We start from the raw sequence: 45,403 nt of genomic DNA, 5'->3' as shown, positions 1-45,403 counted from the left end.
GGTTTTTTAAAAGCGGGTAGACAGTGGGGGCGAGTCCATACATAGGAGCTGCCGAAGGCTGCGATCTTTTGATTTTAAAGATCAAAGGATCGCAGCCTTCGGCAGCTCCTACGGGGGCGTGCAAGCCGTAGACCATGACTATTTGTCGGGCAAGCCAAAGCAATACTTTAAATCTATATGAGAATTACTATAAATTACGCATCTCAAACTGCCACTATCGTGCCACTGCCAGCTTTTGTGGTCGAGTAGCGGGCTCAAGGACAGTAACCGCACCCGTGCGGACGGGAGTCATGTTGGAAAACTACTATCGAGAGCTGGTGTGTTTCCTCAACGCCAAGCTCGGCAACCGCCAGGTCGCCGAAGATGTGGTGCATGACGCTTATCTGCGAGTCCTGGAGCGCTCCAGCGACACGCCGATCGAGCAGCCCCGGGCCTTCCTCTATCGCACGGCCTTGAACCTGGTGATCGACGATCACCGGCGCAATGCGTTGCGCCAGGTCGAGTCGCTGGACGTGCTCGACAACGAAGAGCGCTACTTCAGCCCATCGCCCCTCAGCAGCCTCGATCACGGCCAGCGCCTGGACATGCTCCAGCGCGCCCTGGCGGAATTGCCGCGCCTGTGCCGCGAGAGTTTCCTGCTGCGCAAGATCGAAGGCCTGTCGCACCCGCAGATCGCCGAACACCTGGGCATTTCCAAGGCCTTGGTCGAAAAACACATCGTCAATGCGATGAAGCATTGCCGGGTGCGGATGCGCCAATGGGATGCCCATTGATCTTCGCGTACATCCGTTCTTGTTAAATTTTATTTCACTGTCCTCGTTCCTAATCAACAGACGACCTGCTGTCCTGCTCAAGGCCGGTCAGGTCACTTAGGCTTATCTCCCCGCCGCTCGGGGGCTTATCCAGAGGACACTGGAAATGACACAGGCAATTGCATCGCCCATCGTTCACGACCTGATCGGCGTTGGTTTCGGCCCTTCGAACCTGGCGCTGGCCATCGCCCTGCAGGAGCGCGGGCCGACCCAGGGCGAGCTGGATGTACTGTTTCTCGACAAGCAGGCCAACTACAGCTGGCATGGCAACACCCTGTCGACCCAGAGCGAGCTGCAGATTTCCTTCCTCAAGGACCTGGTGACCCTGCGCAACCCGACCAGTCCTTATTCGTTCGTCAATTACCTCAAGGCCCACGGGCGCCTGGTGGACTTCATCAACCTGGGCACCTTCTATCCGTGCCGCATGGAGTACAACGACTATCTGCGCTGGGTGGCCATGCAATTCGAGAAGCAGAGCCGTTACGGCGAAGAAGTGCTGACCATCGAACCGGTGCTGCACAACCAGCAGGTCGAAGCGCTGCGGGTGATTTCCCGCGATAGCACCGGGCATCAACAGGTGCGCACCACCCGTTCGGTGGTGGTCAGCGCGGGCGGTACGCCGCGTATTCCCGAGGCGTTCAAGGCGCTCAAGGGCGACAACCGCGTGTTCCACCATTCGCAATACCTGGCGCAGATGGCCAAGCAGCCGTGCGTGAACAACCAGCCGATGAGTATCGCGATTATCGGTGGCGGGCAGAGCGCGGCGGAAGCCTTCATCGACCTCAACGACAGCTTCCCGTCGGTGCAGGTCGACATGATCCTGCGCGGTTCGGCCCTGAAGCCGGCGGACGACAGCCCGTTCGTCAACGAAGTGTTCTCGCCGGAGTTCACCGACCTGGTGTTCCAGCAGGAGAGCAGCGAGCGTGAGCGCCTGGTCAACGAGTACCACAACACCAACTATTCGGTGGTGGACATTGACCTGATCGAGCGGATCTACGGGATTTTCTACCGGCAGAAAGTTTCGGGCGTTGCCCGCCATGCGTTCCGTACCCTGACCACTCTCTCAAAAGCCACCGCCACCGAACGCGGCATTGAACTGACGATGTGCAACAAAGCCACCGGCGAAATTGCGGTCCGTCACTACGACGCCGTGGTGCTGGCCACCGGTTACGAGCGGCAGATGCACCGCAAGCTGCTGGCCCCGCTGGAACAGTACCTGGGTGATTTCGAGGTGGACCGCAACTACAAGTTGATCACCGACGAGCGCTGCAAGGCCGGCATCTATATGCAGGGCTTCTGCCAGGCCAGCCATGGCTTGAGCGATACCTTGCTGTCGATCCTGCCGATTCGTGCGGACGAGATTGCCGGGTCGTTGTATGACCATGGCAAGAACCGTGGGCATCGTTCGGTGGTGGATCTGTTGTTGGCGACTGCCAGCTGAGAACTTCGGCGGCTGTGAGGCCGCCATCGCCAGCAGGCTGGCTCCCACATTTGACCTGTGTACGCAGATCTATTGTGGGAGCCAGCCTGCTGGCGATGAGGCCCTGAAGAACCCTGCGATTCCCCCACGTATCACCAGCGTCAGATTAAGCGGGCAGTATTTCGGATTTTTCCTACAGAACGCTCGGCAGGTCTTCCGTAGTCTTGCCCCCTCATCAATCTGACCCGGGGGGGCACGTTGCCCAACAAGTCCTTACGCATCCTGATCGCTGACCCACAACACTTCAACCGGATGAAAATCGAGCGGCTGTTCAACCAGCTCGATTATTTTCGCGTGGCGCCGGTGCACAGCCTCGAAGAGCTGCTGAACCTGGTCGAGTACGGTTGCGAACCCTTCGATCTGCTGGTCATCAATGCTGGCATGGCCGACGGCAAGCTCGACCTGCTGGATTTCTGTCTCGACAACCGGCAGGTGGCGCACGCGCTGATTTTCGACGGCGAGCGCGCGCAACTGCGCCCCACCGCGCCCTCTGCAAGGCAAAAAGTCCAAGTGAGCCATGCCTTGCTGCCGGACCTGGCGACTATCCAGCGGTTGATGGCGGTCGTTGATCGACCTCTACCGTTCGTCGCAACTGTCATTTCTGTCAGGTAGTCCGATCGGTTTTTACGTGCAAGAGTCTATGCGCAGCTGCTGTGTTCATTTCGGGTTCTTGCCCATGGGCCGTCAGTGCCCGAACGTCGTGTTTATGCATAGGGAGTTGCCATGAAGTCAGCGATGGCTGTGGACGATCATCCGGTGGTTCGCGGTGCAGTCAAAAGCGTACTCAGGCATTTGGGATACAAGCGTATCCACGAAGCGGCCTGCGGTAACGAAGTTTTGCCGATGATCCGCGATAATAAACCGGAACTGATTGTGCTGGACCTCAACCTGCCGTCGCTCGACGGCCTGGATGTACTGGCACGGATCCAGATCGAGGAGATGCCATGTAAGGTGGTGGTGTTCACTGCCCAGGAACCGGCGTTTTTCCAGGATCGTTGCATGCGCGCCGGTGCCATGGCCTACGTCGCCAAGACCAACGATCTGGAGCATTTGCAAAAAGCCGTGCAGGCCGTGATGGCCGGTTACACCTATTTCACCCGGTTGCCCACAAGCTCCGTGTCCCTGAGCCAGGCGCAACGCAGTGAAAAACAGATGATCGACAGGCTTTCAGATCGCGAGTTGTCGATTTTCCAGCAACTGGCCCAGGGTAAGAGCAACAAGGCAATCGCCGAAATCATGCACCTGAGCCACAAGACCGTCAGCACCTACAAGACCCGCTTGACTGAAAAACTCAACGTGGAGTCGTCGGTGCACCTGAGGGATCTTGCCCAACGTCATCACTTGATCTGAATGAACGCCATTCGATACCTGCTGTTGGCCCTTTGCCTTTGGGTATCTAGTGTCTGCGCGCAGCCGCAAACCTTGACCTTGCTGGGCCGTTCCAGCGTGGAGGGCCAAGTGCTGCGGTTGTCGGCCGCCGATGCGCGCTGGTTGCAGCAAAAAGACCGTTTGGTGCTGGCCGTTTCAGCCCCGGATTATCCACCTTTCGACATCACCACCGACCACACGCTCGAGGGGGTGACCGCCGACTACGCCGATCTGCTCCGGCAGTTGCTGCGGGTAGAGATCGAAGTCCGGCGCTATCCATCGCGCGAAGACGCCGTTCGAGCCGTCAAGCAAGGCGCGGCAGACCTGCTGGGAACCTCCAACAGCTACGAGTCCCAGGACCCGCAACTAAAAATGTCCCGCGCCTATGCGGTGGATCAGCCGGTATTGGTGACCCGCGTTGATGCACTCCAGGTGCTGGACCCGACACTGGCCGGCAAGCGCCTGGCGATGCTCTACCACTACTTGCCTGAACAAAACGTCCAGCGGTTCTATCCCGAGGCCCAGGTTCAGCTGTTCCCCTCGACACTGGCGGCTGTCGGGGCCGTCGCCTTCGGCCAGGCGGATGTGTACCTGGGCGATGCGATCAGCGCCCATTACCTGATCAGCAAAAACTACCTGAACAACGTCCAGCTGGCTGACTTCTCGCCCATGGAATCCGGGCGCTTCGCCTTTGCCATGGCCGGCGACAACCCGGCGCTGCTGCGCATTGTCGACAAGGCCCTGGCGTTGATAACGGCCAATGAACAGATGAACATCCAGCGCCGCTGGGGAGCGAGCGGGGTGTCCATGCCGGGCACGCAGTCCCTGCAACTGAGTGTGACCGAGCAGCGATGGCTCGACCGGCACCCGCGAGTGAGCGTGGCGATCAACGAGAACATCCCGCCGATTACTTTCCTGGACAGTGAAGGCCGGTTTCGCGGCATCGGTGTCGATGTGCTGGCGAAAATCAGTTTGCGCACCGGCTTGCAATTCGACATCCGCGCCATGCCGTCGGTGGCGCAGATGGTGCAAGCGATCAAGCGTGGCGAGGTCGATGTGCTGGCGGGTATCGGCCTGAGTTCCCTGCGTGAGGAAGACCTGCTGTTTACCCGGGCGTTCCTGACCAGCCCATCGGTGCTGGTGACGCGCCTGGCGCCGGACAGCCCCAGGACCCTGGATGACCTGGCCGGAAAAACCCTGGCGCTGACCCAGGGCAATATCTCAGGCGAGTTCGTTCGCCAACACTTCCCGTTGATCCGGTGTGTGGATGCGCCCTTGTCGGCCGATGCCATGGAAATGGTCGCCCAAGGCAAGGCACAAGGTGCCATCAACTCATTGATCAGCGCCCGTTACCTGATCTCCCGGCAGTACCGTGATCGCCTCCAGGTCACCAGCACGGTGGGCATCGATCCCGCGCGCAGTACCCTGGCGACCGGGCGCGAGGCCAGCGAGTTGCACTCGATCCTGGACAAGGCCTTGCTCAGTATCCCCCCGGAAGAAATCGACGAACTGATACTGCCCTGGCGCAATGACCTGATGGTGGAACAGAGCTATTGGCTGCGCCATCGCCAGAGCATTTTCCAGGCGTTCGCGGTGGCCGGCGCCTTGCTCTTGCTGGCACTGGCCTGGATCGCCTGGCAGCGCCGGCAGATCCGTCAGCGCCAGCAATGGCTGGCCCGATTGCAGGAGGCCAAGGACGCCGCCGACGATGCCAACCGGGCCAAGACCACGTTCCTGGCAACCATGAGTCATGAGATCCGCACGCCGATGAATGCCCTTATCGGCATGCTTGAACTGGCACTGAAAAGCGCCGATGAGGGCGTGACCGATCGCCCGGCCATCGAGGTGGCGTCAGATGCCGGGCAACAGTTGCTTGCCTTGATCGGCGACATCCTGGACATTGCCCGTATCGAGTCCGGGCACTTGTCGCTGACGCCGGAGCGAGCCAATCTGCAGGCGCTGGTGCTGTCGGTGTGCCGGGTCTTTGAGGGCCTGGCCCGGCAGAAGAGCCTGCAGTGGCGGGTCGAACTGGACGAGCACAGCGACCGCGATGTGTTGATCGATCCCACGCGATTCAAGCAAGTGCTGTCCAATCTGCTGAGCAATGCCATCAAGTTCACCCACAAAGGCGAGGTCAGCCTGCGCTTGCGAGTCGTGCCCGCGTCGGCGGAGCGTCTCGCGGTCAGTGTGCGTATCGAGGACAGCGGCAGCGGTATCAGCGCCTTTGACCAGCAACGCCTGTTCAGCCCGTTCGTACAGGCCGGCAACCGTCAGCAATCAGGCCGTCAGGGTTCCGGCCTGGGTCTGGTGATCAGCCGCACGCTGTGCGAAATGATGGGCGGGCGCTTGCAACTCTCCAGCGTCCTGGGACGCGGAACCCGGTTGGACATCAGCCTTGAACTGCAGGCATTGCAGACGTTGCCCGGCACTGAAATGGCGCCGAGTGAATCGACGGCAAGGACCCGGCCGCTGACGATTCTGGTGGTGGACGATTACCCGGCCAACCGCTTGCTGCTTTCGCGGCAACTGAGTTACCTGGGGCACCGGGTGCTGCTCGCAGAGGATGGCCAGCAAGGGTTCGAGCAATGGCGTGAACACGCTTGCGATCTGGTCGTCACCGACTGCAACATGCCGGTGGTCAGCGGTTATGAACTGGCGGGTGCGATCCGCGATGAGGAACGCTTCCAGCTGGGGTCGCCAACGGTGATCCTGGGCTTCACCGCCAACGCTCAACCCGAGGAGAAAATGCGTTGTATCGAAGCGGGGATGGACGATTGCCTGTTCAAGCCCATTCGACTGGTCGACCTGAGCGCCTGGTTGGCCACGCGTTTTTCCAGCGAATCGCCAGGCCTGAGCGCAGCGCCTTCCAGCAGCGAAATCGATTTAAGCGGCTTGCAACGCTACACAGGGGCCGACAATGAACTGATCACTCAGTTGTTGCATGACCTGGCCGTTGCCAATCGCGATGATCGCGAACGTCTGCGGCAAGAACATGCCAGTGGTAACTACCACGGCTTGAAGGACCTGGCGCACCGCATCAAGGGTGGCGCGCAGATGGTCCGGGCGCAGGCGCTGGTGGCGTGTTGCGAGCAACTGGAGCGTGCCTGTGGCGAGGGCGATGCCGCACTGATCGACGCCGCCGTCGATCAGTTGCACCAAGTCATGACGCGCCTGGACCGCAGTCTTGAGCAGGGCTGCGGCTTGAACCCGGCGGTTTAATCCCAGGCTGGCGCCAGGCCCTTGGGCTTGCCCCGGGCGGCGTTCCGACGATGGGACGACTCGGCCTACAGGCTTAACCCCGAGCCTCAAGAATCATGCAAGTCGTCGTCCCCGTCGCATACAACCGTCCATCCACATCATAAATCCGCCCCTCGGCCAGCGCCGTCGAACGCCCCAGATGCACAATCTTGCCCTCGGCCCGCACCGGTCCGCTGGCGCTGTTCAACGCCCGGACATAACTGATGCGCAGATCCAGCGTCGTATAACCCTGGCCTTTTTTCAGTTGCGTATGGATCGCGCAGCCCATGCACGAATCCAGCAAAGTCGCGGCATAACCGCCGTGCACGGTGCCCAGCGGATTGTAATGCCGCGCATCCGGAGTGCCCTGGAAGACGAACAGCCCGGCGGACCATTCGACAGGGATGAAATCCATCAGCGTGCCTATGGGCGGCGAGGGCAGTTCACCGTTGCCGATGCCCTCGAAAAATTCGGCGGGAGTCAGCGCACTGACTTCGGCCATGGACAAACTGCCAGGCCCGGCCAAGCGGGCGCGCATGGCCTGCTCCTGGGCGACCCATTGGGCAAGCGTGGCCTCGCGGTTTGGGCTTTGCATGTAAAAGTCCTCTGAAGAAAGCGAATATTATGGTTGTAATTTTCAAACCATATTATGTTCAGAATAAAATCTCCGCTACCCCTCAAATCAACTTGACGCTTGCAGCTGAAAACCTGCAGCTGCTGTCAGGCAATATCGCTGCGGCTGAACTCCTCGCCCAGAAAGTCGATCAAGCTACGCACGGACGGCAGCAGGCCACGCCGCGACGGGAAGATCGCATGAATGACGCCACTCCTGGGCGCCCAGCCCGGCACCAGTTCGATCAACTGGCCGGCCTTGATCTCATCCCGCACCACCACACTGGGCAGGTGGACAATCCCGATGCCGGCCACCGCCGCGTGGCGCAAGGCCAACAGGTCATCGGTGACCATCCGTGGCGAGTGCCTGATCAGCGCGCTGCTGCCATCACCACCGAACAATTCCCACTGATACTCACGTTGCGCCGCCCCCCAGTGCAGGCTCGGCAAGCCACTGAGGTCGGCCGGGGAGGCGGGTGTCGACAGGCGCGGCAAAAAGGCCGGGCTGCCCACCACGCTCTGGGTGCTGTTGCCCAGCACCTTCATCACCATGTCGGTGTCTTCCAGCGGAGGAAATCGCACGCGCAAGGCGATATCGAACCCTTCATGGATCAGGTCGACCCGGCGGTTGGTGCTCTCGATGAACAGCTCCACCAGCGGATATTTGAGCAAGTAGCGGGTCAGCATCGGCCCGACCCAGGAGTTGAGCAGCGCCGTCGGACAACTGATGCGCACCACGCCCTGGGGCTCGGAGCGGTTACGTTCGATCAATTCGGCGGCGCTTTCCGCCTCCACCCGCATCGCCAGGCAACGCTGGTAATACGCCTGGCCGATTTCCGTCAGCGAACAATGCCGACTGCTGCGGTGCAGCAAGCGTACGCCGAGGCGTTCTTCGAGTTCGGCGATGCGTCGGCTGAGCTTGGACTTGGGCATGTCCAGGGCCCGTCCGGCCGCGGCGAAACCCTGATGTTCGACCACTTGGGTGAAGTAATAGAGAGTGTTGAGGTCTTCCATCATCGTTCTCCAAATAGAACGCTAAAGCTGATTTTTGCAGTCTAGCGCAACAAAGGTCGCAGTTTTAAGCTCTGTCCATGGCTTCACTCACCTCATCAGGAGACACCATGAAAAACATCATCGGTATCTACACCAGCCCACGGGCCCATTGGGTCGGCGACGGTTTTCCGGTTCGCACGCTGTTTTCCTACGACAACCTGGGCAAGCACATCAGCCCGTTCCTGCTGCTGGATCACGCCGGCCCCGCGGAATTCACACCGACCACCGCGCGACGTGGCGTTGGTCAGCATCCGCACCGCGGTTTCGAAACCGTGACTATCGTTTACAAGGGTGAACTGGAACACCGCGACTCCACCGGCAGTGGTGGCAAGATCGGACCCGGCGACGTGCAATGGATGACCGCAGCCTCGGGGATTCTCCATGAAGAGTTTCACTCCGAAGGTTTCGCCAAGAGCGGCGGCACCCTGGAAATGGTCCAGTTGTGGGTCAACCTGCCGGCCAAGGACAAGATGGCCGACGCCGGTTACCAGACGATTCTCGATAGCGACATCCCGAGCATTGCCTTGAAGAACAACGCCGGCAGCCTGCGCCTGATCGCCGGTGAATTTGAAGGCCACACAGGGCCGTCGCGCACCTTTACCCCCATCGACGTCTGGGACCTGCGCCTGAATGCTGGCAAGTTGCTCACGCTGGATCTGCATGAAGGACGCAACACCGCACTGGTGGTGTTGCGCGGCACGATCGAGGTCAACGGCCTGGAGTCGGTGCGCCAAGGGCAGTTGGCCTTGTTCGACCGCAAGGGCGATCAGATGACCCTCCAGGCCAGCGAGGACGCGGTGGTGCTGCTGCTCAGCGGCGAACCGATCGACGAGCCGATCGTCGGACACGGTCCGTTCGTGATGAACACCGAGCAGGAAATCCACCAGGCGTTCGCCGACTTCCAGTCCGGTCGCTTCGGCCAGATGCACGGTTAATCCGTTTCGCTTCAACAACCCGCTCTACACAGGATGAGTAGGCCGGTTCCCAGGCCAGGGATGGCTGTTGCCTGTCAAAAAGAGGAAACACTGATGAACACCGTCAATGCAGCCAATTTCAATGGCCAGAAACCGACGATCGACCCCAATGACAGCGCCATGCTGTTGATCGATCACCAGAGCGGACTGTTCCAGATCGTCAAGGACATGGATGTACCGCAACTGCGCACCAACGCCATTGCCCTGGCCAAGGCGGCCACCTTGCTGAAGATGCCGGTGATCACCACCGCTTCCGTGCCCCAAGGGCCAAACGGGCCGCTGATCCCGGAAATCCACGAGGCTGCACCGCATGCCCAGTACGTGGCGCGCAAGGGCGAAATCAACGCCTGGGACAACCCGGAGTTTCACGCGGCAGTGAAAGCCACCGGCAAGAAAACCCTGGTGATCGCCGGCACCCTGACCAGCGTGTGCCTGGCGTTTCCGTCCATTGCCGCGGTGCATGAAGGCTACAAAGTGTTCGCCGTGGTCGATGCCTCGGGCAACCACTCCAAACTGGCCACTGATCTGACAGTTGCCCGCCTGGCCCAGGCCGGGGTGGTGCCGATCGACATCATGGCTACGCTCTCAGAGCTGCAAGGCTCGTGGAACCGTCCGGACGCCGAGCAGTGGGCCGCCGTCTACGCCCAGGCCATGCCGCATTATCAATTGTTGATCGAGAGTTACCTCAAGGCTCAACAAGTGGCGAACGAACATGAAACGCTGGATTCCCAGCGCTAACCGGGACACCCACGCCGACTTTTTATTCGGCATCGATAACACGCGAGGACCATTGCCATGACAACTTCCTACAAACGTCTCGACAAGGACAACGCCGCCGTTCTGTTGGTGGATCACCAGACAGGCCTGCTGTCGCTGGTGCGCGACATCGACCCGGACCGGTTCAAGAACAACGTGCTGGCCCTGGCCGACCTGGCCAAGTACTTCAAGCTGCCGACCATCCTCACCACCAGTTTCGAAACCGGCCCCAACGGCCCGCTGGTGCCCGAGCTCAAGGCGCTGTTCCCGGACGCGCCCTATGTCGCGCGTCCCGGCCAGATCAATGCCTGGGACAACGAAGACTTCGTCAAGGCGATCAAGGCCACCGGCAAGAAGCAACTGATCATTGCCGGCGTAGTCACTGAAGTCTGTGTAGCGTTTCCGGCACTCTCGGCGCTGGCCGAAGGCTTCGATGTGTTCGTCGTCACTGACGCCTCCGGCACCTTCAACGAGCTGACCCGTGAATCGGCGTGGAACCGCATGTCCACCGCTGGCGCGCAGCTGATGACCTGGTTCGGCCTGGCCTGTGAGCTGCATCGCGACTGGCGCAACGACATCGAAGGCCTGGGCACGCTGTTCTCCAACCACATTCCGGACTACCGCAACCTGATGACCAGCTACAGCACGCTGACCAACAGTAAATAAACCAGGCACACATTGCCCTCTGTAGGAGCTGGCTTGCCAGCGAAAGCGGTCTGTCTGGCGCCACGATGTGGAAGGTGCTGGCCTTTTCGCGAGCAAGCTTGCTCCTACAGTGTTCCGAAGCCACCAATTGCTCCTACACTCTGGCCAATCTGTGAGATCTTTCGCTCATTGTCCCGTGCCGGAGCTGCTTGATGCTGTCATTGCTCACCGAACACCCGTTGATCTGCGCTTTCGCCTTGATCCTGATCGATCTGTTGTTGTGGCGCTTGATCGGTACCCGTGGCCACAACGTGAAGCTTCTGGTTCGGCCGGTGATTTTCACCCTGTACAGCCTGGTGCTGTTCAACGAAGGCATGAACCCGTTGGAACCCGCACCCTGGGTCGACAATGTACCGTTGCATCTGGCGGCCACGGGGTTGCAGATCGGCTGGTGGCTGTTCGCTGCGCGCACCCTGACCGTGCTGATCGGTGCGGGACTGATGCAACGGGTGGGACATACCGGGCGACTGCTGCAGGACCTGCTGGGTGCTGTGATTTTTCTTGTCGCGGTCATCGCCGCCTTGGCTTATGTGCTCAATCTGCCGGTCAAGGGCGTACTGGCCACTTCCGGCGCCCTGGCGATCATCGTCGGCCTGGCCTTGCAAAGCACCCTCAGCGACGTATTTTCCGGGATCGTGCTGAACACCACCAAGCCCTATCAACTGGATGACTGGATCGCCATCGACGGCACCGAAGGCCGGGTCATCGATATCGACTGGCGGGCCACGCGATTGCAGACCTCCCAGGGCAGCATGATCGTGATTCCCAACTCGCTGGCGGCCAAGGCCAAGATCACCAACTTCAGTCGGCCCAGCGATATGTTCGGCCTGTCGATCAGCCTGCAGGTCAGCCCCCACGTCCGCCCACAAACCGTGATCGATGCCCTCGAGCGCGCGATGCAGGGCTGCCGGAACATGTTGACTTCACCCGGCCCCAAAGTCGCGCTCAAAAGCTCCAATGCTTCCGGCAACGAATACGAAATCAGCGGCTTTGTCGCCTCGATGAGCGAAAAGCGCTCGGCACGCAATCAACTGTTCGACCTGGCGTACCGGCATTTGCGAGCATCGGGGATCCATCTGCTGTCGAGTGTCGAACCCAGCCCCTCAAGCGACATCACGCGGCCACGGGCGCTACTCGACAGCTCGCCGCTGTTTTCCACCCTGCGCCACGAAGAGAAAGAAACCTTCAGCCAGAACATGGCCCTGCAAACCTTCCGCATCGGCGAGACGATCCTGGAGGCGGGGGAGATCAGCGATCACCTGTTCATCATCGAGTCCGGGGTGGTTTCGGTCACGCTGAACCGCAACGGTATACCTATCGAATCCGGACGCATGGGGCCGGGGGAGGTGATCGGCGAGGCCGGTATCCTGACCGACAGCGCGCTGCCCGCCCATTTCACCGCGAAAACCCCATGCACGCTTTATCGCATCGAAAAGCAGTATTTGAAGCCCTGTCTGGATGCCCGCCAGGACATCAACGATGCGATGAAATCCTTGATGGAATTCCGCCTGAACAAGGCCCAGTCGCTGATCGCGGATGTGCCCGTCGTTGTGCCGAAGAAAGGGTTCTTGCAGTGGCTGCGTAGTCGGGTCTGATGGACGCGAGGGACCATTGGCCTCCTCGACTTCTGCAGGATTGGCTATTTGTGCACGCCGCCCCGGGGGCTAACTTAGTGCCACACCCACTTGCCCAGGAACATGCCATGCAACAGCGTATCGATTTCTACACCGCTTCCCCTGACGCCCTCAAGGCCATGATCGCCCTGGAATCGGCGGTATCAAAACTGCCGCTGGAAAAAAGCCTGATCGAACTGGTCAAGCTGCGCTCTTCACAAATCAACGGCTGCGCCTTCTGCATCGACATGCACACCGCCGACGCGATCAAGGACGGCGAAACCCCACGCCGCCTGTTCGCCGTGACGGCCTGGCGCGAGGCGCCATTCTTCACCGACCGCGAACGCGCCGCGCTGCTCTGGACCGAAACCCTGACCCAGTTGAGCCTGACCCATGCGCCGGACGAAGACTACGAAGTGGTCAGCGCCCAGTTCACGCCCAAGGAAATGGTCGACCTGACTGTGGCGATCAATACTATCAACGGCTGGAACCGTCTGGCAGTGGGCTTTCGCAAGACGCCTCAGGCCTGATTTATCGTCCCGGCCCCGTGTCGAGCCTCAATGCGCATCGGCACTCGGCGCGGCTGGTGGCTGCACCTTGCGCATCAAGGGCACCATCGCCGTGGCGATGATGAAGCAGACCATGATCATCAGGAACGCATCACCGTAGGTTTGCGTTTGCGCTTCGCGGTAGGTCAGCAACCAGAGCTGATGCAGGCTCGCGGTGACACCCAGGTCGCCGCTCTGGCCGAGGGCGGCGAAGTTGTTGCCGACCTGGGACAGCCACTGGTTGAGCGCTTCGTTGGTGCTGTTGAGGTTCTCCGCCAACCGGGTGAAATGCAGGTTGGTGCGGTCATTGAGGATGGTCGCGCACGCGGCAATGCCGATGGCGCCGCCCAGGTTGCGCATCAGGTTGAACAACCCCGAAGCATGCTTGAGTCGCGCCGGTGCCAGGCCGCCGAGGGTCAAGGTCACGGCGGGCGGGACCGCCAGTTGCTGGGCAATTCCGCGCAGGGCTTGCGGCAGCATCAGTTCCCTGGCCCCCCAGTCATGGGTGATCGGGCTGAAATCCCACATCGACAAGGCGAACAGGCCAAGGCCGGACATCATGATCCAGCGCAGGTCGACGCGGTTGGCCAGAAAGGCATAAAGCGGAATCGCCATGATCTGGAACACGCCGGTGGAGAAAACCGCCAGGCCAATGTCCAGCGCGCCATAACCACGGACCCGGCCGAGGAACAGCGGTGTCAGGTAGATGGTTGCGAACAGGCCGATGCCGGTGACGAACGAGAAGAAACAGCCGAGGGCGAAGTTGCGGTCTTTGAGGGCACGCAGGTCGACGATCGGGTTGGCCACGTGCAGGGTGCGGCCGATGAACGCCAGGCCGGCCAGGCCGCTGATCCACGCGGTGGTCAGGATGGTGCGGTCGCTGAACCAGTTCCAGCGCGGGCCTTCTTCGAGGGTGTATTCCAGGCAGCCGAGGAACAGCGCCAGGAACACCATGCTCAGGTAGTCGGCGCCCTTGAGCAGCGACAATTCCGGCTGGTCGATCTTCACCAGCATCGGCACGGCCACCGCGACGAAAATCCCCGGCACCAGGTTGATGTAGAACAGCCAGTGCCAGGACGATATATCGGTGATCCAGCCACCGATCACCGGCCCCAGGGTCGGGGCCAGGGACGCGACCGCGCCGATGGTCGCGGCGGCGATCACCCGTTGCTTGCCAGTGAAAAAAACGAACGCCGTGGTGAACACCAGCGGGATCATCGAGCCGCCGAGAAAGCCTTGCAGGGCGCGGAAGGCGATCATGCTCTGGATGTTCCAGGCCGCGCCGCAGAGCAGGCTGGTCAGTGTGAAACCCACTGCCGACGCGCAAAATAGCCAGCGTGTCGAGAACACTCGCGAAAGCCAACCCGACAGCGGAATCACGATGATTTCGGCGATCAGGTAACTGGTTTGCACCCAGGCGGTTTCGTCGGTGCCGGCGGAGAGCCCGCCGCCGATGTCGCGCAGCGATGCCGAGACGATCTGGATATCCAGCAGCGCAATGAACATGCCGATGCACATGCTGGCGAAGGCGAAGACCTTGGTCGCCGTCGCCATGCTCGCTGCATTGAACGGTTGGGCCGGAGCGGCGAGGGCGCGGCTCATGGCGCGCTGGCCACGGCTGGGGTTTCAGGCTCCTTGCGCGTGTCCACTTCGGCGGTGACCGACAGGCCGGGACGCAGGTGGCCAAGCACGCTGTCGGCCGGGTCGAGGTGGATGCGTACCGGTACCCGCTGGACGATCTTGGTGAAGTTACCGGTGGCGTTTTCCGGCGGCAATACGCTGAACTGCGAACCACTGGCCGGCGCCAGGCTGTCCAGGTGACCATGGAATTCCTGGCCGGAGAGCACGTCGGCACGGATGGTCACCCGTTGCCCGGGGACCATGTGCGCCAGTTGGTCCTCCTTGAAGTTGGCATCGACCCACAAGCCGCTGGACGGCACCACCGACAGCAGTTGCGAGCCGGCTTGGGCATAAGCGCCTGTGCGGGCGCGGCGGTTGCCGATCACGCCATCCACGGGAGCTTTCAATTCGGTGTAGCCGACGTTCAACTGCGCCAGGTCGCGTTCGGCTTTGGCTTGGATCAAGGCGGCGCGGGCTTGCTGTTTCTGGGTGGCGATCACATTCAATTGCCGTTGCGCGGCCAGCAGTTCGGCCTGGGCGCGGTTGCTTTGGGCCTGGGCCGTCTTGAACGTGGCGTTGGCCCGTTGCGCGCTTTCCACTGAGACGGCGCTGGTGCTGACGAGCTTTTTATAGCGCGCATCGTCGTCGCGTGAGCGGGCGGTTTCGGCACCGGCAGCATCGATGCCGGCGCGGGCCTGGCCGATCACGGCCTGTTGCAGTTGTTCGGTGGCGTCGAGATTGGCGAGCAGGGCTTCTTCCGCCGCGACCGCGCCTTCGGCCTTGGCCAGGTTGGCGCGGTAGTCCCGCGAATCGAGACGGACCAGCACATCGCCGGCCTTGACCTTCTGGTTGTCGGTCACCAGCACTTCTTCGATGTAACCCGCCACTTTTGGCCCGATCACCGTCACGTCGCCACCGATGTAGGCGTCGTCGGTTTCCTCGATGAACCGGCCATTGGTCCACCAGTGCGCGGCATACACGCCGGCCAGCACCAGCGCGGCGATGCCCAATGTCGGCAGGAGCAGGCGTTTGAGCAGCGGCTTGCGAGTGTTCACCGGGACGGCAAGGTCGGGCTCTACGGCGGGCATGCTGGTCATGAAGAGGTACCTGTGGGTTTAATTACGCACGTAATATGACGTATGTCATATTTAGTCGCAAATGATTTTTGCTGCCGGCTGTCAGGTGTTCGTTTGGAGGAGGGGGCGGGTCGTGGATGGCGGTCGAAGCGGCGGCGCGGTGATGTTGACGGTTGAGACGGTCCAGTAGGAGCTGCCGCAGGCTGCGATCTTTTGACCTTGATTTTTTTAGATCAAAAGATCGCAGCCTCGTTTCACTCGACAGCTCCTACAGCTCCTACAGCTCCTACAGGTCCTACAGGGAGCAGGGGGGTCAGGCGCGTTCGAAGATTGCCGCGATCCCCTGGCCGCCGCCGATGCACATGGTCACCAGCGCGTAACGGCCGCCGGTGCGGTGCAGTTCGTGGATGGCCTTGGTGGCGATGATGGCGCCGGTCGCGCCCACCGGGTGACCCAGGGCGATGCCCGAGCCGTTCGGGTTGACCTTGGCCGGATCCAGATCCAGTTCCTGGCTGACCGCACAGGCTTGCGCCGCGAACGCGATGTTGGCTTCGACCACGTCCATGTCGGCGACGGTCAGGCCGGCGCGCTTGAGTGCCAGGCGGGTGGCCGGGATTGGGCCCAGGCCCATCAGTGTCGGTTCGACGCCGGCGTGGGCGTAGCTGACCAGGCGGGCGAGTGGGCGCAGGTTGTTGACCTGTACCGCCGCGCCGGTGGCCATGACCAGTGCCGCAGCACCGTCGTTCAGGCCGGAGGCGTTGCCGGCGGTGACCGAGCCGTCCTTCTTGAAGGCTGGCTTCATCGCCGCCAACTGTTCCAGGGACGTGGCGCGTGGATGCTCGTCGACACTGAACAGCTTGGTGCCCTTGCGATCCGGGATTTCCACGGTCGCGATCTGCTCGGTGAAGTAGCCGTTGGCAATTGCATGGGCGGCGCGTTTCTGGTCTTCGAAAGCCAGGGCATCCTGCATTTCGCGGGTGATGCCGTTGCGTTCGGCGACGTTCTCCGCGGTGATGCCCATGTGGATGTTGTGGAACGGGTCATGCAGGATGCCCAGCATGTAGTCGACGGCCTGGACATTGCCCATGCGCGCGCCCCAACGGGCGGATGGCAGCAGGTACGGCCCGCGGCTCATGGATTCGGCACCGGCGCCGACGGCGATGTCGGCATCGCCCAGCATCAGGGTCTGCGCGGCGCTGATGATCGCTTGCAGGCCGGAGCCGCAGAGGCGGTTGACGTTGTAGGCCGGGGTTTCTTTCGGGATGCCGGCGTTCATCGCGGCGACCCGGGAGATGTAGGCGTCGCGGGTTTCGGTCGGGATCACGTGGCCCATCACCAGGTGGCCGACGAGCGCCGGGTCCACGGCGGCGCGTTCCAGGGCGGCTTTCACTGCAGTGGTCGCGAGCTCGGCCGGTGGTACGTCCTTGAGGGAACCGCCGAAGGTGCCAATGGCGGTACGGGCGGCGCTGACGACGTAAATTTCCGGAGTGTTCATGGCTGTGTTCCTTTCGGTGGATTCTTATCTGTACTGCGATTGAGCAGGGCGTTCAAGGCCGTTTTCGCCTCGACGGTATTGAGGCGCTGGATGAACAGCAGGTTTTCTTCGCGCAAGGTGGCTTGCAGTTCGGCCATGCCGGCCTGGGTCATCAGTTGTCGGGACTGACGCAAGGCTTGCGGAGGCATGGCCAGGAAGCGCTGGGCGATCTTTTCTGCCGCGGCCAGGCATTGCTCGCCGTCATCGAAGGCTTCGTTGGCCAGGCCCCAGGCCACCGCCTCGTTGCCGTCGAGGCTATCGCCCAACAGCAGCAAGCGCGCGGCGCGAGCCTGGCCCAGGCGGCGTGGCAGCAGCAGGCTGGCGCCGAACTCGGGGCACAGGCCCAGATTGACGAACGGCGTGCGCAGCTTGGCGTTGCGGGTCACCAGCACCTGGTCGCAATGCAGCAGCAGGGTGGTGCCGATGCCGATGGCCGCCCCGCACACCGCCGCAATCAACGGCTTCTGCAGGTGGGTCACGGCGCGCATCAGGCGGAATGCCGGGCTGTCCAGGTGCGTTGGCGGATCTTGCAGGAAGTCCACCAGGTCGTTGCCACTGGTAAAGCAATTCGGGCCACCGGTCACGATGACCACGCGGATTTCGTTGTTCTCGTCCGCCGCAAACAGCAGGTCGGCCAGGCGCGTGTACATGCCATTGGTCAGGGCATTGAGCTTGTCCGGGCGATCGATGGTCAGTGTCAGCACGCCATCGTGATGGTCTTGCTTGATCAGGTCGGTCATTGCTGGCTCTTGCAGAGTCGGTTCGACGGCCACTTTAAGCGTCAGCTTAGCCCCACAGCTATGACAAAACGGGTCAACCGACCTGATGCTTTTTGCCATATCGCGCCGTCAAAGCCGCCCACACACCCATTCGGGGTATGGTGCGGTCCGGCGAATCCACCAATAGTAGGGTCATCCGCTCATCCAGAGCCGAACTCGCTTGATAAGGTGCATTTGCTATGGGCAAGACACTGCTTAAGGTGATTTCCAGTCTGTTTGTTGTACCCCTGACCCTGAGTGCCCACGCTGGCGAGGTCAACGACAGCAATACGCTGCGGCTGTACAACTGGGCGGACTACATCGGCGAGAAAACCCTGGCCGATTTCGAAAAGGCCACCGGCATCAAGGTGATCTACGACACCTTCGATGCCTATGAAACGGTGCAGGCCAAGTTGCTCACCGGCCACTCCGGGTATGACTTGGTCGTGCTCAATGCCTCCCTTGCGCCGCCGCTGATCCAGGCCAAGGTGTTCCAGCCACTGGACAAGAAACTGCTGCCGGGCTGGAGCAACCTGGACCCGAAAGTCCTGCAAGACCTGCAAGGGTTCGACCCGGGCCCGACCTATTCGGCGCCTTACACCTGGGGCAGCAACGGCATCACCTACAACGTCGACAAGATCAAGGAGCGCATGCCGGATGCGCCGATCGGCTCGCTGGCGATGATTTTCGATCCGAAGATCGTCTCGCGCTTCGCCGACTGCGGCGTGACCCTGGTCGATGCGCCCACCGAAGTGATCCCCCTGGCCCTCAAGTACCTGGGCCGCGATCCACGCAGCGCCAAGCCCGAGGACCTGAAGGCGGCGCAGGAACTGCTGCTGTCGGTGCGGCCGTACATCCGCAAGTTCGATTCGGTCAATTACCTGACCAGCCTGCCCAACGGTGATGTGTGCATGGCCATGACCTGGTCAGGCGACTACGCGACGGCCATGGCTCGCGCCGAAGAAGCCAAGCTGAACATCAACCTGTCGTATTTCATTCCCAAGGAAGGCTCGTTGATCTGGTTCGACAACATGTACATCCCGGCCGACGCGCCCCATGTCGCCAATGCGCACAAGTTTCTTGAATACCTGATGCAGCCGCAGGTGATGGCGGACGTCACCGACTACATCCATTACGCCAACAGCAACGCGGCAGCCACGCCATTGTTGAACGCCGATGTGCGCAACAACCCGGCGATTTACCCCGATGAAGCCACCCGCGAACGGCTGTTCCCGCAGAAGACCCAGGACGCCAAGGACATGCGGGCCATGACCCGGGTCTGGAGCACCGTGAAAAGCGGCATCTGATTCGTTCGATCGTTAGTCAATCCGGTTAGAGGTTTTTATGGCGACGCCAACACGCAGCGTTTTTTCCCCCGCGGACGAGTCCCGGCTGGTCAAGGCCGACAAGGCCCACCATATGCACGGCTATCACGTGTTCGACGAACACGCCGAGCAAGGTTCCCTGAACATCGTTGCCGGTGACGGCGCCTATATCTACGACACCCAGGGCAACCGCTTTCTCGATGCCGTGGGCGGCATGTGGTGCACCAACATCGGCCTGGGCCGAGAAGAAATGGCCGAGGCCATCGCCGACCAGGTGCGGCAACTGGCCTATTCCAACCCGTTTTCCGACATGTCCAATAACGTCGCCATCGAGCTGTGCGAAAAACTCGCCAGCCTGGCCCCTGGCGACCTCGACCATGTGTTCCTCACCACCGGCGGCTCAACTGCGGTGGACACCGCGTACCGGCTGATCCAGTACTACCAGAACTGCCGTGGCAAACCGGAAAAGAAGCACGTCATCGCCCGTTTCAACGCGTACCACGGCTCCACCACCCTGACGATGTCGATCGGAAACAAGGCCGCCGACCGGGTGCCGGAGTTCGATTACGCCAACCCGCTGATTCACCACGTGTCCAACCCCAACCCCTACCGCGCGCCGGAGGGCATGGACGAGGCGCAGTTCCTCGAGTTCCTGGTCAAGGAGTTCGAAGACAAGATCCACTCGATCGGCGCCGACAAGGTCGCCGGCTTCTTCGCCGAGCCAGTGATGGGCTCAGGCGGGGTGATCATTCCGCCAAAGGGTTACCTCAAGCGCATGTGGGAAGTCTGCCAGCGCTACGACATCCTCTTTGTCGCCGACGAGGTGGTGACGTCGTTCGGGCGCCTGGGCAAGTTTTTCGCCTCTCTCGATGTCTTCGACGTGCAGCCTGACATCATCACCACCGCCAAGGGCCTGACCTCGGCCTACCTGCCGCTGGGGGCGTGCATCTTTTCCGACCGCATCTGGAAGGTCATCGCCGAGCCGGGCAAGAGCCGTTGCTTTACCCACGGCTTCACCTACAGCGGCCATCCGGTCTGCTGCACGGCGGCGCTGAAGAACATCGAGATCATCGAGCGGGAAAACCTGCTGGCCCACGTCGACGATGTCGGCGGCTACCTGGAACAGCGCCTGGCCACCTTGCGCGATCTGCCTCTGGTGGGTGATGTGCGCTGCCTGAAACTGATGGCGTGCGTGGAGTTCGTCGCCGACAAGCGCACCAAGGCGTTGTTCGCCGACGAGATCAACATCGGCGAGAAAATCCATGTGCGCGCCCAGGCCCGGGGATTGTTGGTGCGGCCGATCATGCACCTGAACGTGATGTCGCCGCCGCTGATCCTCACCTATGCCCAGGTCGATGAAATCGTCGAGATCCTGCGAGTTTGCATTCTCGAAGTGGCGGCCGAGCTTGAGGCCAGCGGACAGTACGCCGGCCAATGATTTCGTCAGTCCGGCTGTTACCAAGGGGGTGTTCAGCCGCTAGACTGCGGGGCATGAGCAGACCAAACGACGATACGCTGATCGCGGTGCCCTTCGGGGCATTGCATAAATGGCATGGGGGCATGCGCGAGGCCTTCGCCCATGTCGATGAGCCTGACGCGCTGCAATACCTGGTGACGGCGTTGGGCCAACTGGTGTCCATCGAGTCGGTGATGATCAGCCTGGAGCGCAAGGACCGCGCACCGCAGTTGCTGCATCAGCGCGGCATTGCCCAGGAGTACCAGGTGTCGATCCTCGAGCGCTATTTTGCCGGGGGGTATCTGCTCGACCCGTTCTGCCTGGCGGTGGAGCAGGGCCTGGCGCAGGGTTTCTATCACCTTGCGGACATTGCGCCGGACAACTTCTTCGACAGCGACTATTACAAGACCTACTACCTGAAGGCGAACTGTTCGGAAGACAGCTACTACATCGTCGATACGGGCAATGACACGAAAATCTCCGTGAGCCTGTTTCAAGGTTTCGGCGGCGACTGCCTGGGCGTCGAGCAATTGAACCTGCTGCGCGCCGTCGAACCGCTGGTGCGAGAATTCATCAGCGAATTCAGCCGGCGTGGCCTGCAACGTAGCAGCAAGATCCAGGGCGATAACGATCAAGGCCTGCGCGATGATCTCAAGCATCGGGTGCAATCGGCGTTCGAGCAATTCGGTTGCGACCTGCTCACCGAACGCGAGCGGGAAGTGGCGCACATGGTGCTCAGGGGCCACTCGGTGAAATCCACGGCCAGCCAGATGAACATCTCACCGGAAACCGTGCGCATGCACCGCAAGAATCTGTATCTGAAGCTGGAGGTGGGGTCGCAGTCGGAGTTGTTTGCGTTGTTTATCGAGTGGTTGCGCGGGCATTGAAAGTCAAAAGCTCGTCGGAACGCGGCCCGAACCACCTCAAACCCTGTGATTCATTCAAGGGTTCGAGTGATTGATGACATGACCCGGCTGCGCATACAAATCGATACCCAGTGCGTGAATCACTTTCAAAACCGTATGGAAGCGGGGTTTTGCGCCTGGAGCGAAGGCCTTGTACAGACTTTCGCGACCCATTCCGGAATCTTTGGCTACCTGTGTCATGCCACGCGCCTTTACCACGTACCCGATGGCACGAAGAAACTCCTCATTGTCACCATCCGCTAGCACCTGGGACAGGTATTCGCTGATGGCCTCATCGCTGTCGAGCAAAGTCGCCATGTCGAAAATCGTCAAAGTCTGGCTCATGGTTAAACCTCCTTTGCCATTTTTTTTGCACGTTTGATATCAGCGTTTTGTGATGATTTGTCGCCCCCGGCGAGCAGGATAATGATGACAGTCTTGCGCATCGTGAAGTAAACCCGGTATCCGGCACCCACATCCACGCGCATTTCGCAAACGCCATCACCCACTGACTTGATATCGCCCAAATTACCCGCGAACGCGCGTTCAATGCGACGAGCAATGGCAATCCTTGCCCGCAAATCACGGATTGAGGTGTGCCATGCGGAAAAAATCGCTGTTTGCTGGACAAGATAATTCATTGCGCGACTGTATCCAAGTGGATACGGGTGCGCAGTCAGACATTTCCTGGATTACCGTTGGTTTTTCCGAGGAATGAGTAGGAATGTGTGGCACGGCGAGGAACCTTTGTGGAAGCTAGCCCCCTCCCACATTTGATCCGTGGTTGACCACAAGATCTGCGGTCAACCAGATAACTGATCAATCCTCGCGTTTGACCACCAAGGTCAGAATGTCATAGCTGGCCACCAGCTCACCCAGCTGGTTGGTGACTTCCACATCCCACGCCACCACCCCTTGCGGAATGCCTTGCGGGCTCTTCTTGCCCTGGTCGATCTTGCGTTTGCAGGTCAGGCGCGCCTGGATGGTGTCGCCGATGCCCACCGGGTTGATGAAGCGCAGGGTGTCCAGGCCGTAGTTGGCCAGGACCGGGCCGACGCCAGGGGATACGAACAGCCCGGCCGCCGCCGACAGCACGAAGTAACCGTGGGCGATGCGCTTGCCGAACTGCGATTCCTTGGCGGCGATGTCATCGAAGTGCATGTAGAAGTGATCGCCCGACAGGCAGCCGAAGTTCACCAGGTCCGCTTCGGTGACGGTGCGACGGTGAGTCAGCAGCGACTCGCCGATCTGCAGGTCCTGGAAGTAGCGACGGAACGGGTGCACCTCGGTTTCGATGACCTTGGCGCCGCGCACGTATTCGCCGGTGACCGCCGCCAGCATGGTCGGCGAGCCTTGTACCGCCGCGCGTTGCAGGTAGTGCTTCACTGCGCGCAGGCCGCCGAGTTCTTCACCGCCGCCGGCGCGACCCGGGCCGCCGTGCTTGAGTTGCGGCAGCGGCGAGCCGTGGCCGGTGGATTCGCCGGCGCAGTGGCGATCCAGTACCAGCAGACGCCCATGCAACGCAGCCGCCACCGGAATGGCCTTGGCGGCGATCTGCGGGTCCTTGGTCACCAGGCTGGCGACCAGGCTGCCCTTGCCGCGCGCGGCCAGGGCCAGTGCTTCGTCCAGGTCGTCGTAGGCCATCAGGGTGCTGACCGGGCCGAACGCTTCGATATCGTGGGCACCGCCTTCGGCATGCGGGTCGCGGGCTTGCAGCAGGGTCGGGGCGAAGAACGCGCCCTTGTCGACATTCTCGCCACGCGGTTCGAAACCGTCGCGGGCGCCGAACAGCATGTCGCTGCTCTGCAACAGGGCTTCCAGGCGTTCGGCCACGTCTTTCTGCTGGTCGTGGGAGGCCAGCGCACCCATGCGCACACCTTCCACCGACGGGTCGCCGACCACGACTTTGGCCAGGCGATCACGCAGGCGGGTAGCAACGGCGTCGATGTGCTTGGCCGGGACGATGGCGCGGCGGATGGCGGTGCATTTCTGCCCGGCCTTGGTGGTCATTTCCCGGGCGACTTCCTTGATGAACAGCTCGAACTCTTCGTCGTCCGGGGTGACGTCCGGGGCGAGGATCGCGCAGTTCAGCGAGTCAGCTTCGGCGGTGAATGGCACCGAATTGCGGATCAGGTTCGGGTTGACCCGCAGCTTGGCCGCGGTGTCGGCGGAACCGGTGAAGGTCACCACGTCCTGGCCCTGCAGGCGGTCGAGCAGGTCGCCGGTGCCGCCGATGATCAGTTGCAGGCTGCCCGCCGGGAGCAGGCCGGATTCGTCCATCAGGCGCACCACGGCTTCGGTCAGGTAGCTGGTGGCGCTGGCCGGTTTGACGATGCATGGCATGCCGGCGAGGAAGCTCGGGGCGAATTTTTCCAGCATGCCCCAGATCGGGAAGTTGAAGGCATTGATGTGCACGGCCACGCCGCCGCGCGGCACCAGGATGTGGGTGCCGGCGAAGGTGCCCATTTTGCTCAGTTGCAGCGCCGGGCCTTCGTGCACCACGTTACCCGACGGCAGCTCCCGCGCACCAAGGCTGGCGTAGGTGAACAGGGTGCTGTTGCCACCCTCGATGTCGATCCAGCTGTCGGCACGGGTCGCGCCGCTGTGGTGGGAAATCGCGTAGAGCTGTTCCTTGCGTTCGCTCAGGTACAGGGCCAGGGCCTTGAGGCGCTGGGCGCGTTGCTGGAAGTCCAGCGCCATCAGGCCGCTGACGCCTTGGCGGCGACCGTGTTCGATGGCTTCTGCGAAGTCCGGGCGCTCTTCATGGGTACGGAAGATTTCATGGCCGTCGAGGGCGCTGCGCAAGACTTGTGCGCCGTGTTGGCCGATCCAGCGACCGGCGATGAAGCTCTGCAGGGTAGGGGCATGCAGTGTAGGTGAGGAGGACATCACGATTGCTCCTGATTTTGAAAAGTCTGGGTGCGGTCGCGACCGCACCCTTGCGGAATTACCAAAGCGCCAGGGTGTAACCGACGATCAATCGGTTCTCATCGAGGGCGGTCGTCAGGCCATTGCCGGAGCGGAAGGTCACGTTGCGCCAGCGCAGGCTGACGTTCTTCAACACACCGCTCTGGATGACGTAGCTGATATCGGTGTCGCGTTCCCATTCGCGCCCGTTGTCGACGGTGCCTGCCTTGACGTGGCGACCATCGGTGTAGCGGGTCATGAAGGTCAGGCCAGGAATGCCTTGGGCGGCGAAGTCATAGTCGTAGCGCAGCTGCCAGGAATCTTCCTCGGCGCGGGTAAAGGTGTTGAAAGTCACCAGGTTGACCACGTACGGATCGCCGCCGTTGAGGAACGGAAAGGCGCTGTCGCCGGACAACTGCTGGTAGGCGGCACTGACCTTGTGGGCACCCTGGGATACGGTGAACATGCCGTTGAAGTTGCGGTTGTCGATGCGTCCGGCCTTTTCCGCGCCGTCGCCGCGGCTGTCGAAATAACGCAGGTCGCTGCGCAGGTTGAAACCGTTGCCCAGTGGTTGCGTATGCACCAGTCCGGCGAATTGCTGCCGATAGATCTGCTCGAGCTTGCCGTAGTAGTAGCTCACATTCAGTTGCGGGCTGAATGCGTAGCTGCCGCCGCCGAAGTCGAAGTGATCGCTGCTGGCGGCGGCGTAGCCGATGTCATCGTTGCTGGAGGAGTCGCGCAGGTTGGCCTTGGTCAGGCGTCCGGCATTGAGCGTCAGGCCGTCGATTTCCTGGCTGGTCAGCAAACCACCTTCAAAGGTCGAACCCAGCAGGCGGGTGTCGTTGTAAGTTGCCACGGGCAACAAGGGTTGCAGGGTGCCGAGCTTCAACAGGCTTTTCGATACGCGCAGTTTGCCGGTCAGGCCCAGTTCGCTGTAGTCGTCGTCGGGTTCATGGCTCTGCGGACCAAAGGGCAGCAGGCCAGTGCCACGGCGATCCGGGCTGGAGTCGAGTTTGATCCCCAGCTCGCCCAGGGCGTCGAGACCGAAACCGAAGGTGCCGTCGGTGAACCCGGATTCGACACGCGCCGTGAAGCCCTGGGCCCATTCTTCGGCCTTGGCTTGCGGCGCGTTGTCCTGGCGGAAATCGCGATTGAGGTAGAGGTTGCGCATTTCAATACGGGCCTTGCTGTCGCCGATGAAGTCGGCCATGGCGCTGGGCGCGAACAGGGGCAGACTCAATGCGGCGGCCAGCGAAAACAGTGATTCACAAGGTGCGTTACGTGCGGGCTTCATTATTTTTATTCCCTGCCAATATTCAGTGTTTGCTGGCGCCAGAGGCACCGATACCGGTCATCGAGCGGATGAACTGCGCCAGATAACGGCCGCGCTCAAGGGCTGCACGGGGCGAGGTGTCGGTGACGGAAAACAGCCATGCACTGAAGAACGCCAGGCTCATGGAAAACAGCGCCGGGTTGGAGTACGGGAACAGCGCCTTGTCGTGATGCATCACGTTGACCCACACCGCCGGGCTCAGCACCAGCAGGACAATCGCCGAGACCAGTCCGGACAAGCTGCCGACGACGGCGCCGCGGGTGGTCAGGCCTTTCCAGTACATCGAGAGGAACAGCACCGGGAAATTCACCGACGCGGCGATGGCCAGCACCAGGCCCGAGAGGAAGGCGATGTTCTGCGACTCGAACAGCAGGCCGAGGATGATCGCCAGCACACCGATGCACAGGGTGGCGATACGCGATACGCGCATTTCCTGCTGTTCCGTGGCCTGGCCCTTGCGCATCACGCAGGCATACAGGTCATGGGACACCGCCGAGGCGCCGGACAGTGCCAGCCCGGCAACCACCGCCAGGATGGTGGCGAAGGCGACCGCCGAGATGAAGCCGAGGAACAGATTGCCGCCCACGGCCTGGGCCAGGTGCACGGCGATCATGTTGCCGCCGCCGATGATCGCGCCGCTGGCGTCACGGAATGCCGGATCGGTGCCGACCATGACGATGGCGCCGAAGCCGACGATGATCAGCAACAAGTAGAAGTAGCCGATGAAACCGGTGGCGTAGAACACGCTTTTACGCGCTTCCTTGGCATCGCTGACGGTAAAGAAACGCATCAGGATGTGCGGCAGGCCGGCGGTGCCGAACATCATGCCCAGCCCCAGGGAAATCGCATCGATCGGGTTGGACAGCAACCCGCCGGGGGCCATGATCGCGTTGCCCTTGGCATGCACGGCGGTGGCGCCAGCAAACATCGCTTCAGTGCTGAAACCGAAATGCTTGAGCACCATGAACGCCATGAAGCTGGTGCCGAACAACAGCATCACGGCCTTGATGATCTGCACCCAGGTGGTGGCGAGCATGCCGCCGAAGGTCACGTAGAACACCATCAATACACCGACCAGCATCACGGCGTAGAGGTAGTCGATGCCGAACAGCAACTCGATCAGCTTGCCGGCGCCGACCATCTGCGCCACCAGGTACATCAGGGCCACGGTCAGGGTGCCGAACGCCGAAGTCAGGCGCACCGGCGTCTGTTCCAGCCGGTAGGAAACCACGTCGGCAAAGGTGTACTTGCCGAGGTTGCGCAGGCGTTCGGCGATCAGGAACAGGATGATCGGCCAGCCGGCCAATACGCCCAGGGCGTAGAGCAAGCCGTCGTAGCCATTGAGGAACATCATCGCGGAAATGCCGAGGAACGAGGCTGCCGAGATCATGTCACCGGCGATCGCCAGACCGTTCTGGAAACCGGTCATACCGCCGCCGGCCGTGTAGAAGTCGCTGGCGGAACGGGTGCGCAGGGCAGCCCAGCGTGTCACGCCAAGGGTGAACAGGACGAACACCATGAACATGCCGATGGCGTTCCAGTTCAATGGTCGGGAAGCGCCGTCGGCGGCCACCGCCAAATCAGTGACCACCGCCAGCGGCAGCAGGAACAACGCAAGAAGACGGCTCATCGGGCGCACTCCTGCTTGAGTTTTTCATTCAGCGGGTCGATCACGTTGTTGGCGCGATAGACATAGAACCCGGTCAGCGCAAAGGCCAGCCCGACGATGACGACACCCACCAGCATGCCCACGGTGGTCACGCCGCCGCTCAGGGATTGGCCGAGGGTAGAAGGGGAGAAAGCCACCAGCAGCACGAAGCCGTAGTAGATCACCAGCATGGCCAGGCTCAGTGACCAGTACAGCTTCTGTTTACGGCGCACCAGCTGGATGAAATCCGGGTGCTGGCGGATGAGTTCTATTTCCTGGGGTGTCATGACGCGCGCTCCTTTGTTGTTTTTGTTTTGGGTGAAACAGTGTGTTCGGGTCGATCACCGGCCCCCCTGTAGGAGCTGGCTTGCCAGCGAAGGCGGCCTGAAAACATACAGTGATCTCAAGGGCCTCTTCGCTGGCAAGCCAGCTCCTACAGGGTTTTGCGGTGTTTCAGAGCTGGTCGAAATCCAGCACCACCTTGTCGCTGATCGGGAAGGCCTGGCACGACAGCACATAACCGGCGGCCACTTCGTAGTCTTCCAGGGCGTGGTTGCTGTCCATTTCCACTTCGCCTTCGACGACCTTGCACTTGCAGGTCGAGCACACGCCGGCCTTGCACGAGTAGGGCAGTTCGGCGCCCTGGGCGTTGCCGGCGTCGAGGATGCTCTGGCTGTTGCGCGGCAGGTCGAAGGCCAGGGCTCGGCCGTCGCTGATCACGGTGATCTGGCTGACTGCTGCATCCACCTGGCGCGCCGCTTCGCGGGCCTCGCGTTTCTGCTGGCTGCCAGCAGCGGCGAAGAGTTCGAAGTGGATTCGCTCGGGCGACATACCCTTGGCCTTGAGGCTGTCGCGCACGGTTTCGGTCATTTCCTGCGGGCCGCAGATGAAAGCGGCGTCGAGGGCCTTGACGTCGAGCCAGCGGCTGAACAGTTGCTCGCATTTCTCGGCGTTGATCCGGCCGTTGTACAGGTCGACATCCTGCTGCTCGCGGCTGAACACGAAGATCAGGTTCAAGCGCTGCAAGTAACGGTTCTTCAAGTCTTCAAGCTGTTCGCGGAACAGTGCGCCGGAGCTGGAGCGGTTGCCGTACAGCAGGGTGACGCGGCTGTTGGGCTCGGTTTGCAGGGTGGTCTTGATGATCGACAGGATCGGCGTGATGCCGCTGCCGGCCGCGACCGCCAGGTAGTTGCCGTGGCGAGCGGGGTCGAGTTCCACGCTGAAATGCCCGGCGGGCGGCATCACTTCCAGGCTGTGCCCGGCCTTGAGCTGTTCGTTGGCAAACGCGGAAAAGCGTCCACCGGCCACACGCTTGATGGCGACACGCAGTTCACCGTCGTTGACACCGGTGCAGATCGAATAGGAGCGGCGCACTTCTTCGCCGTCCAGTTGGGTACGCATCACCAGGTGCTGGCCCTGGGTGTAATGAAAGCTGTCTTGCAGATCCTGCGGAATCTCGAAGGCGATGGACACCGCGTCACGGGTCTCGGTGCGCACATCCTTGATGGTCAGGCTGTGAAATTTGCTCATTGTTGTTCTCCAGCTGGGTCGGCCGATTCGCCGCTCAGATGCACTTGAAATAGTCGAACGGTTCCCGGCAATCGACGCAGCGGTACAGCGCCTTGCACGCGGTGGAACCAAACTCGCTGAGCACCTCGGTGTGGGCGCTGCCGCATTGCGGGCAAAGAACCAGCGGGCTCTCGCCGAGCAGGCTGCGTTTGCTGGTGCTGCCTTCGGGCGGCGCGATGCCGTAGGCGCGCAGGCGTTCGCGGCCGCTGGCGCTGATCCAGTCGGTGGTCCAGGCCGGGGTCAATTTGCGCTCAAGTTGCGGCGCCTTGAATCCGGCGAGTTCCAGCGCCTGGCGGATATCGCCCTCGATCACTTCGGTGGCCGGACAGCCGGAGTAGGTCGGCGTGACCACTACGTGCAGATGGCCGGCCTGCCAGTCCAGGTCGCGGACGATGCCGAGGTCGACCACGCTGACCACCGGTACTTCCGGGTCCATGACTTCGGACAGAATCGCCCACGCGGCAGCCAGATCGGTCGGTTGAGCCGGCCGGGCGCCGAGGTCGCTGGCGATCAGCTCACCAGGTTGCATCGGGGTACGCTCGTGGCAGGAACTGCATTTCGGCCAGCAGGATGCCCAGGTGTTCGCTGTGCAGGCCCTTGCGTGCGTTCAGATAAAAATAGCTTGGCGCGGCCGGCACGGGCAGGGTGGCGCTGGTGAAGATCTGGTTGACCTTGGCTTGCCACTGGGTGGCGATGCTGGCGATGTCCGGAGTGATGCCGGCTTCGCACAGGCGCAGCTCGCTGTCATCGGCCGCGATCAGTTCCACGGTGAAGCGCCAGACTTCGGGGATGGCCGCGAGCATGCGCTGGTGGCTTTCCTCGGTGCCGTCACCCATGCGCTCGATCCATTCGCCGGAGCGGCGCAGGTGATAGGTCACTTCCTTCACGGCCTTGGCAGCGATCCCGGCAATGCGTTCGTCGCTGGACTGGCTCAGGCCCTGCAACACCGGCAAATGCCAGGCGTCATAGAGGAACTGCTTGAGCATGGTCACCGCGAAGTCGCCGTTGGGTTGTTCCACCAGCAGCAGGTTGCGATAGGCGCGCTCGTCGCGGCGGAACGCCAGGTGATCGGCGTCACGGCCGTCGTCCAGCAGTTCGGCGGCGTAGTCCAGCCAGTTGCGCGCCTGGCCCACCAGGTCGAGGCCGACGTTCATCAGCGCCAACTCTTCTTCCAGCGCTGGCGCCTTGCCGCACCACTGGCACAGGCGCTGGCCCTGGATCAGGGCGCTGTCGCCGAGGCGCAGCAGGTATTCGATCAGATCAGTCTTGTTGTTCATGGTCGACCTCACATGTGCCCGACTTCGGCCGGCAGCTCGTAGAAGCTGGCGTGGCGGTAGACCTTGTCGTCCGACGGATCGAACAGCGGGTCTTTTTCATCCGGCGAAGAAGCGGTGATCAGCTTTGAGGGCACCACCCACAGGCTTACGCCTTCGCTGCGGCGGGTGTAGAGCTCGCGGGCGTTCTCGATGGCCATGGTGGTGTCGGCGGCATGCACGCTGCCGACGTGTTTGTGGTTGAGGCCGTGCTTGCTGCGCACGAAGACTTCGAAGAGGGTCCACTCGGACATTTCAATTACTCCACATCTGTTCGGTTTTTTGCTGACGGGGCTGAAGATCAAAAGATCGCAGCCTTCGGCAGCTCCTACATGGGATCACCGGCTCCTGTAGGAGCTGGCGCAGCCTGCGATCGTTTGGCGGCATGGGAGTCGCCGAAGATCAAGATCATCAAACGGGCCGAATCAGGCGGCGTTCTTGTTTTGTTTTTTGCGGGCGTGGGCGACGGCGGCTTCACGAACCCAGGCGCCGTCTTCGATCGCCTTGCGGCGGGTGGCGACGCGTTCGGTGTTGCACGGGCCGTTGCCCTTGAGCACTTCGTAGAATTCGCTCCACTGGATTTCGCCGAAGTCGTAGTGGCCGCGTTCGGCGTTCCACTTCAGGTCCGGATCGGGGCAAGTGCAGCCCAGCAGTTCCAGCTGCGGGATGGTCTGGTCGATGAAGCGCTGGCGCAGTTCGTCGTTGCTCTGGCGCTTGATTTTCCAGGCCATGGACTGCGCGCTGTTCGGCGAGTGTTCGTCGCTCGGGCCGAACATCATCAGCGACGGCCACCACAGGCGGTTGATCGCGTCCTGGACCATGTCTTTTTGCGCCTGGGTACCGTGACGCATCATGGTCAGGAGAATTTCGTAGCCCTGGCGCTGGTGGAAGCTCTCTTCCTTGCAGATGCGCACCATGGCCCGGGAATAGGGGCCGTAGGAGGTGCGTTGCAGCACCACCTGGTTGACGATCGCCGCGCCATCCACCAGCCAGCCCACCGCGCCCATATCGGCCCAGTTCAGCGTCGGGTAATTGAAGATGCTCGAGTACTTGGCCTTGCCGCTGTGCAGCTTGGCGATTTCTTCATCACGGTCGGCACCCAGGGTTTCCATGGCGCTGTACAGGTACAGGCCGTGACCGGCTTCGTCCTGGATCTTGGCCATCAATTGCAGTTTGCGTTTGAGGCTTGGTGCGCGGGTGACCCAGTTGCCTTCCGGGAGCATGCCGACGATTTCCGAGTGGGCGTGCTGGGAAATCTGCCGGATCAGGGTCTGGCGGTAGGCATCTGGCATCCAGTTCTTCGCTTCGATCTTGATTTCCGAATCGATTTTTTCCTGGAAGGCGCGTTCCTGTTCGGACATCTCCGAGAGGTCTTTTATGCGCTTTACGCCTGTTTCTACGAGCTGTGCGTACATGGGGGGCTCCCGCCGTGAATCTGTTGAAGGCATGGAGAACTTTATAAGCGATACAGAATTTAATATCAAACATAAAATGACGTGTCGTATTTATTTTTGTATCGCTTTCAGGTTGAGCGGTCCTTCATGAAGCACCGTTCCCCTGTAGGAGCTGGCTTGCCAGCGAAAGCGGTGGCTCAGTTGGCAAATTTATCGACTGGACGCATGCCTTCGCTGGCAAGCCAGCTCCTACAGAGAGGGGTGTCTGTTTTTCATGAAAAAAACCCAAAAAAAAGCCCCGCAAAAGCGGGGCCATAAGGGGTGCAGCAGTCATGCTTTAGGGCGTTTGTCCAATACGTGGCAAGCCTTGCCCTCGGAACGCTTGATCGAGTGGAACGGCTGCAACACGATCCGCGAACTGATCCCGATATACGTCTTGATGTGCTTGCTCAACTCCCCGCAAATAGCCTTCTGCTGTTCATCGCTCAGGTGCTGATGTTCGGCCTTCAACTCGACGTGCACGTCCACGCTGTCCAGGTTGCCATTGCGATACAGATGTATCTCATAGCACTCGGCAAGTTGTTTGACTTTGAGCACCTGCTCCTCGATCTGCGTCGGGAACACGTTGACTCCGCGGATGATCAGCATGTCATCGCTGCGCCCGGTGATCTTGTCGATGCGCCGCATCGGCCGTGCGGTGCCCGGCAGCAGGCGTGTCAGGTCGCGGGTGCGGTAGCGGATCATCGGCAGGGCTTCTTTGCTCAGGGAGGTGAACACCAGTTCGCCCATCTGCCCGTCCGGCAGCACTTCGCCGGTGACCGGGTCGATGATTTCCGGGTAGAAGTGGTCTTCCCAGATCGTCGGGCCATCCTTGGTTTCGGCGCATTCCATCGCCACGCCCGGGCCCATGATTTCCGAGAGGCCGTAGATGTCCAGGGCGGTGATGCCCATGCGTGCCTCGATGGCGCTGCGCAGTTCGGCGGTCCATGGCTCGGCGCCGAAGATGCCCAGGCGCAGGGCCAGTTTGTGCGGGTCGATGCCCTGGCGCTCGATCTCGTCGGCGATGTTGAGCATGTAGGACGGCGTGACCATGATGATGTCCGGCTGGAAATCCTTGATCAACTGCACTTGTTTTTCGGTCTGGCCGCCGGACATCGGGATCACCGTGCAACCCAGGCGTTCGGCGCCGTAGTGGGCGCCGAGGCCGCCGGTGAACAGGCCGTAGCCGTAGGAGATGTGCACCTTGTCGCCACGCCGGCCACCGGCGGCGCGGATCGAGCGCGCCACCACGTTGGCCCAGGTGTCGATGTCATTCTGGGTGTAGCCGACCACCGTCGGTTTGCCGGTGGTGCCGCTGGACGCGTGCAGGCGCACGATGTCGTGCATCGGCACGGCAAACATGCCGTAGGGGTAGTTGTCGCGCAGGTCGGACTTGGTGGTGAAGGGGAATTTCGCCAGGTCGTCGAGGGACTTGATGTCGTCCGGGTGCACGCCCAGCGCATCGAAGCGCTGACGGTACAGCGGCACATTGTTGTAGGCGTGGTTCAGGCTCCAGCGCAGGCGCTCCAGCTGATGCTGGCGCAGCTCGTCGATGCTGGCGGTTTCCAGCGGGTCCAGCACGGGATCAAGCACGGCTTGGGCAATTGGCATGTTCATGTGTTCACTCGAATTGTTTTTGTGTTCCAGCCACTGCATGCAGGGGCTTTGAGTGCATGCCCCAAGGATACCTCTCGGCTCCCCGGGAATCGCGATTCTTTAGTGGGATAGACGCTCGATGATCAGCGCGATCCCCTGGCCGACGCCGATGCACATGGTGCACAGGGCGTAGCGGCCATTGCGTTCCTCAAGTTCATGCAGGGCGGTGGTGACCAGGCGTGCGCCGCTCATGCCCAACGGGTGGCCCAGGGCGATGGCGCCGCCGTTGGGGTTGACCCGTGGGTCGGTGTCGCTCAAGCCCAGTTCGCGCAGTACGGCCAGGCCTTGGGCGGCAAAGGCTTCGTTGAGCTCGATGACGTCCATGTCCGCCAGGCTCAGGTTGGCCACTTCCAGCACCTTGCGCGTGGCCGGTACCGGACCGATGCCCATGATGCGTGGTTCAACGCCGGCGGTGGCCATGGCGACAACGCGACCGCGGGCGGTCAGGCCGTGGCGCTTGGCGACTTCCGGGCTTGCCAGCAACAGCGCGCAGGCGCCGTCGTTGACCCCGGAGGCGTTGCCGGCGGTGATGCTGCCGCCTTCGCGGAACGGCGTGCCCAGTTTGGCCAGTTGCTCGAGGGTGGTGTCGCCACGCGGATGCTCGTCGTGCTCGACCACTTTGGTCGGGCCTTTGCGCTGGGGAATTTCCACCGCGACGATTTCCCTGGCCAGGCGGCCGTTGGCCTGGGCCGTGGCGGCGCGTTGCTGGCTGCGCAGGGCGAAGGCGTCCTGGTCGGCCCGGGAGATGTTGAACTGTTCGGCGACGTTCTCTGCCGTTTCCGGCATTGAGTCGATGCCGTAGGCCTTTTTCATCAGCGGATTGACGAAACGCCAGCCGATGGTGGTGTCGAAAATCTCGGCGGCACGGGAAAACGCCTGCTCGGCCTTGCCCATCACCAATGGCGCGCGGGACATCGATTCGACGCCACCGACCAGCATCAACCCGGTTTCGCCGCTGCGAATCGCCCGGGCGGCAGTGCCGATGGCATCCAGCCCGGAGCCGCACAGGCGATTGAGGGTGGTACCCGGCACGTTGACCGGCAACCCGGCCAGCAATGCCGACATGCGCGCGACGTTGCGGTTGTCTTCGCCGGCCTGGTTGGCGCAGCCGTAGATCACATCGTCCACGCTGCTCCAGTCGACCTGCGGGTGGCGGCGCAGCAGTTCGCGCAGGGGCACCGCGCCGAGGTCGTCGGCGCGCACGCTGCTCAGGACTCCGGCGTAGCGACCGATCGGGGTGCGGACCGCGTCGATGATCAGGGCGTCATTCATTGGGGGTCTCCTGCGCCAGCACCGAGCCGCGCACTTTGTAGGATTTGCCGTGGAACAGGGCGATCAGCTGGCCCTGCTGGTTTTCGATGCGTACGTCGTAGTTGCCGGTGCGGCCGGAACGGCTTTGCTCGATGCAATCGGCCGTCAGCGTGTCGCCCAGGCGCGCCGGGGCGATGTAGTCGATGCTGCAGCCGATGGCCACCGTGGCTTCGTTGTAGCTGTTGCAGGCAAAGGCGAATGCCGAGTCGGCCAAGGCAAACAGAAAGCCGCCGTGGCAGGTGCCGTGGCCCTGCACCATGTCTGCACGCACGGTCATACCCACACGGGCGCAACCAGGGGCCGCGGACAGTAGACGGATGCCCATCCCCTGGCTGGCGGCGTCACGCTGGAGCAGCGTTTGTGCACAGTTGACGGCCAGGTTCATCGCTTCGTGGTTAGTCATGGAACGTTCTCCCTTCGGCGACCCGACGGCGCAGCAGTAGCGACGGCCGGTAGCGTTCTTCGCCATAGGTGGCTTGCAGGTTGTCCAGCACGGTCAGGATCTGCTCGAGCCCGATGGCGTCGGCCCAGGCCAACGGCCCCTGTGGATAATTGACTCCGGCGCGCATCGCCAGGTCGATGTCGGCCGCCGAGGCCACGCCTTGCAGCAGGGCATCGGCCGCTTCGTTGGCCAGCATCGCCACGGTGCGCAGGACGGCCAGTGCCGGGCTGTCGCTGAGCAGGCTGACCTTGAGGCCGGCGCGTTGCAGCAGGGCGATTCCTTGTTCCAGGGCCAGCGGATCAATGCCCGCCGCATGGCTGATGGCGATGCGTTGGGCCTTGCTGTAATCGAGGGTCAGATCCAGCAGGATCAGGTTGCGCAGTCCGTCTTCCCTGGCGCGCTGACAGGCCATGCGCCCGTCGCTCAAGGCCAGCACCGCGTCACCGACCCGCAGCAAGCCGCGACCATCGCGCTGGATGACGTCGACGCCTTGCTCGCGCAGACGTGCAAGCAAACCTTGGGCGATGCCCAGGTCGCCTTCGGCAATGCACGCTTCGACGGCCGCAGCACTGCTGATCTCGGCGGCGGGCGGGCGCTCGGCCCCTTGGACGTAGCTGTAGAATCCCTGGCCGCTTTTACGCCCCAGGCGCCCGCCGTCCACCAGCTCTTTCTGGATCAGCGAAGGCAGGAAGCGTGTGTCCTGGTAATAGGCATCGAACACCGAGCAGGTCACGGCATAGTTGACGTCATGGCCGATCAGGTCGGTCAGCTCGAACGCGCCCATGGCAAAGCCGCCGGCCTCGCGCATCAGCGCATCCAGGGTCGCGCAGTCGGCGGCGCCTTCCTGGAGCATGCGCAGGCTTTCTGCGTAGAACGGCCGGGCCACGCGGTTGACGATGAAACCCGGGGTGGAGCGGGTGTGCACCGGTTTTTTGCCCCAGGCCTTGGCGGTGTCGTACAGGCACTCGGCCAACACCGGATCGCTGGCCAGGCCGCAGACCACTTCCACCAGCGGCATGACCGGTGCCGGGTTGAAGAAGTGCAGGCCGAGCAGGCGTTGCGGGTGATCGAGTTGCGCGGCGATGCGGGTGATCGACAGCGACGAGGTGTTACTGGCCAGGATGCAGCGGTCGCCGCAAATCTCTTCCAGCTGGCGGAACAGCGCGCGCTTGACCTCGAGGTTCTCGACGATGGCTTCGATGATCAGCGCGCAATCGGCCAGGGCTTCGATCGCTTCCACGGCGTGCAGGCGTGCAATCGTCGCGCTGCGCGCATCGGCGGACAGCTTGCCGTTCTCGACCCGTTTGCCCAGTTGCCGGTCGATGCCGGCAATGGCCTGGGCGGCAGCGCCGGGGCGATTGTCCAGCAGCAGCACCGGATGCCCGGCCTGCGCCGCGACCTGGGCAATGCCGGCGCCCATGGCACCGGCGCCGATCACCGCGATACGTGCAGAATTGTTCAGTGCGGTCATGACTCAGCGCCCCTTGAAGCTTGGGCTGCGTTTTTCCATGAAGGCGCCGACACCTTCGCGATAGTCCTCGCTGCGCCCGGCCAGGCGTTGCAGGTCACGTTCCAGTTCCAGCTGTTCGTCAAAGGTGTTGCTCAGGCTGGCGTTCAGGCTGCGCTTGATCAGCGCCAGGCCGTAGGTCGGCTGGGTGGCCAGGTGTTGCGCCAGTTTCAGGGCTTCATCGCGCAGTTCGGCGTCTTCCACGCAGCGATAGATCAAGCCCCATTGCTCGGCCTGTTCGGCCGTCAAGCGATTGCCGAGCAGGGTCAGTGCCTTGGCGCGGGCCATGCCGACCAGGCGCGGCAGGGTCCAGGTGCCGCCGGAGTCGGGGATCAGGCCGATCTTGCAGAACGCCTGGATGAAGCTGGCCGAACGCGCTGCCAGCACCAGGTCGCAGGCCAGGGGAATGTTCGCGCCGGCACCGGCGGCCACGCCGTTGACCGCGCAGATGACCGGCATCGGCAGGTCGCGCAGCTGGCGGATCAGCGGGTTGTAGAACTTCTCGATGGACTCGCCCAGGTCCGGCACGGCGCTGCCCGGCGCGACATTGCGGTCGCTCAGGTCCTGGCCGGCGCAGAAGCCACGACCTTCGCCGGTCAGCAGCAACACGCGCACGTCGGGGTTCTGCCGCACTTGCTTGAGCGCTTCCTTCACTTCGCCATGCATCTGGGTGTTGAAGCTGTTGAGCTGCTCCGGGCGATTGAGGCTGAGCAGGGCGACGCCGGCCTCGATGGAAAACAGGATGTGTTCGAAGTTCATGGTCTTGGCGCTCTCTTGGCGATCTCGAATTCGGTGATTACTGACCGGTGAAGGTCGGCGTGCGTTTTTCCTGGAAGGCGGCGATGCCTTCGTCGCGGTCGCGGGTGCCGGCCAGCACGGTGAAGGCATGGCGCTCGAAACGCAGGCCGCTGGCCAGGTCCGTGTCCATCGCCTTGAGCAGCGCTTCCTTGGCCAGGCGCACCGCCAGCGGGGCTTTGCCGGCGATGTGGCGGGCGATCTGCAGGGCGCGATCGACGGTGAATTCCGGCTGGGTAACTTCGCTGACCAGGCCGGCGCGCTGGGCCTGGCGGGCGTCGATCGGCTCACCGGTCAGGACCATTTGCATGGCCATGGACTTGCCGACGGCGCGCAGCAGGCGTTGGGTGCCGCCTGCGCCGGGCATGATCCCGAGATTGATTTCCGGCTGGCCGAAGCGGGCGTCAACACCTGCAATGATGATGTCGGCGTGCATTGCCAGTTCGCAGCCACCGCCAAGGGCGAAGCCGTTGACCGCGGCGATCAGCGGTTTGTTGAAGCGGGTGATGGCCTGCCAGGAGGCCTGGCGCGGGTCGTCGAGGATGCCGACCAGGTCGCGCTCGGCCATTTCCTTGATGTCGGCACCGGCGGCGAAGGCCTTGCGACTACCGGTCAGGACCACGGCACGGGTCTCGGGATCGGCTTGGGCCACGCTCAATTCGTCCGCCAGTTCGCCCAGCAGCTGCGTGTTCAGGGCGTTCAGCGCTTGCGGGCGCTGCAGGGTAATCAGGCGTACGCCAGGCTCGATGAATTCGACGGCAAGGGTTTGAGGCATGGCGGAGGCCCTCACGGTGAACGCTCGGCGGTGATGCCGGCTTGTTATTGGATCGGCCGCAGGGGCCGGTTTTGCCGGAGTATACCTGCAATGTGATACGCAAATGCAATAACAAAATTCATTTAATGTGTCTTATTGATGTGAGTTCAGCTGTTATCCAGTGATGCTTTAGCACTATGGGTGGCGGTTTCAGTTCATATTTTATTGGGTTTTAAGGCTGTTTTTGCGTTGCGGCGCAGGTCGTCGGAAAGGCCCGGTTCAAGTGATACGCTTTTTAGTCTTTGTGAATTGAAAAGCGATATGATACAAAATAAGTCAATATCCGCATCGCTTTGTGAAGGAAGCTGCCATGACCTGCTACAGCCTTGATGGCCTGACCCCGGTGGTTGATCCGAGCGCCTATGTGCATCCGTCCGCCGTGTTGATCGGCGACGTGATCATCGGCCCCCACTGTTATGTAGGGCCGCTGGCCAGCCTGCGGGGCGACTTCGGGCGGATCGTGCTGGAGGAGGGCGCCAACATCCAGGACACCTGCGTGATGCACGGCTTTCCCGACAGCGACACGGTGGTGGAGCGTAACGGTCACATCGGCCACGGCGCGGTGCTGCACGGTTGCCGGATCGGCGCCGATGCGCTGGTGGGGATGAATGCGGTGGTGATGGACAACGCACGCATCGGCCCGCGGTCCTTCGTTTCGGCGGCGGCCTTCGTCAAGGCCGGCTTCGAATGCCCGGAGCAGTCGCTGGTGATGGGCGCACCGGCCAGCGTCAAGCGCACCCTCAGCGATCAGGAAGTGGCGTGGAAACAGGCGGGGACTCGTGAGTATCAACAGCTGGCCAGGCGGTGCCTGGAACAGATGCAGGTGTGTGAACCGCTGGCGGAGCCAGAGCCGGATCGCCCGCGTATCAGCGACAGCGGCCATCGCCCTAAAGGTGGTTGATTCCCCCGTAGGAGCTGCCGCAGGCTGCGATCTTTTGATGTTGATTTTTGAAAGATCAAGATCAAAAGATCGCAGCCTCCGGCAGCTCCTACCGGTATATTCCTTTTCTTTTTTTGCTCGGTACGCCCATGTCGTCCCTGACACCCTTGAATCACCTGATCACCCGCTTCCAGGAACAGACGCCGATCCGCGCCAGCTCGCTGATCATCACGTTGTACGGTGATGCCATCGAGCCCCATGGCGGTACCGTGTGGCTGGGCAGCCTGATCCAGTTGCTCGAACCGATCGGCATCAACGAACGGCTGATCCGCACCTCGATTTTCCGCCTGACCAAGGAAGGCTGGCTGACCGCCGAAAAGGTCGGTCGGCGCAGTTACTACAGCCTGACCGGCACCGGTCGCCGGCGTTTCGACAAGGCGTTCAAGCGGGTCTACAGCACCACGATGCCGGCCTGGGATGGTTCCTGGTGCCTGGTGATGCTGTCGCAACTGACCCAGGACAAGCGCAAACAAGTGCGCGAAGAGCTTGAATGGCAAGGTTTTGGTGCGATTTCGCCGGTGGTGCTGGCCTGTCCGCGCAGTGATCGCACCGATGTCAACGCCACGCTGCTGGACCTCGGCGCCCAGGAAGAAACCATCGTCTTCGAAACCACCGCCCAGGACGTACTGGCCTCCAAGGCTCTGAGGCTGCAGGTGCGCGAGAGCTGGAACATCGAGGAACTGGCCACCCACTACAGCGAGTTCATCCAGCTGTTCCGACCGCTCTGGCAAGCACTTCGCGAGCAGGAAAACCTGCAGCCTTCGGACTGCTTCCTGGCGCGGATCCTGCTTATTCACGAATACCGCAAATTGCTGCTGCGTGACCCGCAACTGCCGGACGAGTTGTTGCCCGGCGATTGGGAAGGACGCGCGGCCCGACAGTTGTGCCGCAACATTTACCGTTTGATCTACGCCAAGGCCGAGGAATGGCTGAACAGTGCACTGGAAACCGCCGACGGCCCGTTGCCGGATGTGGGCGAGAGCTTTTATCGACGCTTTGGCGGGTTGAAATAACCCGTCGAGGGTAAAGGAGAGTCGCTGTTCAGGAGAACCTGTTGATTGACGTAGACAATAAAAACAAGCCTGCGTGAGGCCTGACATGATTTCTACAACTGCACAGCGCCAGGATGGGTTCGATCAGTGGATCCATCAGATCAACCAGATCTGTGGCGCCTTCAACGCACAACCCCTGGGCACCGGTTTTGCGGGCCAGATCCGCGAATACCGCAGCGATGCCCTCAAGCTCAGCTTCGTCGACGCCTGCCAGGCGCGGCTGTACCGCACGCCGCAGGAAGTGGCGGCGGGCGAGGGTGGCAAATACTTTGCGGTGTTCCAGCTCGATGGCACCGCGGGCATGGCCCAGGGCGACGACCGGGTGCTGCTGTCCGCCGGGGACATCACCTTGATCGATGCGGCGCGGCCCAGTGATTTCACCTACAGCGAAAACTCCCGGCAGTTGTCGTTGATCCTGCCGTATCAACTGGTCGAACAGACCCTGCGCTTCAACCAGGTCAAGTGCGGCCACCGCATCGCTGCGTCGTCGCCCATTGCCATGCTCTCCCATCGGCTGATCCTCGACGCCACGCGCCAACAGCATCTGACCCGGCAGGAAAGCGAAGCGACCCTGGAGGCGATCGTCAGTCTGTTGCGCCCGGCCATCAGCCAGACCGACGATTGCACCGATCCGCACGAGCGGACCTTCCGCAAGACCCTGAGCTTCATCGATCAGCACATCCGCTGCGAAGAACTGTGCCCGGAATGGCTGGCGCGGGAAGTCGGCATTTCGACTCGTGGCCTGTACCGGATGTTCGCCAAAAAAGGCCTGGTGGTGGCGCGCTACATCAAGAACCGCCGGCTGGACCTGTGCGCCGAATCCCTGCGCCAATCGCGCAAGGAAGAGAAATTGTCGGTGCTGGGGTATTCGTGGGGTTTTTCCGATTCGAGCTATTTCTCGACGGCATTTAAATCGCGTTTCGGCATAGCGCCGGGGGAGTATCGCAAACAGCATGCGTGACCGTTTGCATGGGCACCGCTTAACCCTGTGGGAGCGAGCCTGCTCGCGATAGCGGTCATTCAGTGACAAAGATGTCGCCTGACACTCCGTCATCGCGAGCAGGCTCGCTCCCACAGTTTTTTTGTGTGTGACTCATTTCGGGGAGTTGAGGTTCAGCGTCGGCGTTTCATCGAAGAAATTCCACGGCTTGAGCAGCACATGCACCCATTCGGTCGGCATGATCGGCCATTCTTCGGCCCGGGCGATGTGGGTGGTGCCGGTGGTCAGCCAGACCACGTCGTCGGTGTTCTCGATCGAATGGTTATCCTGAGTGAATTGCCCCAGTCCCGAGTCTTTGTCCGAGCGGTTCGGGTACTTGCCTTCCGGGTACTTTTCCTCCGGGTTGTATTGCGTCACCCACAGCTGTTTGTCCATGAAGCTCAGGCGGTGGTACAGCCATTCATCGGTGCCGAAGTTGGCGCCCTTGGCCACCGGGTGCGTGCCACCGGCATAGGGAATCAGCTGGTAGGACACCGGGTTGCCGACCTTGTTTTCCTTGCTGAAGTTGGTCAGCAGGCGCACGGTCGATGGGTCGAATTTCTGCGCCGCTTGCTGCTCGGTGCTGACCACGCGGGTTTCGGTCTGCATGGTGCTGGTACGCGGGCCGCCTCGGTCGTTGGGCAGCACTACCGGGTTCACCTCTACCAGGGAGTTTTGCTCGCCGTCCACGTCCATGTCGAGGCGGAAGTTATAGATGTGCTGGTGCGTGGTGCCGACGATGTTGTGGTCCAGCAAGGTGCCATAGCGCGTGTCTTCCTTGGCGGTGTCTTCGTGCATGGTCCTGGATTTCACGCCCTTGACCGCTTCGATGCCGGTGGCGCCGGCGTCGATGCCGATGGTGCCGTTCTGCTGGAAGACCCAGTCGAAGATGTAGTCGTAGTTGCCGACGGTGCTGATCCAGCGCACCACCAGTTCGCGCCGCTCGGTGCTGAGGTTGGGCTGGCCCATTTCCTGGTGTTTGTATTCCGGCCCGGCGTAGCGCTCGAACACCGCCATGGCCCGCGGGATCGCGGTCGGTGCGCCGGTGTAGTCGGCGATGGTGGCGTCCAGCAGCACGGCGTTTTCCGGGGCGTCTTTGCCGCGGGCGATTGGCGAGGTCAGGGAGCCCATGCCGTAGTCGCCCGAGTCGAGGTAGGCCTTGAAGTACCAGCCGACGTCCGGGTCGCCGTAAGGCACGATCATGCCGCCCAGGGAGCCTTCGTACATGACCTTGCGCTTCTTGCCCTGGTCGTCATAGGTGACCGTGGACAGGATCGGGCCGACCCGCGAATCGAGGCGAACGTGGAAATCCCAGTTCTGCCAGTGAATGCTGTTGCCGGTGATGGTGTAGTTCTTGCCTTCGGGTTCGATGATTTCCAGCGGCTTGACCGCTACGCCCTTGCGCCCGCGTCCGTCGTAGGGCGTCGGTTTCATCGGCACCGGAATCAGCGCTTCGTCTTCGATCTTGATGAGCTTTTTCTGCTCCAGATCGACAATCGCCACCAGGCCCTCGATCGGGTGCGCCCAATAGTTGCCGTCATCGACGTTGAGGTAGCTGACGATCTTCAGCAGGCGCTTGTCCTGGGCCAGACCGTCCTTGCCGTCGAAGTAACCGACGGTCAGCGGCGTCGCGACGACCTTCTTCACATCGTTGATGCCGCGCTTGGCCAAGGCTTGCGCGTATTCGGGGCTGGTCTCGACTGCGGTCTGCACCGTGGCGAAATCATCCAGCAGCACCATGCCGTGGGCGCCTTCGATCGGCTTCCATGAGTTGAGCGTCTTGCTGTCTAGATCCACCAGCGCTTCGATCACATGCTTGCCGTCGAGCACCACGATAGTGGCCTGGCGCGGCTGTGTGACGTTTTGCCCGGTGAAGACGAAGTTCCACACCTGATCCTTCGGCGGTTCCTTGACCGATACTTCGGTGAAGCGAAAACCTGGCTTGTAGTGTTCCGATTGCTTGACGATGTCCACCGCCGTGGTGATTTCAGCCGCACTCAGGGGGTTGAGCGGGCTGGGACGGGTCTCGACGACGAAGGTCGTGTCCAGGCCGGACTGGAAGACCTGGTTGATGAAGTCCTTGGACATGTACGCCGTCTTGCCCTTGAACACCACGGGCACTGTCAGCTCCATGCGCTTGCCGTTGAGCATGGCCACTTTACTGTCCGGCTTGACCTTGAGATAGACGCCGTCCTTGGCAATGGTGAACAGGTTCGAGTAGTCGTCCCATTTGACGGTGGCACCAAATTCCTCGAGACCCGCTTGCAGCGGCACCATTTCGGCGTGGCCACCGTGGGCCTGGGCAGTGCCCATGCACAAAGGCAGGCCGAGGACACTCAGGGAAATGGCCAGGGCGAGCCGGGCAAGCGGTGATCTTTTGGGCGATGCTTTGGCGCTGGACATGGGTGCATTCCTGGAGAAAAGCCGGTGACTGGCATTGTTGCACTTTGCTACAGCCAGTCGATGCCTGCCTTTGGATTCCTGCCAGATTGCTTTGTCTGCCTGCCTTTTACTTGCGCATCGCCACATACGAATTGCGCAGGTCGCTGGCCCAGCCGTCGAGCACGCCCTTGACGTTGGCCGTGGTAATCACCTGCTTGTCGTTTTCCAGCGGTATTCCCGTGCCTTTGCGCACTACCGTGGCGACGAGGGTTTTGCTCCCGCCATCGAGAAAGGCGACCTCGGTGGCAATTTCACTGTCCTGGTCACGGATTCCGGTGGCGGTACTGACGCCTGCGACAACCAGGGTGATCGGTAGCCATTCGTAAAAGCGCAGGCCCTGGGTGCTGGCGGTCACTCGAGTGATGGCCGGCCGCACGATCAGGGTCTTGGGTCCCGGAGTGTTGACCACGGTCAAGACCTTGCCCAGCTCATGCTTGAGCACCGCATCGTAGTACCAGGTGGTGTCGCCAAGGGTGGTCTGTGGCAGGCGTTCGCTCGGCTTGGGCTCCGGGTAGTAGCGGCTCGGTTCGATGTATACCTGGGTGTAGCGGTCGAGCTCAAGCTTCGGGTTTACCCAACTCAGTACCGGTTGGCCCGAGGGCGACTGGTGCTCCGTCAAGGTGCTGTAGTCGTTCAAAAAACCTGAATAGTTGTCCGGCGCGACGGTTTTGCTGCTGCACGCTGAGAGGGCGATGCTGGCGACTGCCAAAAGCGGCAGCGAGAAGAGTTTTCTCATCAAGGGGTTCCTGGGTGGAGGGGGGAGCTAGGCAGGTCTTCCGAGCATTCGATACGCAGATCGCCGTTGGCCATGATCCACTGGGTGAACTCGGCAATCGGAACGCGGTGGATGTATTCCACCCAGGTCCCGGTGCTCGGGCTGTATTGCTCGAAATAGCGGCGCAACACGACGTGGGTCCGATCATCGGTCAGTCCCAGGCACGCCTGCTGGAATAGAATCGGCTCGTCGTTCGCTGGCGCACTGGTGCGTTGGTTGAGGATCACCGTATGAGTGCTGTCGGTTGTCTCGGTCGCGTAATTCGATCCCTGCATGGAAGACCTCATGAATTGGAATCCGCGCAGGGTGCCGCAGGGCAGTAACGACCGTATGTCCGATTGATGTCGGGCGGGCAGGAATGTTTCCGGTTTGAAATATATGACCCTGGCCGCGGAATGGTTTTAGATACGCTCTTTTTTTGACCCTGGATCCCCTGAACGTGAGCAGACTGCTGATCGTCGACGACGATGTGGAAATCCTGTCCCTGCTGAAGCAGTTTTTTATCCAGCATGCCTACGAGGTGGACCTGGCCACCCATGGCGAGGCCATGTGGACGATGATCGAGAAAAATCGTCCGGACATCATCATCCTTGACCTGATGCTTCCCGGCGAAGGTGGCCTGAGCCTGTGCCAGAAATTACGCGCGCAGACGGAC

General features: G+C 61.7%; 43 protein-coding genes (1 of these 43 running past the window's edge). 17 read left to right on the top strand and 26 right to left on the bottom strand.

The genetic code is table 11. The features are described 5' to 3' along the window. Positions 1-290: 290 nt before the first annotated feature. From ACM6I6_RS04465 to ACM6I6_RS04445, 5 genes are all read left to right on the top strand, one after another. The gene (locus ACM6I6_RS04465; protein ID WP_168758677.1) at positions 291-773 is read left to right on the top strand and encodes a sigma-70 family RNA polymerase sigma factor; all 483 of its coding nucleotides are present in this window, start codon (positions 291-293) and stop codon (positions 771-773) included. A gap of 145 nt (positions 774-918) precedes the next feature. After that, the gene (locus ACM6I6_RS04460) at positions 919-2,253 is read left to right on the top strand and encodes a lysine N(6)-hydroxylase/L-ornithine N(5)-oxygenase family protein (RefSeq protein ID WP_406591790.1); all 1,335 of its coding nucleotides are present in this window, start codon (positions 919-921) and stop codon (positions 2,251-2,253) included. Positions 2,254-2,490: 237 nt separating this feature from the next. Further along, positions 2,491-2,904 carry a response regulator gene (locus ACM6I6_RS04455; RefSeq protein WP_274075503.1) on the top strand — a complete coding sequence of 138 codons (414 nt, stop codon included), beginning with the start codon at positions 2,491-2,493 and terminating at the stop codon, positions 2,902-2,904. Positions 2,905-3,015: 111 nt separating this feature from the next. Then, complete coding sequence (locus ACM6I6_RS04450) at positions 3,016-3,642, top strand: response regulator transcription factor (RefSeq protein ID WP_274075502.1); 627 nt, start codon at positions 3,016-3,018, stop codon at positions 3,640-3,642. Continuing rightward, positions 3,643-6,879, top strand: a complete 3,237-nt coding sequence (locus ACM6I6_RS04445; protein ID WP_323606884.1) for a transporter substrate-binding domain-containing protein — start codon at positions 3,643-3,645, stop codon at positions 6,877-6,879. Positions 6,880-6,952: 73 nt separating this feature from the next. On the opposite strand, the gene ACM6I6_RS04440 is transcribed toward ACM6I6_RS04445, so the two are convergent. Together ACM6I6_RS04440 and ACM6I6_RS04435 are read right to left on the bottom strand one after the other, a co-directional pair. Next, complete coding sequence (locus ACM6I6_RS04440) at positions 6,953-7,492, bottom strand: PaaI family thioesterase (RefSeq protein WP_323627209.1); 540 nt, start codon at positions 7,490-7,492, stop codon at positions 6,953-6,955. 125 nt (positions 7,493-7,617) lie between these two features. Further along, a complete protein-coding gene (locus tag ACM6I6_RS04435) occupies positions 7,618-8,526 on the bottom strand; it encodes a LysR substrate-binding domain-containing protein (protein ID WP_274075499.1) in 909 nt (302 codons plus the stop codon). 104 nt (positions 8,527-8,630) lie between these two features. Between ACM6I6_RS04435 and ACM6I6_RS04430 the strand changes: the two genes are divergently transcribed. From ACM6I6_RS04430 to ACM6I6_RS04410, 5 genes are all read left to right on the top strand, one after another. After that, positions 8,631-9,497, top strand: a complete 867-nt coding sequence (locus tag ACM6I6_RS04430) for a pirin family protein (protein WP_274075498.1) — start codon at positions 8,631-8,633, stop codon at positions 9,495-9,497. Positions 9,498-9,590: 93 nt separating this feature from the next. Continuing rightward, positions 9,591-10,274, top strand: a complete 684-nt coding sequence (locus ACM6I6_RS04425) for an isochorismatase family protein (RefSeq protein ID WP_414919472.1) — start codon at positions 9,591-9,593, stop codon at positions 10,272-10,274. A gap of 57 nt (positions 10,275-10,331) precedes the next feature. After that, positions 10,332-10,958 carry an isochorismate family cysteine hydrolase YcaC gene (gene ycaC / locus ACM6I6_RS04420; RefSeq protein ID WP_274075496.1) on the top strand — a complete coding sequence of 209 codons (627 nt, stop codon included), beginning with the start codon at positions 10,332-10,334 and terminating at the stop codon, positions 10,956-10,958. Positions 10,959-11,149: 191 nt separating this feature from the next. Beyond that, positions 11,150-12,592: a mechanosensitive ion channel domain-containing protein gene (locus ACM6I6_RS04415; RefSeq protein WP_274075495.1), complete on the top strand. Its 1,443-nt coding sequence runs from the start codon at positions 11,150-11,152 to the stop codon at positions 12,590-12,592. Positions 12,593-12,699: 107 nt separating this feature from the next. Then, positions 12,700-13,140 carry a carboxymuconolactone decarboxylase family protein gene (locus tag ACM6I6_RS04410; protein WP_274075494.1) on the top strand — a complete coding sequence of 147 codons (441 nt, stop codon included), beginning with the start codon at positions 12,700-12,702 and terminating at the stop codon, positions 13,138-13,140. A gap of 27 nt (positions 13,141-13,167) precedes the next feature. On the opposite strand, the gene ACM6I6_RS04405 is transcribed toward ACM6I6_RS04410, so the two are convergent. The 4 genes from ACM6I6_RS04405 to ACM6I6_RS04390 form a co-directional block, all read right to left on the bottom strand. Then, a complete protein-coding gene (locus ACM6I6_RS04405; RefSeq protein WP_274075493.1) occupies positions 13,168-14,760 on the bottom strand; it encodes a DHA2 family efflux MFS transporter permease subunit in 1,593 nt (530 codons plus the stop codon). Further along, positions 14,757-15,875, bottom strand: coding sequence for an HlyD family secretion protein (locus tag ACM6I6_RS04400; RefSeq protein WP_274075492.1), 1,119 nt, complete (start codon positions 15,873-15,875; stop codon positions 14,757-14,759). Before ACM6I6_RS04400 ends, ACM6I6_RS04405 begins: the two co-directional genes overlap by 4 nt. Positions 15,876-16,167: 292 nt before the next feature. Beyond that, the gene (locus tag ACM6I6_RS04395) at positions 16,168-17,349 is read right to left on the bottom strand and encodes an acetyl-CoA C-acyltransferase family protein (RefSeq protein WP_323606879.1); all 1,182 of its coding nucleotides are present in this window, start codon (positions 17,347-17,349) and stop codon (positions 16,168-16,170) included. Then, positions 17,346-18,128, bottom strand: coding sequence for an enoyl-CoA hydratase-related protein (locus ACM6I6_RS04390; RefSeq protein WP_323606878.1), 783 nt, complete (start codon positions 18,126-18,128; stop codon positions 17,346-17,348). Before ACM6I6_RS04390 ends, ACM6I6_RS04395 begins: the two co-directional genes overlap by 4 nt. A 218-nt stretch (positions 18,129-18,346) precedes the next feature. Between ACM6I6_RS04390 and ACM6I6_RS04385 the strand changes: the two genes are divergently transcribed. Genes ACM6I6_RS04385 through ACM6I6_RS04375 form a run of 3 tightly spaced genes read left to right on the top strand, consistent with a single transcriptional unit; the run spans position 18,347 to position 21,814 of the window. Then, on the top strand, positions 18,347-19,453 hold the full coding sequence (locus tag ACM6I6_RS04385) for a polyamine ABC transporter substrate-binding protein (protein ID WP_274075489.1): 1,107 nt from the start codon (positions 18,347-18,349) through the stop codon (positions 19,451-19,453). Between the two features lie 37 nt (positions 19,454-19,490). Next, positions 19,491-20,909 (top strand): aminotransferase, encoded by a 1,419-nt coding sequence (locus tag ACM6I6_RS04380; protein ID WP_323606877.1) that lies wholly within the window; start codon positions 19,491-19,493, stop codon positions 20,907-20,909. Next, positions 20,906-21,814: a LuxR C-terminal-related transcriptional regulator gene (locus ACM6I6_RS04375; RefSeq protein ID WP_274075487.1), complete on the top strand. Its 909-nt coding sequence runs from the start codon at positions 20,906-20,908 to the stop codon at positions 21,812-21,814. The genes ACM6I6_RS04380 and ACM6I6_RS04375 overlap by 4 nt, the downstream gene beginning before the upstream one ends. Positions 21,815-21,868: 54 nt before the next feature. Here the strand turns inward: ACM6I6_RS04375 and ACM6I6_RS04370 are convergent, their stop codons facing one another. The 17 genes from ACM6I6_RS04370 to paaF all read right to left on the bottom strand — a co-directional run bounded on the left by ACM6I6_RS04370 (position 21,869) and on the right by paaF (position 38,521). Next, complete coding sequence (locus ACM6I6_RS04370; protein WP_274075486.1) at positions 21,869-22,177, bottom strand: addiction module antidote protein; 309 nt, start codon at positions 22,175-22,177, stop codon at positions 21,869-21,871. Positions 22,178-22,179: 2 nt separating this feature from the next. Continuing rightward, a complete protein-coding gene (locus ACM6I6_RS04365; RefSeq protein ID WP_274075485.1) occupies positions 22,180-22,473 on the bottom strand; it encodes a type II toxin-antitoxin system RelE/ParE family toxin in 294 nt (97 codons plus the stop codon). A gap of 178 nt (positions 22,474-22,651) precedes the next feature. Beyond that, entirely contained in the window at positions 22,652-24,721 is a 2,070-nt protein-coding gene (gene paaZ, locus ACM6I6_RS04360; RefSeq protein ID WP_408597834.1) for a phenylacetic acid degradation bifunctional protein PaaZ, read from the bottom strand. Positions 24,722-24,779: 58 nt separating this feature from the next. Then, complete coding sequence (locus ACM6I6_RS04355) at positions 24,780-26,033, bottom strand: OprD family porin (protein WP_323606875.1); 1,254 nt, start codon at positions 26,031-26,033, stop codon at positions 24,780-24,782. A gap of 22 nt (positions 26,034-26,055) precedes the next feature. Further along, entirely contained in the window at positions 26,056-27,702 is a 1,647-nt protein-coding gene (locus tag ACM6I6_RS04350) for a cation acetate symporter (protein WP_323606874.1), read from the bottom strand. Continuing rightward, positions 27,699-28,007: a DUF485 domain-containing protein gene (locus tag ACM6I6_RS04345; RefSeq protein ID WP_007978006.1), complete on the bottom strand. Its 309-nt coding sequence runs from the start codon at positions 28,005-28,007 to the stop codon at positions 27,699-27,701. The genes ACM6I6_RS04350 and ACM6I6_RS04345 overlap by 4 nt, the downstream gene beginning before the upstream one ends. A 166-nt stretch (positions 28,008-28,173) precedes the next feature. Beyond that, entirely contained in the window at positions 28,174-29,250 is a 1,077-nt protein-coding gene (gene paaE / locus ACM6I6_RS04340) for a 1,2-phenylacetyl-CoA epoxidase subunit PaaE (protein ID WP_414919471.1), read from the bottom strand. A 34-nt stretch (positions 29,251-29,284) separates the two neighbouring features. After that, positions 29,285-29,818, bottom strand: a complete 534-nt coding sequence (gene paaD / locus ACM6I6_RS04335; RefSeq protein WP_274075480.1) for a 1,2-phenylacetyl-CoA epoxidase subunit PaaD — start codon at positions 29,816-29,818, stop codon at positions 29,285-29,287. Continuing rightward, the gene (gene paaC / locus ACM6I6_RS04330; RefSeq protein WP_414919470.1) at positions 29,805-30,566 is read right to left on the bottom strand and encodes a 1,2-phenylacetyl-CoA epoxidase subunit PaaC; all 762 of its coding nucleotides are present in this window, start codon (positions 30,564-30,566) and stop codon (positions 29,805-29,807) included. The genes paaD and paaC overlap by 14 nt, the downstream gene beginning before the upstream one ends. Positions 30,567-30,574: 8 nt before the next feature. Next, on the bottom strand, positions 30,575-30,856 hold the full coding sequence (gene paaB, locus ACM6I6_RS04325) for a 1,2-phenylacetyl-CoA epoxidase subunit PaaB (protein WP_020795551.1): 282 nt from the start codon (positions 30,854-30,856) through the stop codon (positions 30,575-30,577). A gap of 171 nt (positions 30,857-31,027) precedes the next feature. After that, entirely contained in the window at positions 31,028-32,017 is a 990-nt protein-coding gene (gene paaA, locus ACM6I6_RS04320; RefSeq protein ID WP_414919469.1) for a 1,2-phenylacetyl-CoA epoxidase subunit PaaA, read from the bottom strand. Positions 32,018-32,326: 309 nt separating this feature from the next. Further along, positions 32,327-33,652, bottom strand: a complete 1,326-nt coding sequence (paaK, locus tag ACM6I6_RS04315; protein WP_323627190.1) for a phenylacetate--CoA ligase PaaK — start codon at positions 33,650-33,652, stop codon at positions 32,327-32,329. Positions 33,653-33,751: 99 nt separating this feature from the next. Next, positions 33,752-34,963, bottom strand: a complete 1,212-nt coding sequence (pcaF, locus tag ACM6I6_RS04310) for a 3-oxoadipyl-CoA thiolase (protein WP_414919468.1) — start codon at positions 34,961-34,963, stop codon at positions 33,752-33,754. After that, complete coding sequence (gene paaI / locus ACM6I6_RS04305; RefSeq protein WP_323627189.1) at positions 34,956-35,405, bottom strand: hydroxyphenylacetyl-CoA thioesterase PaaI; 450 nt, start codon at positions 35,403-35,405, stop codon at positions 34,956-34,958. The genes pcaF and paaI overlap by 8 nt, the downstream gene beginning before the upstream one ends. Then, on the bottom strand, positions 35,398-36,915 hold the full coding sequence (gene paaH, locus ACM6I6_RS04300) for a 3-hydroxyacyl-CoA dehydrogenase PaaH (RefSeq protein WP_414919467.1): 1,518 nt from the start codon (positions 36,913-36,915) through the stop codon (positions 35,398-35,400). The genes paaI and paaH overlap by 8 nt, the downstream gene beginning before the upstream one ends. A 3-nt stretch (positions 36,916-36,918) precedes the next feature. Next, entirely contained in the window at positions 36,919-37,710 is a 792-nt protein-coding gene (paaG, locus tag ACM6I6_RS04295; protein ID WP_274075473.1) for a 2-(1,2-epoxy-1,2-dihydrophenyl)acetyl-CoA isomerase PaaG, read from the bottom strand. 37 nt (positions 37,711-37,747) lie between these two features. Further along, positions 37,748-38,521 carry a 2,3-dehydroadipyl-CoA hydratase PaaF gene (gene paaF / locus ACM6I6_RS04290; RefSeq protein ID WP_274075472.1) on the bottom strand — a complete coding sequence of 258 codons (774 nt, stop codon included), beginning with the start codon at positions 38,519-38,521 and terminating at the stop codon, positions 37,748-37,750. Between the two features lie 349 nt (positions 38,522-38,870). On the opposite strand from paaF, the gene paaY reads away from it, so the two are divergent. The 3 genes from paaY (at position 38,871) to feaR (ending at position 41,513) form a co-directional block, all read left to right on the top strand. Next, positions 38,871-39,461, top strand: coding sequence for a phenylacetic acid degradation protein PaaY (paaY, locus tag ACM6I6_RS04285; RefSeq protein ID WP_408597813.1), 591 nt, complete (start codon positions 38,871-38,873; stop codon positions 39,459-39,461). A 128-nt stretch (positions 39,462-39,589) separates the two neighbouring features. Then, complete coding sequence (gene paaX / locus ACM6I6_RS04280) at positions 39,590-40,513, top strand: phenylacetic acid degradation operon negative regulatory protein PaaX (RefSeq protein ID WP_274075470.1); 924 nt, start codon at positions 39,590-39,592, stop codon at positions 40,511-40,513. Positions 40,514-40,598: 85 nt separating this feature from the next. Next, positions 40,599-41,513, top strand: coding sequence for a transcriptional regulator FeaR (feaR, locus tag ACM6I6_RS04275; RefSeq protein WP_414919466.1), 915 nt, complete (start codon positions 40,599-40,601; stop codon positions 41,511-41,513). Positions 41,514-41,645: 132 nt separating this feature from the next. On the opposite strand, the gene tynA is transcribed toward feaR, so the two are convergent. The 3 genes from tynA to ACM6I6_RS04260 form a co-directional block, all read right to left on the bottom strand. Next, a complete protein-coding gene (gene tynA, locus ACM6I6_RS04270) occupies positions 41,646-43,934 on the bottom strand; it encodes a primary-amine oxidase (RefSeq protein WP_414919465.1) in 2,289 nt (762 codons plus the stop codon). A 106-nt stretch (positions 43,935-44,040) separates the two neighbouring features. After that, positions 44,041-44,709: a DUF3313 domain-containing protein gene (locus ACM6I6_RS04265; RefSeq protein WP_323606863.1), complete on the bottom strand. Its 669-nt coding sequence runs from the start codon at positions 44,707-44,709 to the stop codon at positions 44,041-44,043. Beyond that, on the bottom strand, positions 44,709-45,023 hold the full coding sequence (locus ACM6I6_RS04260; RefSeq protein WP_274075466.1) for a hypothetical protein: 315 nt from the start codon (positions 45,021-45,023) through the stop codon (positions 44,709-44,711). The genes ACM6I6_RS04265 and ACM6I6_RS04260 overlap by 1 nt, the downstream gene beginning before the upstream one ends. Before the next feature lie 164 nt (positions 45,024-45,187). Here ACM6I6_RS04260 and ACM6I6_RS04255 point away from each other — a divergent pair, with 164 nt between their 5' ends. Continuing rightward, a protein-coding gene (locus ACM6I6_RS04255; protein WP_323606862.1) for a response regulator crosses the window boundary here: on the top strand, positions 45,188-45,403 show its 5' portion. 492 nt of this gene lie beyond the right edge of the window; the window shows 216 of its 708 coding nt (coding positions 1-216); its start codon is at positions 45,188-45,190; the stop codon falls past the right edge of the window.

This window comes from Pseudomonas sp. IT-P218, from assembly GCF_949767605.1.
Lineage (GTDB): Bacteria > Pseudomonadota > Gammaproteobacteria > Pseudomonadales > Pseudomonadaceae > Aquipseudomonas > Aquipseudomonas putida_AE.
This window is presented reverse-complemented; position numbering and strand designations above follow the sequence as displayed.

Excerpts from the sequence above, each read along its gene's own strand:
- ACM6I6_RS04465 (WP_168758677.1), top strand. The coding sequence starts at position 291 with ATGTTGGAAAACTACTATCGAGAGCTGGTGTGTTTCCTCAACGCCAAG.
- ACM6I6_RS04460 (WP_406591790.1), top strand. The coding sequence starts at position 919 with ATGACACAGGCAATTGCATCGCCCATCGTTCACGACCTGATCGGCGTT.
- ACM6I6_RS04450 (WP_274075502.1), top strand. The coding sequence starts at position 3,016 with ATGAAGTCAGCGATGGCTGTGGACGATCATCCGGTGGTTCGCGGTGCA.
- ACM6I6_RS04445 (WP_323606884.1), top strand. The coding sequence starts at position 3,643 with ATGAACGCCATTCGATACCTGCTGTTGGCCCTTTGCCTTTGGGTATCT.
- ACM6I6_RS04440 (WP_323627209.1), bottom strand. The coding sequence starts at position 7,492 with ATGCAAAGCCCAAACCGCGAGGCCACGCTTGCCCAATGGGTCGCCCAG.
- ACM6I6_RS04435 (WP_274075499.1), bottom strand. The coding sequence starts at position 8,526 with ATGATGGAAGACCTCAACACTCTCTATTACTTCACCCAAGTGGTCGAA.
- ACM6I6_RS04430 (WP_274075498.1), top strand. The coding sequence starts at position 8,631 with ATGAAAAACATCATCGGTATCTACACCAGCCCACGGGCCCATTGGGTC.
- ACM6I6_RS04425 (WP_414919472.1), top strand. The coding sequence starts at position 9,591 with ATGAACACCGTCAATGCAGCCAATTTCAATGGCCAGAAACCGACGATC.
- ycaC (WP_274075496.1), top strand. The coding sequence starts at position 10,332 with ATGACAACTTCCTACAAACGTCTCGACAAGGACAACGCCGCCGTTCTG.
- ACM6I6_RS04415 (WP_274075495.1), top strand. The coding sequence starts at position 11,150 with ATGCTGTCATTGCTCACCGAACACCCGTTGATCTGCGCTTTCGCCTTG.
- ACM6I6_RS04410 (WP_274075494.1), top strand. The coding sequence starts at position 12,700 with ATGCAACAGCGTATCGATTTCTACACCGCTTCCCCTGACGCCCTCAAG.
- ACM6I6_RS04405 (WP_274075493.1), bottom strand. The coding sequence starts at position 14,760 with ATGAGCCGCGCCCTCGCCGCTCCGGCCCAACCGTTCAATGCAGCGAGC.
- ACM6I6_RS04400 (WP_274075492.1), bottom strand. The coding sequence starts at position 15,875 with ATGACCAGCATGCCCGCCGTAGAGCCCGACCTTGCCGTCCCGGTGAAC.
- ACM6I6_RS04395 (WP_323606879.1), bottom strand. The coding sequence starts at position 17,349 with ATGAACACTCCGGAAATTTACGTCGTCAGCGCCGCCCGTACCGCCATT.
- ACM6I6_RS04390 (WP_323606878.1), bottom strand. The coding sequence starts at position 18,128 with ATGACCGACCTGATCAAGCAAGACCATCACGATGGCGTGCTGACACTG.
- ACM6I6_RS04385 (WP_274075489.1), top strand. The coding sequence starts at position 18,347 with ATGGGCAAGACACTGCTTAAGGTGATTTCCAGTCTGTTTGTTGTACCC.
- ACM6I6_RS04380 (WP_323606877.1), top strand. The coding sequence starts at position 19,491 with ATGGCGACGCCAACACGCAGCGTTTTTTCCCCCGCGGACGAGTCCCGG.
- ACM6I6_RS04375 (WP_274075487.1), top strand. The coding sequence starts at position 20,906 with ATGATTTCGTCAGTCCGGCTGTTACCAAGGGGGTGTTCAGCCGCTAGA.
- ACM6I6_RS04370 (WP_274075486.1), bottom strand. The coding sequence starts at position 22,177 with ATGAGCCAGACTTTGACGATTTTCGACATGGCGACTTTGCTCGACAGC.
- ACM6I6_RS04365 (WP_274075485.1), bottom strand. The coding sequence starts at position 22,473 with ATGAATTATCTTGTCCAGCAAACAGCGATTTTTTCCGCATGGCACACC.
- paaZ (WP_408597834.1), bottom strand. The coding sequence starts at position 24,721 with ATGTCCTCCTCACCTACACTGCATGCCCCTACCCTGCAGAGCTTCATC.
- ACM6I6_RS04355 (WP_323606875.1), bottom strand. The coding sequence starts at position 26,033 with ATGAAGCCCGCACGTAACGCACCTTGTGAATCACTGTTTTCGCTGGCC.
- ACM6I6_RS04350 (WP_323606874.1), bottom strand. The coding sequence starts at position 27,702 with ATGAGCCGTCTTCTTGCGTTGTTCCTGCTGCCGCTGGCGGTGGTCACT.
- ACM6I6_RS04345 (WP_007978006.1), bottom strand. The coding sequence starts at position 28,007 with ATGACACCCCAGGAAATAGAACTCATCCGCCAGCACCCGGATTTCATC.
- paaE (WP_414919471.1), bottom strand. The coding sequence starts at position 29,250 with ATGAGCAAATTTCACAGCCTGACCATCAAGGATGTGCGCACCGAGACC.
- paaD (WP_274075480.1), bottom strand. The coding sequence starts at position 29,818 with ATGCAACCTGGTGAGCTGATCGCCAGCGACCTCGGCGCCCGGCCGGCT.
- paaC (WP_414919470.1), bottom strand. The coding sequence starts at position 30,566 with ATGAACAACAAGACTGATCTGATCGAATACCTGCTGCGCCTCGGCGAC.
- paaB (WP_020795551.1), bottom strand. The coding sequence starts at position 30,856 with ATGTCCGAGTGGACCCTCTTCGAAGTCTTCGTGCGCAGCAAGCACGGC.
- paaA (WP_414919469.1), bottom strand. The coding sequence starts at position 32,017 with ATGTACGCACAGCTCGTAGAAACAGGCGTAAAGCGCATAAAAGACCTC.
- paaK (WP_323627190.1), bottom strand. The coding sequence starts at position 33,652 with ATGAACATGCCAATTGCCCAAGCCGTGCTTGATCCCGTGCTGGACCCG.
- pcaF (WP_414919468.1), bottom strand. The coding sequence starts at position 34,963 with ATGAATGACGCCCTGATCATCGACGCGGTCCGCACCCCGATCGGTCGC.
- paaI (WP_323627189.1), bottom strand. The coding sequence starts at position 35,405 with ATGACTAACCACGAAGCGATGAACCTGGCCGTCAACTGTGCACAAACG.
- paaH (WP_414919467.1), bottom strand. The coding sequence starts at position 36,915 with ATGACCGCACTGAACAATTCTGCACGTATCGCGGTGATCGGCGCCGGT.
- paaG (WP_274075473.1), bottom strand. The coding sequence starts at position 37,710 with ATGAACTTCGAACACATCCTGTTTTCCATCGAGGCCGGCGTCGCCCTG.
- paaF (WP_274075472.1), bottom strand. The coding sequence starts at position 38,521 with ATGCCTCAAACCCTTGCCGTCGAATTCATCGAGCCTGGCGTACGCCTG.
- paaY (WP_408597813.1), top strand. The coding sequence starts at position 38,871 with ATGACCTGCTACAGCCTTGATGGCCTGACCCCGGTGGTTGATCCGAGC.
- paaX (WP_274075470.1), top strand. The coding sequence starts at position 39,590 with ATGTCGTCCCTGACACCCTTGAATCACCTGATCACCCGCTTCCAGGAA.
- feaR (WP_414919466.1), top strand. The coding sequence starts at position 40,599 with ATGATTTCTACAACTGCACAGCGCCAGGATGGGTTCGATCAGTGGATC.
- tynA (WP_414919465.1), bottom strand. The coding sequence starts at position 43,934 with ATGTCCAGCGCCAAAGCATCGCCCAAAAGATCACCGCTTGCCCGGCTC.
- ACM6I6_RS04265 (WP_323606863.1), bottom strand. The coding sequence starts at position 44,709 with ATGAGAAAACTCTTCTCGCTGCCGCTTTTGGCAGTCGCCAGCATCGCC.
- ACM6I6_RS04260 (WP_274075466.1), bottom strand. The coding sequence starts at position 45,023 with ATGCAGGGATCGAATTACGCGACCGAGACAACCGACAGCACTCATACG.